This is a genomic window from Ensifer sp. CCNWLY38 (assembly GCF_037120565.1).
GTDB classification, from domain to species: Bacteria; Pseudomonadota; Alphaproteobacteria; order Rhizobiales; family Rhizobiaceae; genus Ensifer; species Ensifer adhaerens_H.
The window spans coordinates 341,445-398,208 of the sequence record NZ_JBBBBO010000005.1; the positions used below are offsets into that span (position 1 = coordinate 341,445).

The 56,764-nt window shown below is 63.0% G+C and carries 51 protein-coding genes (1 of these 51 running past the window's edge); 25 read left to right on the top strand and 26 right to left on the bottom strand.

Annotation, left to right across the window (positions count from 1 at the left end):
- Nucleotides 1-50: 50 nt before the first annotated feature.
- Entirely contained in the window at nt 51-545 is a 495-nt protein-coding gene (locus V7S54_RS13675; RefSeq protein WP_065374182.1) for an acyl-CoA thioesterase, read from the bottom strand.
- 213 nt (nt 546-758) lie between these two features.
- On the opposite strand from V7S54_RS13675, the gene V7S54_RS13680 reads away from it, so the two are divergent.
- Nucleotides 759-1,247, top strand: coding sequence for a DUF2867 domain-containing protein (locus V7S54_RS13680; protein WP_065374183.1), 489 nt, complete (start codon nt 759-761; stop codon nt 1,245-1,247).
- Nucleotides 1,248-1,274: 27 nt separating this feature from the next.
- Here the strand turns inward: V7S54_RS13680 and V7S54_RS13685 are convergent, their stop codons facing one another.
- Nucleotides 1,275-2,363, bottom strand: a complete 1,089-nt coding sequence (locus V7S54_RS13685; RefSeq protein WP_065374184.1) for a TraB/GumN family protein — start codon at nt 2,361-2,363, stop codon at nt 1,275-1,277.
- A 98-nt stretch (nt 2,364-2,461) separates the two neighbouring features.
- The gene (locus tag V7S54_RS13690) at nt 2,462-3,397 is read right to left on the bottom strand and encodes a tyrosine recombinase XerC (protein WP_065374185.1); all 936 of its coding nucleotides are present in this window, start codon (nt 3,395-3,397) and stop codon (nt 2,462-2,464) included.
- A gap of 134 nt (nt 3,398-3,531) precedes the next feature.
- On the opposite strand from V7S54_RS13690, the gene V7S54_RS13695 reads away from it, so the two are divergent.
- Both V7S54_RS13695 and V7S54_RS13700 read left to right on the top strand, forming a co-directional pair.
- A complete protein-coding gene (locus V7S54_RS13695; RefSeq protein WP_065374186.1) occupies nt 3,532-4,455 on the top strand; it encodes a GNAT family N-acetyltransferase in 924 nt (307 codons plus the stop codon).
- A gap of 63 nt (nt 4,456-4,518) precedes the next feature.
- The gene (locus V7S54_RS13700) at nt 4,519-5,652 is read left to right on the top strand and encodes an AAA family ATPase (RefSeq protein WP_065374187.1); all 1,134 of its coding nucleotides are present in this window, start codon (nt 4,519-4,521) and stop codon (nt 5,650-5,652) included.
- A gap of 51 nt (nt 5,653-5,703) precedes the next feature.
- Here the strand turns inward: V7S54_RS13700 and fsa are convergent, their stop codons facing one another.
- The gene (gene fsa, locus V7S54_RS13705; protein WP_057255016.1) at nt 5,704-6,357 is read right to left on the bottom strand and encodes a fructose-6-phosphate aldolase; all 654 of its coding nucleotides are present in this window, start codon (nt 6,355-6,357) and stop codon (nt 5,704-5,706) included.
- A gap of 177 nt (nt 6,358-6,534) precedes the next feature.
- On the opposite strand from fsa, the gene V7S54_RS13710 reads away from it, so the two are divergent.
- The 8 genes from V7S54_RS13710 to V7S54_RS13745 all read left to right on the top strand — a co-directional run bounded on the left by V7S54_RS13710 (nt 6,535) and on the right by V7S54_RS13745 (nt 16,280).
- Entirely contained in the window at nt 6,535-8,751 is a 2,217-nt protein-coding gene (locus tag V7S54_RS13710; RefSeq protein WP_065374188.1) for a primosomal protein N', read from the top strand.
- Between the two features lie 138 nt (nt 8,752-8,889).
- Nucleotides 8,890-9,276 carry an AGROH133_08824 family phage infection protein gene (locus V7S54_RS13715; RefSeq protein ID WP_057255018.1) on the top strand — a complete coding sequence of 129 codons (387 nt, stop codon included), beginning with the start codon at nt 8,890-8,892 and terminating at the stop codon, nt 9,274-9,276.
- 263 nt (nt 9,277-9,539) lie between these two features.
- Nucleotides 9,540-10,100, top strand: coding sequence for a F0F1 ATP synthase subunit delta (locus tag V7S54_RS13720; protein WP_065374189.1), 561 nt, complete (start codon nt 9,540-9,542; stop codon nt 10,098-10,100).
- A complete protein-coding gene (gene atpA / locus V7S54_RS13725) occupies nt 10,100-11,629 on the top strand; it encodes a F0F1 ATP synthase subunit alpha (protein WP_057255020.1) in 1,530 nt (509 codons plus the stop codon). The genes V7S54_RS13720 and atpA overlap by 1 nt, the downstream gene beginning before the upstream one ends.
- A 27-nt stretch (nt 11,630-11,656) precedes the next feature.
- Nucleotides 11,657-12,538, top strand: a complete 882-nt coding sequence (locus V7S54_RS13730) for a F0F1 ATP synthase subunit gamma (protein WP_058321739.1) — start codon at nt 11,657-11,659, stop codon at nt 12,536-12,538.
- Between the two features lie 24 nt (nt 12,539-12,562).
- Nucleotides 12,563-14,080, top strand: coding sequence for a F0F1 ATP synthase subunit beta (gene atpD / locus V7S54_RS13735; RefSeq protein WP_065374190.1), 1,518 nt, complete (start codon nt 12,563-12,565; stop codon nt 14,078-14,080).
- Nucleotides 14,081-14,196: 116 nt separating this feature from the next.
- Nucleotides 14,197-14,598, top strand: coding sequence for a F0F1 ATP synthase subunit epsilon (locus V7S54_RS13740; RefSeq protein WP_058321802.1), 402 nt, complete (start codon nt 14,197-14,199; stop codon nt 14,596-14,598).
- A 254-nt stretch (nt 14,599-14,852) separates the two neighbouring features.
- Entirely contained in the window at nt 14,853-16,280 is a 1,428-nt protein-coding gene (locus tag V7S54_RS13745; RefSeq protein ID WP_065374191.1) for a mannose-1-phosphate guanylyltransferase/mannose-6-phosphate isomerase, read from the top strand.
- 325 nt (nt 16,281-16,605) lie between these two features.
- Here the strand turns inward: V7S54_RS13745 and V7S54_RS13750 are convergent, their stop codons facing one another.
- On the bottom strand, nt 16,606-17,709 hold the full coding sequence (locus tag V7S54_RS13750; protein ID WP_065374192.1) for a saccharopine dehydrogenase family protein: 1,104 nt from the start codon (nt 17,707-17,709) through the stop codon (nt 16,606-16,608).
- A gap of 125 nt (nt 17,710-17,834) precedes the next feature.
- Here V7S54_RS13750 and V7S54_RS13755 point away from each other — a divergent pair, with 125 nt between their 5' ends.
- Nucleotides 17,835-18,266 carry an Lrp/AsnC family transcriptional regulator gene (locus V7S54_RS13755; RefSeq protein ID WP_057255025.1) on the top strand — a complete coding sequence of 144 codons (432 nt, stop codon included), beginning with the start codon at nt 17,835-17,837 and terminating at the stop codon, nt 18,264-18,266.
- Between the two features lie 17 nt (nt 18,267-18,283).
- Here V7S54_RS13755 and V7S54_RS13760 read toward each other — a convergent pair whose 3' ends face one another.
- Nucleotides 18,284-19,228 carry a DUF6030 family protein gene (locus V7S54_RS13760; protein ID WP_065374193.1) on the bottom strand — a complete coding sequence of 315 codons (945 nt, stop codon included), beginning with the start codon at nt 19,226-19,228 and terminating at the stop codon, nt 18,284-18,286.
- Nucleotides 19,229-19,505: 277 nt separating this feature from the next.
- Between V7S54_RS13760 and V7S54_RS13765 the strand changes: the two genes are divergently transcribed.
- Together V7S54_RS13765 and V7S54_RS13770 are read left to right on the top strand one after the other, a co-directional pair.
- Nucleotides 19,506-20,411 carry an aminoglycoside phosphotransferase family protein gene (locus V7S54_RS13765; protein WP_065374241.1) on the top strand — a complete coding sequence of 302 codons (906 nt, stop codon included), beginning with the start codon at nt 19,506-19,508 and terminating at the stop codon, nt 20,409-20,411.
- Between the two features lie 432 nt (nt 20,412-20,843).
- On the top strand, nt 20,844-21,593 hold the full coding sequence (locus tag V7S54_RS13770; RefSeq protein WP_141679376.1) for a F0F1 ATP synthase subunit A: 750 nt from the start codon (nt 20,844-20,846) through the stop codon (nt 21,591-21,593).
- 39 nt (nt 21,594-21,632) lie between these two features.
- Here V7S54_RS13770 and V7S54_RS13775 read toward each other — a convergent pair whose 3' ends face one another.
- The 4 genes from V7S54_RS13775 to V7S54_RS13790 are packed head-to-tail and all read right to left on the bottom strand — an operon-like array spanning nt 21,633 to nt 25,172.
- A complete protein-coding gene (locus V7S54_RS13775) occupies nt 21,633-22,481 on the bottom strand; it encodes a metal ABC transporter permease (RefSeq protein WP_065374195.1) in 849 nt (282 codons plus the stop codon).
- Entirely contained in the window at nt 22,478-23,338 is an 861-nt protein-coding gene (locus tag V7S54_RS13780; RefSeq protein WP_065374196.1) for a metal ABC transporter permease, read from the bottom strand. The genes V7S54_RS13775 and V7S54_RS13780 overlap by 4 nt, the downstream gene beginning before the upstream one ends.
- On the bottom strand, nt 23,335-24,270 hold the full coding sequence (locus V7S54_RS13785; RefSeq protein ID WP_065374197.1) for a manganese/iron ABC transporter ATP-binding protein: 936 nt from the start codon (nt 24,268-24,270) through the stop codon (nt 23,335-23,337). Before V7S54_RS13785 ends, V7S54_RS13780 begins: the two co-directional genes overlap by 4 nt.
- A complete protein-coding gene (locus V7S54_RS13790) occupies nt 24,267-25,172 on the bottom strand; it encodes a metal ABC transporter substrate-binding protein (protein WP_065374198.1) in 906 nt (301 codons plus the stop codon). The genes V7S54_RS13785 and V7S54_RS13790 overlap by 4 nt, the downstream gene beginning before the upstream one ends.
- A gap of 122 nt (nt 25,173-25,294) precedes the next feature.
- Here V7S54_RS13790 and V7S54_RS13795 point away from each other — a divergent pair, with 122 nt between their 5' ends.
- Nucleotides 25,295-25,723, top strand: a complete 429-nt coding sequence (locus tag V7S54_RS13795) for a Fur family transcriptional regulator (protein ID WP_057255032.1) — start codon at nt 25,295-25,297, stop codon at nt 25,721-25,723.
- Nucleotides 25,724-25,794: 71 nt separating this feature from the next.
- Here V7S54_RS13795 and V7S54_RS13800 read toward each other — a convergent pair whose 3' ends face one another.
- Together V7S54_RS13800 and V7S54_RS13805 are read right to left on the bottom strand one after the other, a co-directional pair.
- Complete coding sequence (locus tag V7S54_RS13800; RefSeq protein ID WP_065374199.1) at nt 25,795-26,706, bottom strand: DMT family transporter; 912 nt, start codon at nt 26,704-26,706, stop codon at nt 25,795-25,797.
- A gap of 160 nt (nt 26,707-26,866) precedes the next feature.
- On the bottom strand, nt 26,867-28,351 hold the full coding sequence (locus V7S54_RS13805) for a nucleobase:cation symporter-2 family protein (RefSeq protein ID WP_065374200.1): 1,485 nt from the start codon (nt 28,349-28,351) through the stop codon (nt 26,867-26,869).
- 300 nt (nt 28,352-28,651) lie between these two features.
- On the opposite strand from V7S54_RS13805, the gene V7S54_RS13810 reads away from it, so the two are divergent.
- Nucleotides 28,652-29,107, top strand: coding sequence for a hypothetical protein (locus V7S54_RS13810; protein WP_141679377.1), 456 nt, complete (start codon nt 28,652-28,654; stop codon nt 29,105-29,107).
- A 110-nt stretch (nt 29,108-29,217) separates the two neighbouring features.
- On the opposite strand, the gene V7S54_RS13815 is transcribed toward V7S54_RS13810, so the two are convergent.
- From V7S54_RS13815 to V7S54_RS13850, 8 genes are all read right to left on the bottom strand, one after another.
- The gene (locus V7S54_RS13815) at nt 29,218-30,939 is read right to left on the bottom strand and encodes an ABC transporter substrate-binding protein (protein WP_065374202.1); all 1,722 of its coding nucleotides are present in this window, start codon (nt 30,937-30,939) and stop codon (nt 29,218-29,220) included.
- 79 nt (nt 30,940-31,018) lie between these two features.
- Nucleotides 31,019-31,441 (bottom strand): DUF2160 domain-containing protein, encoded by a 423-nt coding sequence (locus V7S54_RS13820; protein ID WP_336408442.1) that lies wholly within the window; start codon nt 31,439-31,441, stop codon nt 31,019-31,021.
- A complete protein-coding gene (locus V7S54_RS13825) occupies nt 31,441-32,259 on the bottom strand; it encodes a carbohydrate ABC transporter permease (protein ID WP_057255037.1) in 819 nt (272 codons plus the stop codon). The genes V7S54_RS13820 and V7S54_RS13825 overlap by 1 nt, the downstream gene beginning before the upstream one ends.
- A 22-nt stretch (nt 32,260-32,281) precedes the next feature.
- On the bottom strand, nt 32,282-33,148 hold the full coding sequence (locus V7S54_RS13830; protein ID WP_057255038.1) for a carbohydrate ABC transporter permease: 867 nt from the start codon (nt 33,146-33,148) through the stop codon (nt 32,282-32,284).
- A gap of 2 nt (nt 33,149-33,150) precedes the next feature.
- On the bottom strand, nt 33,151-34,221 hold the full coding sequence (locus V7S54_RS13835; RefSeq protein WP_065374203.1) for an ABC transporter ATP-binding protein: 1,071 nt from the start codon (nt 34,219-34,221) through the stop codon (nt 33,151-33,153).
- Between the two features lie 21 nt (nt 34,222-34,242).
- On the bottom strand, nt 34,243-35,313 hold the full coding sequence (locus V7S54_RS13840; protein WP_065374204.1) for an ABC transporter ATP-binding protein: 1,071 nt from the start codon (nt 35,311-35,313) through the stop codon (nt 34,243-34,245).
- A gap of 135 nt (nt 35,314-35,448) precedes the next feature.
- Nucleotides 35,449-36,966, bottom strand: coding sequence for a glycerol-3-phosphate dehydrogenase (gene glpD / locus V7S54_RS13845; protein ID WP_065374205.1), 1,518 nt, complete (start codon nt 36,964-36,966; stop codon nt 35,449-35,451).
- A 131-nt stretch (nt 36,967-37,097) separates the two neighbouring features.
- Nucleotides 37,098-37,862 carry a DeoR/GlpR family DNA-binding transcription regulator gene (locus V7S54_RS13850; protein ID WP_065374242.1) on the bottom strand — a complete coding sequence of 255 codons (765 nt, stop codon included), beginning with the start codon at nt 37,860-37,862 and terminating at the stop codon, nt 37,098-37,100.
- Between the two features lie 171 nt (nt 37,863-38,033).
- Here V7S54_RS13850 and V7S54_RS13855 point away from each other — a divergent pair, with 171 nt between their 5' ends.
- The 7 genes from V7S54_RS13855 (at nt 38,034) to V7S54_RS13885 (ending at nt 46,082) form a co-directional block, all read left to right on the top strand.
- A complete protein-coding gene (locus V7S54_RS13855) occupies nt 38,034-38,801 on the top strand; it encodes an SDR family NAD(P)-dependent oxidoreductase (protein WP_065374206.1) in 768 nt (255 codons plus the stop codon).
- Between the two features lie 197 nt (nt 38,802-38,998).
- Nucleotides 38,999-39,895 (top strand): LysR family transcriptional regulator, encoded by an 897-nt coding sequence (locus V7S54_RS13860; protein ID WP_065374207.1) that lies wholly within the window; start codon nt 38,999-39,001, stop codon nt 39,893-39,895.
- Between the two features lie 179 nt (nt 39,896-40,074).
- Nucleotides 40,075-40,554 (top strand): formate dehydrogenase subunit gamma, encoded by a 480-nt coding sequence (locus tag V7S54_RS13865; RefSeq protein ID WP_057255044.1) that lies wholly within the window; start codon nt 40,075-40,077, stop codon nt 40,552-40,554.
- Nucleotides 40,551-42,107, top strand: a complete 1,557-nt coding sequence (locus V7S54_RS13870) for a formate dehydrogenase beta subunit (protein WP_065374208.1) — start codon at nt 40,551-40,553, stop codon at nt 42,105-42,107. The genes V7S54_RS13865 and V7S54_RS13870 overlap by 4 nt, the downstream gene beginning before the upstream one ends.
- A gap of 11 nt (nt 42,108-42,118) precedes the next feature.
- A complete protein-coding gene (gene fdhF, locus V7S54_RS13875) occupies nt 42,119-44,998 on the top strand; it encodes a formate dehydrogenase subunit alpha (RefSeq protein WP_065374209.1) in 2,880 nt (959 codons plus the stop codon).
- Nucleotides 44,999-45,019: 21 nt separating this feature from the next.
- Nucleotides 45,020-45,859 (top strand): formate dehydrogenase accessory sulfurtransferase FdhD, encoded by an 840-nt coding sequence (gene fdhD / locus V7S54_RS13880; protein WP_065374210.1) that lies wholly within the window; start codon nt 45,020-45,022, stop codon nt 45,857-45,859.
- Nucleotides 45,849-46,082: a formate dehydrogenase subunit delta gene (locus V7S54_RS13885; RefSeq protein WP_065374211.1), complete on the top strand. Its 234-nt coding sequence runs from the start codon at nt 45,849-45,851 to the stop codon at nt 46,080-46,082. The genes fdhD and V7S54_RS13885 overlap by 11 nt, the downstream gene beginning before the upstream one ends.
- 149 nt (nt 46,083-46,231) lie before the next feature.
- On the opposite strand, the gene V7S54_RS13890 is transcribed toward V7S54_RS13885, so the two are convergent.
- The 4 genes from V7S54_RS13890 to rocF form a co-directional block, all read right to left on the bottom strand.
- Nucleotides 46,232-48,016 carry a methyl-accepting chemotaxis protein gene (locus V7S54_RS13890; protein ID WP_065374212.1) on the bottom strand — a complete coding sequence of 595 codons (1,785 nt, stop codon included), beginning with the start codon at nt 48,014-48,016 and terminating at the stop codon, nt 46,232-46,234.
- Between the two features lie 433 nt (nt 48,017-48,449).
- Nucleotides 48,450-48,929: a chemotaxis protein CheW gene (locus V7S54_RS13895; protein WP_057255050.1), complete on the bottom strand. Its 480-nt coding sequence runs from the start codon at nt 48,927-48,929 to the stop codon at nt 48,450-48,452.
- Between the two features lie 305 nt (nt 48,930-49,234).
- Nucleotides 49,235-50,440, bottom strand: a complete 1,206-nt coding sequence (gene rocD, locus V7S54_RS13900) for an ornithine--oxo-acid transaminase (RefSeq protein WP_065374213.1) — start codon at nt 50,438-50,440, stop codon at nt 49,235-49,237.
- 22 nt (nt 50,441-50,462) lie between these two features.
- Nucleotides 50,463-51,386: an arginase gene (gene rocF, locus V7S54_RS13905; protein ID WP_058321760.1), complete on the bottom strand. Its 924-nt coding sequence runs from the start codon at nt 51,384-51,386 to the stop codon at nt 50,463-50,465.
- Nucleotides 51,387-51,541: 155 nt separating this feature from the next.
- Here rocF and V7S54_RS13910 point away from each other — a divergent pair, with 155 nt between their 5' ends.
- Together V7S54_RS13910 and V7S54_RS13915 are read left to right on the top strand one after the other, a co-directional pair.
- Entirely contained in the window at nt 51,542-51,976 is a 435-nt protein-coding gene (locus V7S54_RS13910) for an Lrp/AsnC family transcriptional regulator (protein ID WP_043614769.1), read from the top strand.
- A gap of 110 nt (nt 51,977-52,086) precedes the next feature.
- Nucleotides 52,087-52,569: a VOC family protein gene (locus V7S54_RS13915; protein ID WP_057255053.1), complete on the top strand. Its 483-nt coding sequence runs from the start codon at nt 52,087-52,089 to the stop codon at nt 52,567-52,569.
- Between the two features lie 66 nt (nt 52,570-52,635).
- Here V7S54_RS13915 and V7S54_RS13920 read toward each other — a convergent pair whose 3' ends face one another.
- Entirely contained in the window at nt 52,636-53,427 is a 792-nt protein-coding gene (locus tag V7S54_RS13920; protein ID WP_083203601.1) for an APH(3') family aminoglycoside O-phosphotransferase, read from the bottom strand.
- Between the two features lie 198 nt (nt 53,428-53,625).
- Nucleotides 53,626-56,764: the 3' portion of a translocation/assembly module TamB domain-containing protein gene (locus tag V7S54_RS13925; RefSeq protein ID WP_065374214.1), read on the bottom strand. 1,040 nt of this gene lie beyond the right edge of the window; only the last 3,139 of its 4,179 coding nucleotides appear in the window; its start codon lies beyond the right edge, outside the window; it ends in the stop codon at nt 53,626-53,628.

The following is a 56,764-nucleotide window of genomic DNA, read 5'->3' on the forward strand; positions in this document are numbered from 1 at the left end:
CTCGCTGACCTTATCGCTGCCGATGTTTCACGTCCTATGCAAGCGATCGCTCACTCTTCAGACGCAGATCGGAGCGCGTGGAAGCGCTCCTCGAACTCGCGTCGCAGGCTGCGTCGCGCTTCGGCCGCGCGCTGCCGACGCTTGCGGTCGACGGTGTCGGTGACAAGGGCAGGAACGGGCGTAGGGCTACCGTCTGCATCGACCGCGACCATGGTGAAGTAACAGGAATTGGTGTGGCGCCGCTCGCCACTCCTGATGTTCTCGGCCTCGACGCGGATACCGATTTCCATCGAGGTGCGGCCGGCATTGTTGACGGCGGCGCGGAAGGTGACGAGCTCGCCGACATGGATCGGCTGGCGGAAGGTCACCTGGTCGACAGAGAGCGTCACCGCATATTGCTGCGAATAGCGCGAGGCGCATGAGAACGCCACGCGGTCGAGGAGATTGAGCAGCGCACCGCCGTGGACCTTGCCGCTGAAATTCGCCATGTCCGGCGTCATCAGCACGACCATTTCGAGTTCGCGTGTGTCGTGGCTGGTTTCCATGTCCATCTCCAGAATTTGTAACGTTCAGCTTGAGTTATGCAGCTTGTCGGCGCGAAGGGAAGGGGCCCGCCGCATCGGCGAATGACGGCCCCTGCGGCAGACTGGGTGTGACGATTGGACCGAGGGCTGCGACAAGCGGTCTCCTGTCCAGGCACGACGGAGGGCGCAATCATGTTTCAAAGGACCAGCGACGCCGTGGCGTCAGGAGGAAACATGAAACCGAGAGCCGTGGCCACCTCGTTACCGAACCGGCATCTACCGCACGCCGATTGGGCCGACCGTTTCGAGCTCGCGCTCGACGGCAAGGGCGTGACCGCCGCGGAAGCGGCCGAACGTTCGCTTGGCCGTTCGCCGCGATGGATTCGCGAACTGCTGCGCCTGCGCAACCGCGTGGTCTCGCTCGTTGGCCTGAAATCGGCAGCGCCGAAACCGGGTCGCTTCGGGCTGGTCGGGGCATTTCCGGTGCTTTCGAAAAGCGATGACGAAGTGGTGCTCGGTTTCGACGACAAGCATCTCGATTTTCGCATCGTCGTCGATGTCAGGGCAGGATCCGCGGTCAACCAGATCGTCGGCGTCACCACCCTCGTCCGGCGGCACAATGCGCTCGGGCGAGTTTACCTGGCGGCGGTGACACCGTTTCACAAGGTGATCGTGCCGACGCTTCTGGCCCGGGTGGCGGGTCCGGGCGGTCAGATTGGCTAATCAGTCTCCGGCTTGAACGCCCGCTAGTCAGTTGGCGCGCGTGACCGTGAAGCCCTGGGCACGCAGCAGTTCGACCAGGCCTTCGTTGCCCGGCAGATGCAGCGCACCGACGGCCATGAAAGCGCCGCCGTCCTTCAGGATCGGTTCGGCGCGTGTCGCCATCGTCTTGTTGCGGTCGACGATGATGCGCTGCTCGAAATCGGCATAGCCGAAATCCTCCGCTGTGCCCTTGTCGGAAACGGATCTCATCATCGGCATGATCATGCCGGTGTCGCCGGAAAGGTAGAGATCGGTCATTGTCGCGAAGACGTCCTCGATCGTCTTGCCGAGCGCCAGCGTCTCGATGAGCGCGCGCAGGTGCAGTTCGGTCGGAAGCGAATCCATCGCCGCGAGCTGCTCGATCAGCGTCTCCAGGCCCCTGAGCGTCTTGCCCTGATTGACCGCATCCTCGGCAATTTTCTTGTCGAGGAAGGAGGCGCCGGTCGCCTTGCGGCTGATCTCGCAGGCGGGCAAAGCGACGAAGCTCGCGATCATCCAGGGTTTCATGCGCGCAACGAGCGTCAGCGGAATGCCGCGGGCTTTGAGGCCCGCTTCGAGCTGTTCGCGGTCGCCGGGCTTCAGGAAATCGGCGATCGTCTTGTTGTCCGGGAACATGGTGAGGTCGGGCCGCATCAGGATCGCGGCCGCCGATTTCTTCTCGTCGACGATCTCGTCCGATTCGACGATGACGGTCGAGGCCGCCGCGAAAGCGGCCGGCGCTTCGGCCGGAAGCGCCAGCACGCGCGGATCGGTGACGTGCATGGTGCCGAGCAGCCAGGAGGCTGCGATGCCGTCCTTCTCGATCTTCCAGAAGATGCCCTTGCCGTTCGGCACCGCGGCGGCTTCCGCTTCGAGTGCGGCGAATTTGGTCGGATCCGACTTGGCAAGGGCGGTCAGCACATTCGAACCGCCGCATTCGGCTTCCTGCGCATCGGCTTCCGCGACGAAGAAGAGTGCAACGACGAGGCTGGCGGCAAGAACGACGTGCAAGAGGGCAATCAGCCAAAGTGTACCGTCGGCGACCCGCGCAAGCAGGTCGCGGGGCAGGTTTCGATCAGGTCTCGCAAAGGCGGTCATCATTGTTCCCCGACGGCGGACGGTCGTTGCAGAACCCTAGGGCCGGGCCGGTCACGGCTTCCTTAAAGGGCATGGTTAATCCATCGTTTCGCCGAAAATCAGGCGCGCGGATGGGCGCGATCGTAGATTTCCAGCAGCCGTGCGGAATCGACACCGGTATAGACCTGCGTGGTCGACAGGCTGGCGTGGCCGAGCAGTTCCTGGATGGTTCGCAGATCGCCGCCGCCGGCGAGCAGATGGGTGGCGAAGGAGTGTCGCAGCGCATGCGGTGTTGCCGTGTCCGGCAGGCCGAGGGCGCCGCGCAGCTTCTGCATTTCCCGCTGGATGATTGCCGGCTGCAGCTTGGCGCCACGGGCACCACGAAACAACGGTTCATCGGCAGGCGGCTGATAGGGGCAGAGTTTGATATAGGCGGCGACGGCTTCACGCGCAGCCTGTATCAGAGGCACGAGCCGCGTCTTGCCGCCTTTGCCGATGATGCGCAGCGACGAGGGCGTGCCGGCGAAATCGCCCGATGTCAGCCCGAGCGCTTCGGAAATGCGCAGGCCGCAGCCATAGAGCAGGGTCAGCACCGCGGCATTGCGCGCGGCGATCCAGGGCTCCTCGGCAAGCTGCGCCTCCGAGGTCACGACGTTCAGCGCCTCTCGGTCGGTCAGCGGCTTCGGAAGCGATTTCGGCTGTTTCGGCGAGCGCACTGCTGCCGCGCCTGCTGCGTTCGCAAGGCCATTGCGTTCGAGAAAGCGCAGGAAGGAGCGCAAGCCGGCGAGGCCACGGCCGAGCGTGCGTGCGCCGGCGCCACCCTTGCGGCGCTGGGCGAGGAAGCCGCGCAGATCCGCGGGCCTCAGCGTCCGGATGTCGGAAAGGCGCGGCGGTCCGGCCAGATGGCCGGTCAGGAATGTCAGGAATTGACGGGTGTCGCGCTCATAGGCCTCGACGGTGTTGTCGGAGAGGCGGCGCTCCCGCATGAGCCCATCGAGCCAACGTTGGCGTTCGGCAAGGAGTTCCGGATGGCCGATGACGAGGAGCTCGTTCATTGTCGCTTCCCAAGTTGGTCCATCGGCGACAATGCCCTGACGCATCTTATGTTTTTGCTAATGCGCCCTTGGAATCTGTCATTCTTCGATCATATAGAATTGCGATGGTCAGCCGGAAAGAATCGGATCGGACTATGGTGGGACGGGATTCGGTGAACGGATTCGCGCATTTTGCTGAAGTAATCGCCCTGGTCTCACAGGGAAAACCTGGTCACATCGTCGACACCCTGATTGCCGAGCGCGGGCAGCGCATCGTCAAGAGCCCGATGTGGCCGTTGATGCGACCTTTTCTCTACGCATTGCTGAACTACCGCAAGGCGCACGAGTTCGCCGATGCGGTCGCCAACATGCCCGGCTTCCACGCCTTCGAACATCTGAGTTCGCTTCTCTCGCTGGAGGTGCGGGTCGACCGGGCCGAGCGCATTCCGGCCAGGGGCGGCTTCCTGCTCGTCAGCAACCATCCGACCGGCATTGCCGACGGTATCGCTGTTTTCGACCTGCTCAAGACACGGCGGCCGGACATGATGTTCTTCGCCAACCGCGACGCCATCCGCGTCAACCCGCGCTTTGTCGAGATGGTCATTCCCGTCGAATGGCGCGAGGAGCACAAGAGCAAGTTGAAGGCCCGCGAGACGCTGCAGGTGACCAACCGCGCGATCGGCGAGGGCAAGGCGACGGTGCTGTTCCCATCCGGGCGCATCGCCTACTGGGCGGACGGCTGCCTCAACGAGCGGCCGTGGAAGACGTCTGCGGTGGGTTTTGCGCGCAAATACGGCCTGCCGATCCTGCCGGTGCACATGAGCGCCCGCAATTCCGGCCTGTTCTACTGGTTCGCCAAATGGTCGACGGAATTGCGCGACATGACCGTGTTCCACGAGTTGCTCAACAAGAAGGGCGATCTCTTCGATTTCCGCATCGGCAACCTGATCCCACCGGAAGCCCTTGAGGGCGAGGCGGGCGAGGTGACCAAGGCGCTCGAAAGGCATACGGTGTTCGATCTGGCCATGGACGCGGATGCCGCGTTCCAGCCCCGGTTGCAAGCGGCAGCCGCGCTCTAGCGATCAGCCGCGCCATGCCTGCCGGGCTTCACGCCGGGCGGCGGATCGGCTAGGTCTTCAGCCATGCAGCTTCAATCCATGTTTGCCGAAAACTACCGTTCGTTGAAGTCGATCCGCATGGATCTGACGGGCGTCAACCTGTTCATCGGCGAGAACGGCGTCGGCAAGTCCAATCTCTATCGCGCGCTTCAACTCGTGCAGTCGGCGACGCGCGGCACTCTGGCGCGCGAGATCGCCGAGGAGGGCGGCATGTCGTCGGCGCTCTGGAGCGGCCGCCGCCGCGCCGACAAACCGGCGCGCATCCGGCTCGAAACGGAGCTTTTGGACGAGGAACGGGCGATCACCTTCCGCTACCGCATCGAGGCGGGGCTGCGTCCGCCCAAGGCTGCCGCGGGCTTTGCCTATGAGCCTCAGGTCAAGGAAGAGGAGTTGACGGTCGAAACCGGCCGCCGGCCGGTGACGATGATGAAGCGGTCCGGCCCCGGCATCTTCGTGCGCGGCGAGCGCGGGCGGATGGAGGACTATCCGGAAAAGGCTCTGACCTCGGAAACGGCGATCTCGCTCCTCGGCGATGCCGGTCACTATCCGGAGGTCGGCACCTTTCGCCGCGCGGTCGACCAATGGCGGTTCTTCCATGGCTTCCGCACCGATCGCGATTCGCCCTTGCGGCTGCCATGCCTCGCCGTTACGGCCCCGATGCTCGACGAGACGGGCGTCAACATGGCTGCGGTGTTTGCGACGCTCAGGCACACACGCGAGGACACGGTCGATCTCGACCGCGCGATCGCCGACGCCTTCGGCGGCGCCTATCTCGACGTTCCCGAACCGGGACAGTTCGCCGAATTCTCGTTGGTCTTTCCGGATTTTCCCAACCGGCCGTTCTCGCCGCGCGAGCTTTCCGACGGGCAGATGCGCTTCCTGGCACTGGCCGCGGCGCTGCTTTCCTATCGCCGTCCCCGCTTCATCGCGCTGAACGAGCCGGAGACGAGCCTGCATCCGGACATGCTGCCGGCGCTTGCCGACATGATCGCCAGCGCCTCGCGTGAGAGCCAGATCTGGATCGTCACCCATTCGGAGCGGCTGGCGGAGGAAGTGCGTCAGCGCTGCGGCATCCGTCCGCGCCGGGTGATCCGCAAGGACAGCGCCACCTGGATCGATGGCATGCGGCTGACGGGGCTGATGGACGACGACGAGTAGGCAACAAAAAACCCCGCATCGCTGCGGGGTTTTCATTCATTCCTGAAGCAATCAGGCGATCTTCTGGCCGGTCTTGGCCCAGTCGGCCAGGAACATTTCGAGGCCCTTGTCGGTCAGCGGGTGCTTGACCAGAGCCTTCAGCGTTGCCGGCGGCGCGGTGATGACGTCGGCGCCGATGAGGGCGGCTTCCTTGACGTGGTTTACGGTGCGGATCGAGGCTGCAAGGATCTCGGTCTCATAGCCGTAGTTGTCGAAGATGTGGCGGATCTCGCGGATCAGGTCCATGCCATCGAAGGCGATGTCGTCGAGGCGGCCGACGAAGGGCGAAACGAAGGTCGCGCCGGCCTTGGCGGCGAGCAGGGCCTGGTTGGCCGAGAAGCACAGCGTCACGTTGGTCTGGTGGCCGTCCGAGGTCAGCGCCTTGCAGGCCTTGAGACCGTCGAGCGTCAGCGGCAGCTTGATGCAGATGTTGTCGGCGATCTTCGAAAGAACGGCCGCTTCCTTCATCATCTCGGCGTATTCGGTGGCGGTCACTTCAGCCGAAACCGGGCCTTCGACGATCGAGCAGATTTCCTTGGTGACTTCCGTGATGTCGCGACCCGACTTCAGGATCAGCGACGGGTTGGTGGTGACGCCATCGAGAAGGCCGAGATCGTTCAGCTCGCGGATTTCCTTGACGTCGGCGGTATCAACGAAAAATTTCATGGAGTCACTCCTTGGGCACGATTGCCGCTCGGGCGCATCTCTACCGGGGAGGAATTCCGTTGGCAGAGATCGCGCGCGTTGAAACTCTGGTGGAACCGTGACAAACCCTGCGCCGGCAAGGCTGCGGTTCGCAGCGCAGTTTTCTTTAACCGAAACACGTGGCAAGGTCACGGCAAAATGACTCGCGATTCAACCGATTTATTCGGCGATTTGCTCGGGCCGATTTCTGCCCGTCGCGTCGTGCCGGTCCTGGTGCCCATGCCGGCACCGAAAGCCTATTCCTATGCGGTTCCCGACGGCATGGCGGCCGAGCCGGGCTCGATCGTGCAGGTGCCTCTCGGGCCGCGTCTCGTTGTCGGCGTGGTCTGGGATGGAGACGATGACGGCAATGTCGATCCCAAGAAGCTCAAGCCAATCGAGAAGGTTTTTGACTGCCCGCCGCTGACGAGGGACATGCGAACTTTTCTCGACTGGGTTGCTGCCTACACCGTGACGCCGCCGGGGCTGGTTGCGCGCATGGCGCTCCGGGCGCCCGCCGCCTTCGATCCGGAGCCGATGGTGGAAGCTCTGCGCCTCACGGACATGCGGCCGGAGCGCATGACGGCAGCGCGCGAGCGCGTGATCGCGACCGCCAGCGACGGCCTCTCCTGGACCCGCTCTGGGCTCGCGCATGCGGCCGGAACTTCGTCGAGCGTGATCGAGGGACTGACGCAGCAAGGCGTCTTCGAGGCCGTGTTCATGGCGCCGCCGCCGGTGGTTGCCTTGCCCGATCCCGATTTTGTCGCGCCCCGGCTCGAAGGGGCACAGAAGGATGCGGCAGCCGATCTCCTGGCGGCGGTGGAGGAGGGCGGCTTCTCGGTGTCGCTGATCGACGGCATCACCGGCTCCGGCAAGACCGAGGTCTATTTCGAGGCGATCGCCGCGACGCTTCGGGCCGGCAAGCAGGTGTTGATCCTGTTGCCGGAGATTGCGCTGACGTCGAGCTTCCTCGAACGCTTCCAGGATCGTTTCGGTGCGAAGCCGGCGGAGTGGCACTCGGACCTTGCGCCGCGGACGCGCGAAAAGGTCTGGCGCCAGGTGACGACCGGCACGGTGCGCGTCGTTGCCGGCGCGCGGTCCGCCCTGTTCCTGCCGTTCGAAGAGCTCGGGCTCATCATCGTCGATGAAGAGCACGACCCGGCCTACAAGCAAGAGGACCGCGTCTTCTACAATGCGCGCGACATGGCGGTCGTGCGCGGTCGGATCACCGGCTTTCCCGTCGTGCTCGTCTCGGCGACACCATCGGTCGAAAGCCGGGTCAATGGCGAGGTCGGCCGTTACAAGCCGATCCACCTGCCGACGCGTTTCGGCGATGCCGCGCTGCCGCGGCTCGGCGTGGTTGATATGCGTCAGCATCCCCCGGGGCGCGGCGGGTTCCTTTCGCCCGTTCTCATCAACCAGATCGGCAAGGCCGTCGAGCGCGGCGAGCAGGCGCTGCTTTTCCTCAATCGCCGCGGCTATGCGCCGCTGACGCTCTGCCGCGTCTGCGGCCATCGCTTCCAGTGCCCGGACTGTTCAAGCTGGCTCGTCGAACATCGCTTCCGTGGGCAGATCCAGTGCCACCATTGCGGCTATACGGAGAAGACGCCGGAGGCCTGCCCCGAATGCGGCACGCTCGATCACCTGGTTGCCTGCGGCCCCGGCGTCGAGCGCATTGCCGAGGAGGTGGAGCGGCATTTCCCCGAAGCGCGCACGATCGTGCTCTCCTCCGACCTGATGGGCGTCAAGCGGCTGCGGCTGGAACTCGACGCCATTGCGCGCGGCGAAGCGGACATCGTCATCGGCACGCAGCTCGTCGCCAAGGGACACAACTTTCCGCTGATGACGCTGGTCGGCATCGTCGATGCCGATCTCGGCTTGGCCAATGGCGATCCGCGGGCAGCCGAGCGAACCTTCCAACTGCTCTCGCAGGTGACCGGCCGCGCCGGGAGAACCGGCCTCAAGAGCCTCGGCCTGTTGCAGACCTACCAGCCGCAACATCCGGTGATGCAGGCGATCGTCTCCGGCGATGCGGATGCCTTCTACGACCGCGAGATTGCCGAGCGCGAGAAGGCGCTGCTGCCGCCCTTCGGCCGGCTCGCCTCCCTGATCGTTTCGGCCGATACCCGCCAGGATGCCGAGGGCCATGCGCGGAGCTTGCGAATGGCCGCCCCCCGGACCGACGGCATCACCATTCTCGGCCCGGCGGAGGCGCCGCTGGCGCTGATCCGCGGCCGGCATCGCTTCCGCCTGCTGGTGCATGGCCGGCGCAACAGCGACATGCAGGCTTTCGTCAAGGCGATGATCGCCGCCGGCCCCAAAGAGCGCGGCTCGATCAGCGTCCAGCTCGACATCGATCCCCAAAGCTTCCTGTAATTTCAAGTTTCCTGTGATCGTCGCGTTGAAGAGGCTGCGGGCGATTCACAACCGGGGCGACATGCGCTAGAGGTCGCGGACGCGCCGCTTCGACCGAAGACGAAACGGCATGACAAGGGCTCATCTGCGGGAACGGGCATGGAATTCTACATTCCGACGGAAACCGGCGAATTCCTCGCCTTCTGCGCGGCCGTGGCTGCGGCGCTGATCGGCGTCGTCATGTTGTTTGCGCCGCGGCTTACCTTTCGTGCGGCCGGCATCGGCATTGCCGAGGGGCGGCGCGGCGGTTATGCCGAGGCACGCTCCACCATGGGCGGCATGCATGTGGGGCTCGGTCTTGCCGCGATCCTCCTGGCGCAGCCGATGGTCTACCTTGCCGTCGGAGCGGCGTTCGCGCTTGCCGCTTTCGGCCGAATCCTCTCGATGATGAGCGATAACGGCGGCACGGTCTACAACTGGCTGGCGCTCTTCGTTCAGGCGGCACTCGCCATTCTTCCGCTCGCCTACGTCTTCGGCATGATCTGATCGTGCGCGCGGGCCACTCCGCGATTCACAACGCAGGAAACGAATTTACGGCAAAATTCGGCCAAGGTGGCCGACTTATGCCGCATTCCTGCCGTTCGCGTGTTGCGAGTCCAAACATCCTATGCTAGACGAACCGCGAATTGCGGGGGAAGTGGGTCGCCAGGCCTCGATATCCTGCAAATTATTGCAGCAAATTCAAGAATTTAAGTTGACGGCCCACCGCCAGCTCGGTTCTTGGATGAAAATGAGAGAAGCTTGTGCCCGTGGCAGACACATCCCAGCTTATTTCCGGTGTTGCAGAAAGATACGCGTCCTCGCTTTTTGAACTCGCGCTTGGCGCCGGTTCCGTCGAGGCAGTCGGCGCGGATCTGACCCGCGTCCAGGCCCTGATCGACGGCAGCGATGATCTGAAGCGGCTGATCGTAAGCCCGGTCTTTTCTGCAGACGACCAGTTCAAGGCCATTTCGGCAGTTGCCGAAAAGGCTGGTATCTCCGGGCTCGTCGGCAACTTCCTCAAGGTCGTTGCCCGCAATCGCCGCCTCTTTGCGCTGCCGGGCATGATCAAGGCCTTCCGCCTGATCGCCGCGCGCCATCGTGGCGAAATCTCCGCCGACGTCACGTCGGCCCATGCGCTCTCTGCGGCGCAGGAAAACGAATTGAAGGCGACGCTGAAGAGCGTCACCGGCAAAGACGTGGCGGTCAACGTCACCGTCGACCCGTCTATTCTTGGAGGTCTGATCGTCAAGGTCGGGTCCCGCCAGATTGACACCTCCCTTCGCACCAAACTCTCTACCCTTAAGCTTGCACTGAAAGAGGTCGGCTGATGGATATCCGCGCCGCGGAAATTTCCGCAATTCTCAAAGATCAGATCAAAAATTTCGGCCAGGAAGCAGAAGTCTCCGAAGTCGGTCAGGTGCTTTCCGTCGGTGACGGTATTGCCCGCGTCTACGGCCTCGACAATGTTCAGGCAGGCGAGATGGTCGAATTCCCGGGTGGAATTCGCGGCATGGCGCTGAACCTCGAAGCCGACAACGTCGGTGTCGTTATTTTCGGTTCGGACCGTGACATCAAGGAAGGCGACACCGTCAAGCGGACCGGCGCCATCGTGGACGTTCCGGTTGGTCCGGAACTGCTCGGCCGCGTCGTCGACGCGCTTGGCAACCCGATCGACGGCAAGGGCCCGATCAACGCTAAGCAGCGCTCGCGCGTTGACGTCAAGGCTCCGGGTATCATTCCGCGCAAGTCGGTTCATGAGCCGATGTCGACCGGCCTCAAGGCCATCGACGCTCTGATCCCGGTTGGTCGTGGCCAGCGCGAGCTCGTCATCGGCGACCGCCAGACCGGCAAGACCGCGATCATCCTCGACACGATCCTCAACCAGAAGGCCATTCACGACAATGGTCCGGAAGGTGACAAGCTGTATTGCGTCTACGTCGCAATCGGCCAGAAGCGTTCGACGGTTGCCCAGTTCGTGAAGGTTCTGGAAGAGCGTGGCGCTCTGCAGTACTCGATCATCGTTGCTGCGACCGCATCCGACCCGGCTCCGATGCAGTACCTCGCACCGTTCGCCGGCTGCGCGATGGGCGAATACTTCCGTGACAACGGCAAGCATGCCCTGATCGGCTACGACGACCTGTCGAAGCAGGCCGTTTCCTACCGTCAGATGTCGCTGCTGCTGCGCCGCCCGCCGGGCCGCGAAGCTTACCCGGGCGACGTTTTCTACCTGCACTCCCGCCTGCTCGAGCGCGCTGCAAAGCTCTCGGACGACAACGGCGCCGGTTCGCTGACGGCTCTGCCGGTCATCGAAACGCAGGGCAACGACGTTTCGGCGTTCATTCCGACCAACGTGATCTCGATCACCGACGGCCAGATCTTCCTTGAAACCGACCTGTTCTACCAGGGCATCCGTCCGGCCGTTAACGTCGGTCTGTCGGTTTCGCGCGTCGGCTCGGCCGCGCAGATCAAGGCGATGAAGCAGGTTGCCGGCTCGATCAAGGGCGAACTCGCCCAGTATCGTGAAATGGCCGCCTTCGCGCAGTTCGGCTCGGACCTCGATGCCGCTACGCAGCGCCTGCTCAACCGTGGTGCTCGCCTGACTGAACTCCTGAAGCAGCCGCAGTTCTCGCCGCTGAAGACGGAAGAGCAGGTCGCGGTCATCTTCGCTGGCGTCAACGGTTACCTCGACAAGCTGCCGGTCAACCAGGTTGGCAAGTTCGAGCAGGGCCTGCTTTCGTACATGCGTTCGGAAGGCAAGGACATCCTGGAAACCATCCGCAAGGACAAGGCGATCTCCGACGACGTCAAGGGCAAGCTGAAGGCTGCAATCGACAGCTTCGCCAAGTCTTTCGCCTGAGCGGATTTCATTTAGGACGGATAACGGATGCCTTCACTTAAGGATCTGAAGAACCGGATCGCCTCCGTCAAGGCGACGCAGAAGATCACCAAGGCGATGAAAATGGTCGCCGCGGCGAAGCTTCGGCGTGCGCAGGAGGCGGCCGAGGCCGCCCGGCCTTACTCGCAGCGCATGGCTGCCGTTCTTGCCAACATCGCCCAGGCGGTTGGCGCGGACGACAGCGCGCCTGCTCTGATGACGGGCACCGGCAAGGACGACACGCATCTGCTGGTCGTCTGCACGGCTGAACGCGGCCTTTGCGGCGGCTTCAACTCGCAGATCGCCCGTCATGCCCGCGACCACGTTCGCAAGCTGCTCGCAGCCGGCAAGACGGTGAAGATCATCTGCGTCGGCAAGAAGGGCTTCGATATTCTGCGTCGCGAATACGCGTCGCTGATCATCGATCGTGTCGACCTGCGTGAGGTCAAGAAGATCGGCTTCCAGAATGCCGACGACATTGGCCACAAGGTGATCGCGCTCTTCGAAAAAGGCGAGTTCGACGTCTGCACGTTGTTCTATTCTGAGTTCAAGTCCGTTATCGCCCAGATTCCGACGGCACAGCAACTGATCCCCGCTTCGGCCGGTCCGGTTGCAGCGCAAGCATCCGATGCTTCGGCCGTCTACGAATATGAGCCGGACGCGGGCGCGATCCTGAGCGATCTCATTCCGCGCAACATTTCCGTGCAGATCTTCCGGGCCCTGCTCGAGAACGTTGCCGGCGAAATGGGTGCGAAGATGAGCGCGATGGACAATGCGACGCGCAATGCTGGTGAGATGATCAACAAGTTGACGCTGAGCTACAACCGTCAGCGCCAGGCTCAGATCACCAAGGAACTCATTGAAATCATCTCGGGCGCGGAAGCGCTCTAAGGTTACGGAAAGAGGGTAAGGATTATGGCTAAGGCAGCTACCCCGAAAGAAACCGCAGCGGAGAAGAAGCCCGCTGCACCGAGGAAGGCAGCTTCCGCCAAGACCGCAGCAGTTGCCGCAACAGGCGCTGTCGGTCGCGTAACGCAGGTCATCGGCGCCGTCGTTGACGTCGTGTTCGAAGAAGGCCAGCTTCCGCAGATCCTGAACGCGCTGGAGACCGACAACCACGGTAACCGCCTCGTTCTCGAAGTCGCTCAGCACCTCGGCGAAAACTCCGTCCGCACGATCGCCATGGACTCGACCGAAGGTCTGGTTCGCGGTCAGCTGGTCACCGACACCGGCGCACCGATCACGGTTCCGGTCGGCGACGAAACGCTCGGCCGCATCATGAACGTCATCGGCGAGCCGGTTGACGAAGCAGGTCCGCTGGTCACGTCGGGCAAGCGCGCCATCCACCAGGATGCACCGTCCTACGTCGAGCAGTCGACGGAAGCGCAGATCCTCGTCACCGGCATCAAGGTCGTCGACCTTCTCGCGCCTTACGCAAAGGGCGGCAAGATCGGCCTCTTCGGCGGCGCAGGCGTCGGCAAGACCGTTCTCATCATGGAACTGATCAACAACGTCGCCAAGGCGCACGGTGGTTACTCGGTGTTTGCAGGCGTGGGTGAACGCACCCGCGAAGGCAACGACCTCTACCACGAAATGATCGAGTCCGGCGTTAACAAGCATGGCGGCGGCGCAGGCTCCAAGGCTGCGCTCGTTTACGGCCAGATGAACGAACCGCCGGGCGCCCGCGCTCGCGTCGCTCTGACGGGCCTCACGATCGCTGAAGACTTCCGCGACAAGGGCCAGGACGTTCTGTTCTTCGTCGACAACATCTTCCGCTTCACCCAGGCAGGTTCCGAAGTGTCGGCTCTGCTCGGCCGTATTCCTTCGGCCGTGGGTTACCAGCCGACGCTGGCGACCGACATGGGTCAGATGCAGGAACGCATCACCACGACGACCAAGGGTTCGATCACCTCGGTTCAGGCCATTTACGTTCCGGCCGACGACTTGACCGACCCGGCGCCGGCTACCTCGTTCGCCCACCTGGACGCAACCACGGTTCTGTCGCGCTCGATCGCCGAAAAGGGCATCTACCCGGCCGTTGACCCGCTCGACTCCACGTCGCGCATGCTCGACCCGATGATCGTCGGCGAAGAGCACTACGAAGTGTCGCGTAAGGTGCAGACGACCCTGCAGCGCTACAAGTCGCTCCAGGACATCATCGCCATCCTCGGCATGGACGAACTGTCTGAAGAAGACAAGATCGCCGTTGCCCGCGCTCGTAAGATCGAACGCTTCCTGTCGCAGCCGTTCTTCGTCGCCGAAGTCTTCACGGGTTCGCCGGGCAAGCTCGTCGCTCTCGAAGACACGATCAAGGGCTTCAAGGGCTTGGTCAACGGCGAATACGACCACCTGCCGGAAGCTGCCTTCTACATGGTCGGCTCGATCGAAGAAGCGGTCGAAAAGGCCAAGAAGCTGGCTGCTGAAGCCGCTTGATAGCACTGTTAAGCCTCGGCGCCATGGCGCCGAGGCTTTCATCCTGCCTTTCGATGAGGGCAGGGAAGACATGCACAGCCGCCTTCGGGTGGCGCGCCCACGAAAAGTGAATGGTCATGGCCGATTTCAACTTTGAGCTTGTTTCCCCCGAGCGCCTGCTCCTCTCCGAAAAAGTGACGGAAGTCGTTCTTCCGGCGACTGAGGGCGAGATGACCGTGATGGCCAATCACGCTCCGACGATGACGACGATCAAGCCCGGCGTGGTCACGGTGAAGACGGCCGACGGCAAGACCGAGCGTTTCGCCGTGTTTGGCGGCTTTGCCGACATCCTGCCGACCGGTTGCACGCTTTTGGCCGAGTCTGCCGTTCATGTCGACGAACTCGATCGTACGGTTCTCGAAAACCGCATTGACGCGGTTCGCGCCGAACTGGAAGGTGCCGGCGACGAGAAGAAGACCCGTCTTGAGCAGTTCGTCGCCGAACTGACGAAGCTCGGCGAGATCGTGATCCCGGCCTGAAAGGGACACCCGGAAGGGTAGCTGATTTGAGAAAGCCCCGCCTTCGAGCGGGGTTTTTTATTGGTCGCGAGTTCTTTGCGGTGACGCTTCTCTTAAGTGAAGCGGGATGCGGGCGGATAACCGTATACTCTTCTTCATCAGTATTAGCCTTCGCGTCGGTGAATAGCTTGCCCGGATCGGCGCTTTAGCTATTCTTCATCGGAAGCTCTTTATTGGTCCCCGAACGTTCAGCTCAAAAAGGAAGAGGCGCCGGCATGACGTCAAAGATTGTTCCGGTGATCATGGCGGGCGGACGCGGCACCCGTCTGTGGCCGCTCTCTCGCGCCGCCGCGCCGAAGCAATTCCTGCAGATCCTTTCCGATCGTTCACTGTTCCAGCAGACGCTGGAGCGCGTTCGCGACGCCAGCCAGTTCGAGCCGGCCATCATCGTCACCAACAGCGACTTTCGCTTCATCGTCGCGGAGCAGGCGCGGGCGATCGACGTACATCTGGGCGACATCCTCCTTGAGCCGGTTGCACGCAACACAGCACCGGCGCTGACTGCCGCGGCTTTCCAGGTACTCAGCCGTTACGGCAAGGGCGCGGTCATGCAGGTGCTTGCCTCTGACCATGAGATCGATGCCGGCGATGTCTACAGGGATTGCATACTCAGGGCGCACCAGGCCGCCCGCCACGGAGAACTGGTGACCTTCGGCATCACGCCGACCGAACCGGCGACCGGCTACGGCTACATCGAGCGCGGCGAAGAACTGACGGCGGGCACGAACCGTGTGGCGCGGTTCGTCGAGAAGCCGGACCGCGCCAAAGCCGAGGCAATGCTCGAGACCGGGCGCTACCTCTGGAACTCCGGCATGTTCATGCTGCCGGTAAAGCCCTTTCTTGATGAGATGAAGCGCCACGCGCCCCAGGTCTGGGAAGCGACGAAACTCGCGGTCGACGGAGCCCAGAAGGATCTCGACTTCACCCGACTGCACGCGGCGAGCTTTGCCGCTGCGCCTGATATCTCCGTCGATTATGCGGTCTTTGAAAAGACTGAGCGGGCGGCGGTGGTGCCGTCTTCCTTCCTCTGGTCCGATCTCGGCAGCTGGGACGCCGTCTGGAAGACGGGAGAAAAGGACGGCGACGGCAATGTCGTCACCGACAAGGCCACGGTGTCGAACACGCGCAATTCGCTGGTCCTATCGCGCGACATTCACCTTGCAGTTCAAGGGCTGGACGATGTCGCCGTCATTGCCGGCGAGGATGCCGTCTATGTCGGACGGCTGGCCGATAGCCAGAGCGTCGGTTCTATCGTCAAGACGCTGGCGAAGTCGCCACAGACGACGGCGCTGACCGAGATACACCCGACGTCCTATCGCCCCTGGGGGGCGGTCGCGGCCCTTTCGGACGGAGAACGCTTTGCCGTCAAACGTCTGCGCGTGAACCCCGGCAAGAAGATCTCGTTGCAGAAGCATCATCATCGAGCGGAACATTGGATCGTGGTGCGCGGCACGGCGGAGATCACGATGTCCGGGGAAACGCGAATGCTGCACGAGAACGAGTCGGTCTACATTCCGCCGGGGATCGTGCACCGGCTTCACAACCCGGGCAAAATCCCGCTGGAACTGATCGAGGTGCGCACCGGCTCCTATCTCGGCGAAGACGACATCATCCGCATCGAGGACGAATTCGGCCGAAGCTAGTGCAATTCCAGGAAAAGTGTGAAACGGTTTTCCGTCCGGAATTGCGCAATTTCAAACAGTTGGAGCAATTCGCTGTTTCAATGAAACAGTGAAATGCTCTAGGGGGTAATACCTTACTGCATGTCTCCTTGAATCGACCTGGATTTAAGGGCGAAGACCTGCAGCAAATCAAAGTGCCAGCGACCTTTGCGCGTCTGATAAGACTGCGCCGCAGGCCCGAATGATCGGACGACACGAAAAAAGCCCGGGCCAAGACCCGGGCTTTGCGTAGGTGAGAGCGGGACGTCTGTCCCGTTCCAAATTCGGCACGCTTATAGCTGAAGGATCAGCCGGCGACGCGCTCGGTTTCGCCCTTCTGAGCGTAGTAATGGCCGAAGCGGTTTGCGAGGAAGGTGTCGAGGCTGATGTCTTCCTGGCGAACGAAGCCCTTGGAGGCGATCTTGCCTTCGGCGAGCAGGTCGAGCACGGCGCAGATGCTGCCTGCCGTGGTGATCTGGATACCGCTCTGCATGCGGCCGGCAACGACGCCGCTATAGACCTTGTTGGCGTAGGTTTCCTGGATCAGACGGCCGTTGCGGAAGCCCGAAACCGTAACGAAGATCACGACGACGTCCTGGGTGGTGGTCGGCAGGGCGTTCTCGAAGATGTCCTTGAGGACTTCGCGGCGGTGGCGCAGACCGAGGTCGTTCAGGAGCGCCTTCATGATGGCGGCATGGCCCGGATAGCGGATCGTCTTGTAGTTCAGCGTGCGAACCTTGCCCTTCAGCGTTTCGCAGAGGGTGCCGAGACCGCCCGAGGTGTTGAAGGCTTCATAGGTGACGCCGTCGAGCGAGAATTCTTCGCGCTCTTCCATCGCCGGCACTTCGATGAGGTTGTTTTCGACGATCGCTTCGCAGGGCTCGATATATTCGTTGATAACGCCGTCGGTGCTCCAGGTGAGATTGTAGTTGAGCGCGTTCGACGGGTACTGCGGCAGGGCGCCAACGCGCATGCGCACGCTTTCCAGCGTCTCAAAGTGGCTGGCGAGATCGTTGGCGACGATCGAGATGAAGCCCGGTGCGAGGCCGCACTGCGGGATGAAGGCGGTGTTCGCCTTGGCAGCGATCGCCTTGACTTGGCGGGTGGATTCGACGTCTTCGGTCAGGTCCAGATAGTGGATGCCGGCTTCAGCAGCGGCTTCGGCGATGGCGACCGTCAGGTGGAACGGAGCGGCGCTGAGGACGGCAAACTTGCCCGACAGAAGAGCGACGAGCTGCTTCTTGTCGGCGATATCGACCGTCGCGGTCGTGATGGCAGCGTGCTTTTCCACCTGCTCCAGCTGCTCGGCGCTGCGGTCGGCGACGCAGACGCTGTAGTCGCCGGTATGGGCGAGCATGCGAGCGATGGTGGAGCCGATCTTGCCTGCTCCGATGACGACGATATTCTTCATTCTTTCCCCCAGGGCATGAGAACTGTGTGTGCCCCTATTGTCGTGGGAGGGGTTGTTGATTTGAAGCGCTGAAACGACTAAATCGCCTATAGATATTCGGCAGATTGCCCAACCGGACCGACGAAATGCAAATCACGGATAAGGATCGAGAGCTCCTCGCCGTCCTCAGCGAAAATGCCCGCATGCCGACGGCGACGATCGCGCGGCGGCTCGGCCTGTCGCGCACGACGGTGCAGGCGAGGATCGAGCGGTTGGAGCGCGAGGGAATCATCGCCGGCTATGGCGTGCGCCTGTCGGAGAGCTACGAGAAGGGGCTGGTCAAGGCGCATGTGCTGATCACCATCGCGCCGCGGGCGCTGAGCCGCGTGACCCCTGAGCTCAGTGCCATCCGCGAAATCCAGACGCTGCATTCTGTCAGCGGCAGTTTCGATCTTATCGCCGTGGTGGCGGCGACGTCGATCAGCGAACTCGATCTCCTGATCGATCGCATTGGCGAGATCGACGGCGTCGACCGGACGCTTTCTTCGATTATCCTTTCGACCCGGATCGATCGGTAGGCCGTTGCTTTCCTAAGTCAGCGAGCGACGGGATCGTCATGGCCATGCCCCGCGGAGGGCTTCTCGCCTGATGTGGCGTCCGTCGCTGGCTCCTTTCCATTCGGCACTTTTGCCGGCACGTTCCAGTCTGTCGGGCCCTTGACGAAGCTATGCAGTCCGGCATCGCCATAGGCGAGCCATTTGCTCCGGTCGAAGTAAAGCTCGGCAATGCTCTTCGGCCGCGCGCGCGGCGGCTGGTTGGCAAGGAAGTTAAAGCGCGGCGTCACCTCGTCGGACTCGCGCTTGAACTGGATGCGGCTGCCGAAACGCTTGAGATCGAATTCCTTCAGCGCCTGGATTTGCAGGGTAACGCTTGCGGCATCGGCCCAGCGCACGTGGTCGAGGAACACGGCCGCTGCCCGCGCCGCTGCCGTGGTCACGGCCTGGCGGTCCTCCGGTCGCTCGATGTTGAGCTTGACGCGGAAGGAGGTGATTTCCTCCTCGCCGCTGCCTTTGACGAAGATGAAGATCGATGAAGGCTTGTCCTCGCCCGGACGCGGGAAGGAGACGAGTGACGAACATTCCCATTGGGCACGCTCACCGGCACCGGCTTTCCATTCGAGTTCGCGAAAGCCGGCGTCGCGCAACTCGTCGCAGAGCGCCTTGGGATCGCTGCGGATGACGCGCAGGAACTGCTGCTCCGGCGTCTGCAGATCCTGGAAGGTCCAGGCGGGCAGGGCGATGCGTGGCGGTTCGAGCCTTGCCGGCTTCTCGGCCGTCGGTCCGGAGGGCTTGCTCTTCGCCAGGAAGGTCGTCGGCAGCCCCAATGCCACGAGAACTTTCTTGAGGTTGCGCTGTTCGTTGGCAAGCAGGGCCGTTGCGAGAATGGCGGTGACGATCAGGATGAGGGCGACGAGAAAGAAGCGCAGTCCCGTCCGACCGGCAGGCTTTGGAGCCGGCGTCTTGCCACGGGTCGCGCTCATGCTGCCCCGCCTGCCCGGCGGGGCGCGATGAGGCGCGGCGCCTCCAGCAAAAGGTGATCGGTCGGCCGGGCTTCCATGATCTCAAGCTATCAACGGGTCTAGGCCTTCTTCATCCCCGAAATCCGTCGCGGCGGCAATATGCAACCGCCGATATCGGCAAGCGACTGTCACGTCTCAACACAACGCGCCGCTGAACGAGCGTTACGGTGAACTAGGAAGTTGAAATCCGGGGACGATCACATAGCTTGCTGGACACAAACATCGAATGGAATTCGTCATGACAAACCCGAATTCAGCCGAGCTTGTGATCGATGCGTCGCTGGTACGGCGGCTGATCGCGACACAGTTTCCGCGATGGTCGGATCTTGAGGTGCGCCCGACCGAGCCCGGCGGCTGGGACAACAGGAGCTTCCGGCTCGGCGACCACATGACCGTGCGCCTGCCAAGCGCCGAGCACTATGTGCTGCAAGTGGAAAAGGAGCACCGCTGGCTGCCGCGGCTGGCTCCCCAATTGCCGCTGCCCATTCCCATGCCGCTGGCCAAGGGCACGCCGGGAGAAGGCTTTCCCTGGCCCTGGTCGGTCTACCGCTGGCTTCAGGGGGAAACGTTGGCCGTGGAGCGGGTCGCAGATCTCGGGCAAGTGGCGAAGGATCTCACGCGGTTTCTGCGCGCCTTGCGGCAGGCGGATGCTGCGAGTGGGCCCTTGCCCGGCGACCATAACTTCCACCGCGGCGGTCCGCCTGGCTTCTATGACGAGCAGACACGTCAGGCGCTCCCATTGCTTGAGGGACAGGTCGACACGGCGGCGGCCAGAGAGGTCTGGGAAGCGGCCCTTGCTGCGCCATTCGAGGGGACGCCCGTCTGGTTCCACGGCGATATCGCCTGGGGCAACCTGTTGGTCGAGCAGGGTCGCTTGAGCGCGGTCATCGATTTCGGCACTTCGGGTGTCGGCGACCCCGCCTGTGATCTGGCGATAGCCTGGACGTTCTTCCATGGCGAGAGCCGCGAGGTCTTCCGTGATGGCATGGCACTCGATCGCGGTGGCTGGGCCCGCGGGCGTGGCTGGACCCTGTGGAAGGCGCTGATCGTGCTTGCCGGCATGACCGGCGCGCCTGCAAGCGAGAAGGCAAAGCAGCGCACGGTGATCGAAGACGTGCTTGCGGATCATCGCTGCTTCGGCTAGCGCCCGAGCCACGATCGGGCGTTAGCCAGCTTGACCCCGCTGCAAATTGCCTCTAGGTCAGGCGCACGCGGGACGACCCGCGTCGGTGCTTCGCCTGGGGACGGCCCCAGTATCTCGACCGAGATACATGGAGTCGATCGCATCATGCAGCCCCAAAGCTCGCGGCACGTCCGCACGACCTTTCCCTTTATTGAGCAGCCTAGAGCATCCCGCTCTCAAGTGGAGTCACTGGAGGCGGAAAGATGCTCTAGAATCAAAGTGCTAGAGCGTCCTTTGCGCGTTCAGTTGAACGCGCGGCGCTCTGGTCATTCCATCGGAAGCAATCGCTTCGTGGGACGGCGTCGGCCGCCGATCGCTTATCCAACACATTGACGCGCCGGCGGCCGCCGACGCGCGTCGCCGATGCTTCTCCGCCAACACATGAGGTTGATGATGGCCGGACCCATCGAACAATTTGAGATCAAGTCGCTCCTACCGATCGCAGAGATCGGTGGTCACCAGATCAGCTTTACCAACTCGGCCGCCTTTATGGTGCTGACGGTCGCGATCGCCAGTCTGTTCCTGATCCTGTCAACGAGAAGACGCGGCCTCGTGCCGAACCGGGCGCAGTCGGCGGCCGAGATCCTCTATGAGTTTGCGGCAAAGACGCTGCGCGACAATGCCGGCGAGAAGGGCATGCGTTTCTTCCCGCTGGTCTTCTCGCTGTTCATGTTCATCCTCACCGCCAACCTGATCGGCATGTTCCCCTATGCCTTCACTGTGACGAGCCATATCGCGGTCACCTTCGCGCTGGCCATGCTGGTGTTCCTGACGGTCACGCTCTACGGTCTCTACCGGCACGGCCTCGGCTTCCTCAGGCTGTTCATGCCCGCGGGCGTGCCGTTGATTCTGGCGCCGATCATCATCCCGATCGAGGTGGTCTCCTACCTCTCGCGTCCCGTCAGCCACTCGGTTCGTCTCTTCGCGGTCATGTTGGCCGGCCACATCACGCTCAAGGTTTTCGCCGGCTTCGTCGTGGGCCTCAGCGGCTTCGGGGCGCTCGGGATGCTGGCTGCGGTCATGCCGCTGCTGATGACGGTGGCATTGACCGGGCTGGAACTGCTGATGGCGCTTATCCAGGCCTATATCTTCACGATGCTGACCTGCATGTATCTCAATGACGCGCTCCATCCGAGCCACTGAGAACAGGCGATGAGGCTCCCTGCAACGGGAGCCTCTTTGTCATTCGATCGCCCGCCGCGCTTCGTTCCGGTAGGTCCGCCAGGAGGACCAGGCAAAGGCGATGAGGAACATCACGGTCATCAGGAGCACGATGGTCGGCGCCGGCGCGCTGTCGATGAAGAAGGAGAGGTAGACGCCGCAGAAGGAGGCCGTCATCGCGATCAGCACGGCGACGATGAGCATGGCGCCCATGGTGCGGGTGATCAGGAAGGCGATGGCGCCGGGTGCGATCAGCATGGCGATGGCAAGGATCAAACCGACCGCCTTCAGCGCGCCGACGATCGTCAGCGACAGGATCGCGAGCAGCCCATAGTGCAACCAGTTAACCGGAAGACCGACGGCCTTGGCCTGGGCGGGATCGAAGGCGTGCAGCAGGAAATCGCGCCATTTGACTGCGAGAATACCGGTGGCGACCAAGGCGATCACGCCGGTCTCGGCGATATCGCGCCAGCCGATGCCGAGCATGTCGCCGAAGAGGATGTGGTCGAGGTGCACGTCGCTCTGGATCTTGGTGTAGAGCACCAGACCGAAACCGAACATGCCGGAGAAGACCACGCCCATCACCGTGTCCTGCTTGATGCGGCTGTTCTCCTTGAGATAGCCGGTCAGGAGCGCGCAGGACATGCCGGCGGCAAAGGCACCGACGGCAAGCGGCAGGCCGACGATGTAGGAGATGACGATGCCGGGGAAGACCGCATGCGAGATCGCGTCGCCCATCAGCGACCAGCCCTTCAGCACCAGGAAACAGGAGAGCATGGCGGTCGGGATCGCCACCAGCACCGAGATCAGAAGCGCGTTGCGCATGAACTCGAATTCGAAGACCGCAAGCAGCATGTCGAGCGAGATCATCGGGCAGCGTCCATCGGTTCGGCGCTGCGCCTGCGCGCGGCGAGCAGCCCGTGCTTCGGGGCGAAGACGAAAGCCGTCAGGAAGATGAGTGTCTGCAGCACGATGATGATGCCGCCGGTGGCACCGTCGAGGAAGTAGCTGAAATAGGCGCCGAAGAAGCTCGTCAGCGCACCGATGGCGACGCTGATCAGGATCAGCCGCGGAAAGCGATCCGTGAGCAGGTAAGCGGTCGCGCCAGGCGTCACCACCATGGCGATGACAAGGAAAGCGCCGACGGTCTGCAGTGCTGCGACCGTACAGGCCGAGAGCAGGGTGAAGAACAGCACCTTGAGGAAGGTGGTGGGAATGCCGATCGAGCGGGCGTGGCTCTCATCGAAGAAGGTCACCATCAGGTCCTTCCACTTCGCTGTCAGGATGACCAGCGAGACGATGCCGATGATCGCGAGCTGCAGTGTGTCGGCGGGCGTGATCGCCAGGATGTTGCCGAGCACGATGGTCTGGATGTTCACCGATGTCGGCGACAGCGAGACCATGAAAAGCCCGAGGCCGAAGAAGGAGGTGAAGATCAGGCCGATGATCGTGTCTTCCTTGAGCCTTGTGCGCTGGTTGAGAAACAACATGGCGCCGGCGGCAAGCGAGCCGGAGAAGAAGGCGCCGAGCGAGAAGGGCAGGCCGAGCATATAGGCGCCGGCGACCCCTGGGACGATCGAATGCGAGAGGGCATCACCGATCAGCGACCAGCCCTTGAGCATCAGATAGGAGGAGAGGAAGGCGCAGACGGCGCCGACCAGTGCGCTCACCCACATGGCATTGACCATGTAGCCATAGGTGAAGGGTTCCAGGAGCGTGGCGATCATTTGCCGTTCGGCTCCCCGTTGGTCTCGGGTTTTGCCGGCTGCGCCACCATCCGATCCTTGTCGCCATACATGACGAGCGGGCGCTCGTCGTCGGTGATCACGGCGAGCTGCCGCGGATCGGCATCGTCATGCAGGTTTTCGCCGCCGAGCACGAAGTGCCGGAGAACGCCGCCGAAGGCGAGTTCCAGGTTTTCGCGGGTGAAGGTGGTGTCCGTCGGGCCATAGGCGAGCACGGTGTTCTTCAGGAGCACGGTGCGGTCGCAGAATTCCGGCACACTGCCGAGGTTATGTGTCGAAACCAGCATGACCCGGCCCTCGTCACGCAGGCCGATCAGAAGGCGAATGATCGCGTCCTCGGTCTTGACGTCGACGCCGGTGAACGGTTCGTCGAGCAGGATGACCTTGCCATCCTGGGCGAGCGCGCGCGCCAGGAAGACGCGCTTCTTCTGGCCGCCGGAGAGTTCACCGATCTGGCGCTTGCGATAGTCGCTCATGCCGACGCGGGCGAGGGCTGCCTCGACCGCCTCATGGTCTGCCTTCTTCGGGATGCGCAGCATGTTCATATGGCCGTAGCGGCCCATCATGACCACGTCGTCGACCAGAACCGGGAAGTTCCAGTCGACCTCCTCGGCCTGCGGCACATAGGCGACGAGGTTCTTCTTGAGCGCTTCCGGAACCGAACGGCCAAGGATCGAGATCTCGCCGCGCGACAGGCGGGCAAAGCCCATGATCGCCTTGAAGAGTGTCGACTTGCCGCTGCCGTTGACGCCGACGAGCGCCGTGATCGTGCCCGTCGGGATCTCGAAGGTCGCGTCGCGCAGGGCCCGCAGGCCGTTGCGGTAGGTGACTGTCGCGCCAGAGACGCGGATGCCGCTGCCCTGTTCGCCGGATGCCGGCGCGGGGCCGGAGCGGGGCTTCACCTGAAGGTTCATTGCGAAAGGCCCTTGGCGATGGTTTCCGATGTGACGCGCAGCAGATCGATATAGGTCGGAACCGGACCGTCCGCTTCGCTCAAGGAATCAACGTAGAGCACGCCGCCGTATTTTGCACCGGTTTCGCGCGCCACCTGCTCAGCCGGATCGGGCGAGATCGTGCTTTCAGAGAAGACGACCGGAATGTGGTTGGCCCTGACGGCGTCGATCACCTTGCGGACCTGCTGCGGGGTGCCCTGCTGGTCGGCATTGATCGGCCAGAGGTAGAGTTCCTTCATGCCGAAATCGCGGATCAGGTAGCTGAAGGCGCCTTCGCTCGAAACCAGCCAGCGCTTGTCTTCGGGGATCTTGGCGATCTCGGCGCGGATCGGCGCGATGGTCGCCTCGATCTTCTGCTTATAGGTCTCGGCATTGGCCTTGTAGGTCTCGGCATTGGCGGGGTCGTACTTCACGAAGGCGTCGCGGATGTTGTCGACATAGATGAGCGCTGCCGATGGCGACATCCAGGCATGCGGATTGGGCTTTCCGCTGTAGGGGCCTTCAGCAATCCCCATGGGCTCGACGCCGGTCGAGACGACGGCACCGGGGACGTCATCAAAGTTCTGGAAGAACTTCTCAAACCAGAGCTCCAGGTTCAGACCGTTCCACAGGATCAGCTTGGCGTCGTGCGCCTTCAGGATGTCGCGCGGGGTCGGCTGGTAGTTGTGGATCTCGGCACCCGGTTTGGTGATCGATTCGACGATTGCGGCGTCGCCCGCGACGTTCTTGGCCATGTCGGCAATGACCGTGAAGGTCGTCACTGCCTTGAATTTTTCCTGCGCCCATCCGGCGCTAGGCGAAAGCGCGATGGCTGCCATGGCAGCTGCTGCTGCCAGGATCGCGCGCCTCGTCTGATCGATCATTCGCTACTCCCTGATGTTGTCGCCCACAGGAGTAGGGGAATGATTTGCATAAGTCAATGCAAATGAGAAGCATTCGCAACTAGCTATTTTCAAAACCAATGCCCTTGGCTAGTGTAACGACCATGAAACAGAACAAGAATCGTGTCGAAGAGCTGGAAGGCGTTTTGCGGGATGGCGGCGTGCGCGTTACGCGGCAGCGCTCCGCAATCCTGAAGATTCTCGCCACCGCCGAAGACCATCCGGATGCAAACGAACTGCATCGCCGGGCGAAGGAAATCGACGCCACCGTCTCGCTTTCGACGGTCTACCGGACGCTGTCAGCGCTCGAGCAGCAGGGCGTCGTGCAGCGCCATGCCTTCGAAAGCGCGACGGCGCGTTTCGAGACCGCCGACGCGCCGCATCACGATCATCTGATCGATATCGACACGGGGGCTGTGATCGAGTTCCGTTCCGACAAGATCGAGCAGCTGCAAGCGGAGATTGCCGCCGAGCTCGGCTACGATCTGGTGCGCCACCGGCTCGAGCTCTACTGCCGCAAGCGCAAGGACTGAGCGAAGCTCGCCAGAGTCGTTGCGCTCGTGATGTCGCGCAACGACTCCTTTTGCTTTCAAATGAAAGAGTGTCAGCCGCGACCCGCGACGGCGGAGGTGCGCCGCCGTGCCGGTATGGTCATGGCCGCAACGCCGATGATGACGCAGCCAAGGCCGATCCAGGCGGTGTCCGACAGCCGTTCGCCAAGGAAGATCGCGCCGATGGCGACACCGACCGGCACGCGCAGATAGGCCTGGGCGGTCGCGCCGACCGAACCCAGCGTCTGGATCAGCCGGAAGTAGATGGCGAAGGCAAGTGCTGTCGAAAAGATGGCAAGGCCAAGGAGCGCAAGCAGCGAATCCATGGATGGAGCCAGCGTCCAGGGCCTGTCGACGATGAGGCTGGTGGGGATCAGCAGGACCGCGCCTGATATCAGCGAGCCGGCAGCGGGCATCATCGGGTCGAGCCCTTTGAAGCTGCGTCCGAAGATGGCGGCACCGGCATAACAGACGGTGGCGAGCACCACGGCCAGCTGTGGCAGCAATTGCGCGCCGAGACCGCCGAAGGTCTCCATGCCGATGATCAGGCTGATGCCGGTCATGCCGGCAATCACGCCGACGAGCTTGCGGGCGGTTACCGCCTCGTGGCGGGTAATCAGGGCCGTCATCAGGAAGGCGAAGATCGGTGTCGTCGCGTTGAGGATCGAAGCGATGCCGGCATCGATCGTCTGTTCCGCCCAGGCAATCAGCGTGAAGGGCACGACGCTGTTAAGACAAGCCTGGAACAGGAATCGCCGCCAGGTTGCGACGTCGCGCGGCATCTTCAGGCCACGCCAACGGAGAACCGCGAGAAGCAGGGCGCCGGCGATCAAGGTACGGGCGGCAATCAGCGTGACCGGCGGAATGGTTGCAACGCCGATCTTGATGAAGGTGTAGGAAGCGCCCCAGAGCGTAGCAAGCGCAAGCAACAGGAGGAGTTCAAGGGTGAGATTGGTCTTGGCCATGGCATGGAACCTTCGTGTCGTCGTCGTTGTCCTTCTTCTAGCGCCGTGGAGATGACAGATGCTTCGGTGGCGATCGAAGTATCGAGATCTCTCCGCGGACGTGAAACGACAAAGCCCCGCCCCACCTTTCGGGGGGCGGGGCAGATGCTTTCGTCGATGCTCAGTGGCTGTCTGCGAGCTTGGCCGCGTCGACGGACGCGGATCTTTCGAAGCTCAGACCGTTGAAGAAGGCGTTGAGCACCACGGCCGAGATCGAGGCGAGCACGATGCCGGACTCGATGATCGGATGGATCGCATGCGGCAGCCACACCAAGAAGTTCGGCGCGATCAATGGGATCAGGCCGAAGCCGACCGAGACGGCGACAACGAAGAGGTTGTTGCGCGACGACTTGAAGTCGACGGTCGACAGGATGCGCACGCCGGTGGCCGCCACCATGCCGAACATCACCAGGCCGGCGCCGCCGAGCACGAAGGTCGGCACCGCTTCCACCAGAGCGCCCATCTTCGGGATCAGTCCGAGCGCGATCATGATGACGCCCCCCATCACACAGACATAGCGGCTCTTCACGCCGGTGACGCCGACAAGACCGACATTCTGCGAGAAGCTCGTATAGGGGAAGGTGTTGAACAGGCCGCCGATCATCGTGCCGAGGCCATCGACCCTGAGCCCCGCCGTCAGCTGCTGCTGCGACACCTCGCGGTTGGTCATTTCGCCGAGCGCCAAGAACATGCCCGTCGATTCGATCATGACGACGATCATCACAAGCGACATGGTGGCGATCAGCACCGGATCGAAGATCGGCATGCCGAAGCGCAGCGGCGTGACCACTGCGAACCAGCCGGCGTCGGCCACCCGGTCGAAATGCATCATGCCGAGCGCGGCGGCGACGACGCAGCCGAGGACGACGCCGGTCAGCACCGCGATGTTGCTGATCAATCCGCGGCCGAAGCGCGCGATGACGAGGATGGACACAAGCACGAAGGCGGCAAGCGCGATGTGGCTGGGCTCCGCATAGCGCGGGTTCGGCACCGTGGCGCCGAGCACCAGACCGTCAGGAATAGCAGGTCCGCCGGCGGCGGCCGCGGTCTTTATCGCGGCCAGCCATTCGGTATGGGCTGGGTCGACCAGTTTCGGCGCCGTCGGGCCGAAAGGATTGCCGAAGATCCAGTTGACGCCCACCCGCATCAGCGAAACGCCGATGACGAGAATGATGGTGCCAGTGACGATCGGCGGGAAGAACTTGAGCAATCTGCCCATCAACGGCGCGAGCAGCAGCGCGACGAGGCCGGCGCCGATGATGGCGCCGAAGATCATGCGCGCGCCCTCCTGGCCCGGGGTCATCGCCGCCATCGAAACCATCGGGCCGACAGACGCGAAAGTAACGCCCATCATGACGGGAAGGCGGATGCCGATGCCGCGACCGATGCCGAGCGACTGGATGATGGTGACGATGCCGCAGACGAAGAGATCGGCCGAGATCAGGAAAGCGACATCCTGGGGGCTGAGCTGCAATGCCCGGCCGACGATAAGCGGTACCGCGACGGCGCCACCATACATGACAAGAACGTGCTGGATCCCAAGTGTCGCGAGCCTGCCCACAGGCAGCTTCTCGTCCACCGGGTGTATGCTGGAAACGTCGCTCATGGTTCCTCCTTCCATCACGTCGACCAGTCCGGTTCCCCCGTCCTCCAACAGGGGAGCGCAATTTTTCCGTGCCGAGGCAGAATGTCGCAAGTATCGCGAATGCGAAAACACTTTCCGGAATCCGGGGGTAATCAGTCACGTTGCGCTGGCGACGGGAACGGTTGCCGCAAGGTCGCGAGCCTTGACGAAAGCTGCAGGCGAGCCTGGCGCGGCCGAAGACCATGCAACGTAGCCGCAATGCGAAGCAGCGATGGTCCCTTACGCCGGTGCTCCGGCGCTGTTCGTTTGGGATCATGATCGATGGTATCTTGGAGACTGGCCCTCTGGCGTTTGCCCGCTGTGCTGTTGGCGCTCGCCTTCGCGCTTTCACCGGTTGCCGCGCGCGCCAACGGCGCCACCTTTCCGGGGAAGTGGCAGCAGGTTGCGTCAGGAACGGACGCCTGCGGGACCTGCTGGGTCGAAATCGGGCGGAACGGTCCGGTCCTGAAGGTGACGGGCAAGGACGGATGGTTCGCGGTGGTCCATCTCGGACGCGCTGGAGGCGGCCATAGCGCCGAGGGGATCGGTCGCTGGAGCGAGGACGGTACCAGCCACTATCGCGGTCAGCCATTCGATATCCGGATCGCTATCGTCGACAAGCATCTCTACATGGACATGACGGTGCAGATGGACGACGGCTCGACGCGCGCCGTCCGGGCGATCTTCGACAAGCGCCGGTCCGAGAAGTCCGGACGCCTTCGGCTGGTCCGGATGTAGGCACGGCCATGCCACTCAGGGATTGCCGGCAAAGAAATACCGGGGCCGTTGCCGACCCCGGTGCCGCATCTCCTGAAAGAAAAAGGCCGCCCGGCGGGGCGGCCTTCTAGTTAGTTCTGCCAGCTCTTGACCAGTTCGTCGTAGTTGATGGTCTGCGGCTTATCCTTCTCGTTCTCGACCTTCAGCTGCGGAGCGACGTTGCCAGCCTTGACGGCTTCGGCGTTCCAGTACGCAAGGTCATGCTCTTCGGCGAGCTTCGGACCGATGTCGCCCTGAACGCCCGAGCGTTCGAGACGGGAGAGAACCTTCTCCTGCTCGGCGCACAGCGAGTCCATGGCTTCCTGAGCGGTCTTCGCACCCGAGGATGCATCGCCGATCGCCTGCCACCACAGCTGAGCCAGCTTCGGATAGTCAGGAACGTTCGTGCCGGTCGGCGACCACTGCAGGCGGGCCGGCGAACGGTAGAACTCGATCAGACCGCCGAGCTTCGGAGCGCGGTCCGTGAAGCTCTTGTGGTCAAGCGTCGACTGGCGGATGAAGGTGAGGCCGACATGGCTCTTCTTCACGTCGACGGTCTTCGAGGTCACGAACTGCGCATAGAGCCAGGCGGCCTTGGCGCGGTCGTCAGGGGTGGACTTCAGCAGCGTCCAGGAACCGGCGTCCTGGTAACCGAGCTTCATGCCGTCCTTCCAGTAGACGCCGTGCGGGCTCGGAGCGAAACGCCACTTCGGCGAGCCGTCCTCGTTCACGACCGGCAGGCCCGGCTTAACGAAGTCGGCGGTAAAGGCCGTGTAGGTGAACATCTGCTGGGCGATTTCGCCCTGCGACGGAACCGGACCGGATTCCGAGAAGGTCATGCCCTGGGCAGCAGCCGGTGCATAGGCCTTCATCCAGTCGAGGTACTTCTGGATGGAGTAGACGGCAGCCGGGCCGTTGGTGTCACCGCCGCGGGCGACGCACGAGCCGACCGGACGCGAGTTCTCGTCGACCTTGATGCCCCACTCGTCGACCGGTTTGCCGTTCGGGATGCCCTTGTCGCCGTTGCCGGCCATCGACAGCCAGGCGTCGGTGAAGCGCCAGCCGAGCGACGGGTCCTTCTTGCCGTAGTCCATGTGGCCATAGACCTTCTTACCGTCGACTTCGCGGCCGGTGAAGAACTCGGCGATGTCCTCATAGGCCGACCAGTTGACCGGAACGCCGAGGTCGTAGCCGTACTTCGCCTTGAAGTCCGCCTTGTTCTTCTCGTCGTTGAACCAGTCGTAGCGGAACCAGTAGAGGTTCGCGAACTGCTGGTCGGGCAGCTGGTAGAGCTTGCCATCCGGCGCGGTCGTGAAGGACTTGCCGATGAAGTCGTCGATGTCGAGGTTCGGGTTGGTGACGTCCTTGCCTTCATTGGCCATGAAGTCCGTCAGGCTGCGCGCCTGCTGGTAACGCCAATGGGTGCCGATCAGGTCACTATCGTTGATGTAGGCGTCATAGACGTTTTCGCCCGACTGCATCTGCGTCTGCAGCTTTTCGACGACGTCACCTTCGCCGATCAGGTCGTGGGTGATCTTGATGCCGGTGATGTCGGCGAAGGCCTTGGCCAGCGTCTTCGATTCGTATTCATGGGTGGTGATCGTTTCGGAAACGACCTTGATTTCCATGCCGGCGAAGGGCTTGGCCGCATCGACGAACCACTGCATTTCGGCTTCCTGGGCCGCGCGGTCGAGCGCGGACATGTCGCCGATTTCGGTGTCGAGGAACTTCTTTGCCTCGTCCATGCCGGCAAAAGCGGTGCCGGTGAAAGCCAGCAGCATGGCCGCCGTCGTAGTCAAAAGATGCCGTCGCATAATTCCCTCCCTTAGGTTTGCGAATGCGGTTCTTTAGCTTTTGAGGGGCCGCTCGCGCGGCCCCTCAAATCGGCTCGCCTCAGACATAGCGGAAGACGCCGACGGCATAGACCAGGGAGAGCGCGAGCGCCCACCACAGGTTCTGCCCGCCGACCAAACCGAGCCATGCGAGGTGAATGAAGGCGCTTCCGAGCAGCGACACGAAGAGGCGATCGCCCCGTGTCGTCTCGAAGCGCAGGATGCCGACGCGCGGGTTTCCGCCCGGCGCGGCATATTCCCAGACCGCCATCATCGACAGCAGCGCGAAGATGGTGAGGAAGAACATGGCCGACGGAAACGACCAGGCCATCCAGCCGCCGGCGACCAGCGGCGCGAACCAGTCGCGGGCGCCGTCCTTGATCGGCAGCATGCTCATGAGCAGCCCGGCGACAGCCGCATAGACGACGAGAACGGCGGCGAAGGGCAGTTGCCAACGGGCCTTGCGAACGGGTTGAGCGGTCATCATACCCTCCCCAGGGCAAAGCCCTTGGCGATGTAGTTGCGAACGAAATAGATCACCAGCGCGCCCGGGATGATGGTGAGCACGCCGGCAGCGGCCAGTACGCCCCAGTCGAGGCCGGAGGCGGAGACCGTGCGGGTCATGGTGGCGGCGATCGGCTTGGCGTCCGTGGTCGTCAGCGTGCGGGCTAGCAGCAGTTCGACCCAGGAGAACATGAAGCAGAAGAAGGCGGCGACACCGATGCCCGAGGCGATCAGCGGCATGAAGATCTTCACGAAGAAGCGCGGGAACGAATAGCCGTCGATATAGGCGGTTTCGTCGATTTCCTTCGGCACGCCCGACATGAAGCCTTCGAGGATCCAGACGGCGAGCGGCACGTTGAACAGGCAGTGGGCAAGTGCCACGGCGATGTGCGTGTCGATCAGGCCGAAGGCCGAATAGAGCTGGAAGAAGGGCAGGGCGAAGACCGCCGGCGGCGCCATGCGGTTGGTCAAGAGCCAGAAGAACAGGTGCTTGTCGCCGAGGAAGCGGTAGCGCGAGAAGGCATAGGCCGCCGGCAGCGCTGCCGATACCGAGATCACCGTGTTCATCACGACGTAGATGATCGAGTTGATGTAGCCGTTGTACCAGGACGGATCGGTGAAGATCACCTGATAGTTCCGGAGGGTCGGGTTCACCGGCCAGAGCGAGAAGGTGCTGAGGATCTCGCTCGTCTCCTTGAAGCTCATGTTGACGAGCCAGTAGATCGGCAAGAGCAGGAAGACGATGTAGATCGTCGGCACCAGCCAGGAAAGGCGTTCGGTAAGCGGTTGTGTTTGCATTTTGGTTCTCCTCCCGCCTGTCTCAGCCTTGCGCGTCGCTCGTGGTCATCACGGTGTAGAAGATCCACGAGAGCAGCAGGATGATGAGGAAGTAGATGATCGATAGCGCTGCCGCCGGACCGAGGTCGAACTGGCCAATGGCCGTCTTGACGAGGTCGATCGACAGGAAGGTGGTGGAATTGCCGGGGCCGCCGCCGGTGACGACGAAGGGCTCGGTGTAGATCATGAAGCTATCCATGAAGCGCAGCAGGAAAGCGATCAGGAGCACACGCTTCATCTTCGGCAGCTGGATGTAACGGAACACCGACCAGCGCGAGGCACCGTCGATCTTGGCCGCCTGGTAGTAGGCGTCCGGGATCGACACGAGACCGGCATAGCACAAGAGCACGACGAGGCTCGTCCAGTGCCAGACGTCCATGACGATCAGCGTCACCCAGGCAGCGACCGGGTTCTGCACGTAGTTGTAGTTGATGCCCATGCCTTCGAGCGTGCGGCCGAGCAGGCCGATATCGACGCGGCCGAACACCTGCCAGATGGTGCCGACGACGTTCCACGGGATCAAGAGCGGCAGCGCCATCAGCACGAGGCAGACCGGGACGCCGAGACCCTTCTTCGGCATGTTGAGGGCGATGATGATGCCGAGCGGGATTTCGATGGCAAGGATGATCGCCGAGAAGATCAGGTTGCGGGTGAGCGCGTCCCAGAAACGGTCTGATGTCAGCACCTGCACGTACCAGTCGGTGCCGGCCCAGAAGAACGCGTTGTTGCCGAAGGTGTCCTGGACCGAATAATTGACGACGGTCATCAGCGGGATGACGGCCGAGAAGGCGACCAGCACGAGAACCGGCAGCACCATGAACCAGGCCTTGTTGTTCCAGGTTTTTTCCATGGTCAGGCCTCCTCGCCGACGCGCCAGGAATCGGCGTAGATGTTGATGGCTTTCTGATCGAAGCGGACGCGCGGATCGGCGGGGATCTCGCCATCCTCGTCGACGATGATCGAGATCGGCTGATCGGCGAAGCGGGCGCGCACGATCTTGTGGCGGCCAATGTCCTCGACCTTGGTGATCGCGACCGGCATGCCCTCGCGGCCGAGCGAGACGAATTCCGGGCGGATGCCGAGTTCGGTCTTGGCGCCGGCCTTGACCGTGGGCTGGAAATTGAGCGCCACGTGTTCGCCGCCGACCGTCGCGGTGTTGCCGTCGAGCTTTACGGGAAGCACGTTCATGCCCGGCGAGCCGATGAAATAGCCGACGAAGGTGTGGCGCGGGCGCTCGAAGAGTTCGGCCGGGGTACCGATCTGAACGATCTGGCCGTCATACATGACGACGACCTTGTCGGCGAAGGTGAGCGCCTCGGTCTGGTCGTGGGTGACGTAGACCATGGTGAAGCCGAACTGCTTGTGCAGCCGCTTGATCTGCGAGCGCAGCACCCACTTCATTTCCGGGTCGATGACCGTCAGCGGCTCATCGAAGAGGATGGCGCTGACGTCGTTGCGCACGAGGCCACGGCCGAGCGAGATCTTCTGCTTCTGGTCGGCGGTCAGGCCCCGGGCGGTCTTCTTCGCCCAGCCGCCGAGACCGATCATCTCGATCGTCTCCTTGACGCGGCGATCGACCTCGGCCTCCGGCACATGCCGGTTGCGCAAGGGGAAGGCCAGATTGTCGTAGACCGTCATCGTGTCGTAGATCACCGGGAACTGGAACACCTGGGCGATGTTGCGTTCCTGGGTCGAAAGATGCGTCACGTCCTTGCCGTCGAACAGGATACGCCCTTCCGACGGGTTGATCAGGCCGGAGATGATGTTGAGTAGCGTGGTCTTGCCGCAGCCGGACGGCCCGAGCAGCGCGTAGGCGCCGCCGTCGTTCCATTCGTGATGCACTTCCTTCAGCGCGTAGTCGTTCTCCGACTTCGGTTTGGCGCCGTAGGCGTGGCGGATATGTTCGAGATCGATGCGTGCCATGTTTTCCTCCCAGCGCCCCCTTTAGGCCGCGCCGCCGATGGCGCGTCCATCAGGCCCGAAGGCCATGAGATGACGGGTGTCGACGAAGACCTCGAGGGTCGCGTCCGGTTCGATGTCGTGAATGCCTGGCGCCAGCATGACCCAGCGCGCATTGGCAAATCCGACGTGAATGAAGCTTTCCGAGCCTGCGATCTCGGAGATCGCGGTCTTGACGGTGAGTGCGTCGCCGCTGCCTTGCGGACGGTCGAACGAAATATGGTGCGGCTGGAAGCCGACGGTGCAGGGACCATCGGCAATGCCGGTCAGATGCGAAGGCACCGTCAGCACCGGCTTGCCGTCGAGCGCGAAAGCTGCGCCTGATTTGACGAGTTCGATGCAGTTCAGCGGCGGATCGGCGAAGGTGCGGGCGGTAATGAGATCGACCGGACGACGATAGACGTCGATCGTCTTGCCGAACTGGGTGATACGGCCCTGGCTGAGGGCTGCCGTGTTGCCGCCAAGCAGCAGAGCTTCCGAAGGCTCGGTCGTCGCATAGACGAAGATGGCGCCGGAGGCGGAAAAGATCTTCGGCAGTTCCTCGCGCAGTTCCTCGCGCAGCTTGTAGTCGAGGTTGGCGAGCGGTTCGTCGAGCAGCACGAGATCGGCATTCTTGACGATGGCGCGGGCAAGTGCCGTGCGCTGCTGCTGTCCGCCCGACAGGTTCAACGGCGTGCGGTCGAGATACGGCGTCAGCTTCAGCAGCTCGGCGGCCTTGCGCACTTCGCGGTCGATCGTCGCGGTGTCGGCGCCGCTGATGCGCATCGGCGAGGCGATATTCTCATAGACGGTCATCGCCGGGTAGTTGATGAACTGCTGGTAGACCATGGCGACCGAGCGCTTTTGCACCGGCAGGCCCGTCACATCGATGCCGTCGAAGATCAGCGAACCGGAAGCCGGCTTGTCGAGACCGGCCATCAGCCGCATCAGCGACGTCTTGCCGGACAGGGTCGGGCCGAGCAGTACATTGAGCGACCCCCTCTCCAGCACCAGGTCGGTCGGGTAGATATGCGTCTCCCCGCCCACGACCTTGGATATCTTCTTCATTTCAAGCATTGAATTCTCCACCCAGCCTGTCGGCATTCCCGAGCGTTTCCAAGCCGGCGTGGAAACGCTCCATCTCGTCTTTTTCGCATTTCCGGACGCAGAACCGCTGCGCGTGGCTGGAAATGCTTCAGAATGCGAGGATCCTCACGCGGCTGCGTCGGCCGCGCCCCGCATGTATTCCTCCAGCGCCGCCGCCTCGCCGGGCGTCAGCGTCAATCCCAGTTTCGTGCGGCGCCACAGCACGTCCTCGGCGTGCCGTGCCCATTCCTTGGCGATCAGCCACTTGACTTCCGCCTCGTAGAGATCGGCGCCGAAGCGGCGACCGAGGGCCGCTTCGCTCGTCGCCGAACCCAGGAGGGTGGCTGCATGCGTGCCGTAGAGGCGCACAAGGCGACGGGCATGCTGAGGCGCAAGGAAGGGGTATTGCTTTTGCAGCCTTGCGACCTGGTCGGCATAGCCCTCTGCCGGAAAGTCCCCGCCGGGCAGCTTCGACCCGGCGGTCCATTTCGAGCCCTTGACGCCGATCGCCTCGCCGATCCTTTCGAGCGCGGATTCGCCGAGGCGGCGATAGGTCGTGAGCTTGCCGCCGAAGACGTTGAGCAGCGGTGCCGCACCCTTGTCGCCCTCGACGCGCAGCACGTAGTCGCGGGTTGCTTCCTGCGCCTTGCTGGCGCCGTCGTCATAGAGTGGGCGCACGGCCGAATAAGTCCAGACGATATCGTCCTTCGTCACCGGTTCCAGGAAATATTCGCTCGCCGCGCTGCAGAGATAGTCGACCTCGGCATCGCTGATGTGCACATCCGCCGGGTTGCCGGTGTAGTCGCGATCGGTGGTGCCGATCAGCGTGAAGTCTTCCTCGTAAGGGATGGCGAACATGATGCGGCCATCCGGGTTCTGGAAGAAATAGGCACGTGGATCGTCGAACTTCTTCTTCACGACGATGTGGCTGCCCTGGACGAGGCGGACATTGTGGACGTCGTTCTTGCCGAGCGCGCCTGATAGTACCGCGTCGACCCAGGGGCCGGCCGCATTGATGAGCATGCGCGCCTGCAGGGTCTTGCGTTCGCCGGTTGCCTGATTTTCGGTCTCGACGGTCCAGAGCGCGCCGTTGCGCCGTGCCGAGACGACGCGGGTGCGGGCCATGATCACGGCGCCGCGATCGGCAGCATCGCGGGCGTTGAGCACAACCAGGCGGGCGTCATTGACCCAGCCGTCGGAATATTCGAACGCCTTGTTGAACAGCCGCTTCAGCGGCTTGCCGGCCGGATCGCGGTTCATGTCCAGCGTCGCCGTTGCCGGCAGCAGCTTGCGGCCGCCGATGTGATCGTAAAGGAAGAGGCCGAGCCGGATGAGCCAGGCCGGGCGCAGACCGCCCTTATGATAGGGCAGCACGAAGCGCATCGGCCAGATGACGTGCGGCGCCATTGCCCAGAGCACCTCACGCTCCATCAGCGCTTCGCGCACGAGGCGGAATTCATAATGCTCGAGATAGCGCAGGCCGCCGTGAATGAGCTTGGTGGAACCGGAAGACGTGCCAGAGGCAAAATCGTTCATTTCGGCCAAGGCGACCGAGTATCCGCGGCCGACCGCGTCGCGCGCGATGCCGCATCCGTTGATGCCGCCGCCGATAACGAAGACGTCGTAGATTGCCTGCTCTGACACTGCTGTTTCCCCTCCACTTTTCGCGATGCACAAATTGATGCATCAGCGAAAGCGAAATCAGTTAAAACGAAAACATATCGAATGTCAAACGAATGTGCCCCGAATCTTTAGGGGTACCTACTTTGCTCCCTTCAGGCGTCGGTTTCGATCAGCCGAACGTCCTGTTCGGCACAGATTTTCCTGACATTTTCAAGCGTGCAGCGATCGGTGATGAAGGTCTGGACCTGGGAGATATGGCCGATGCGCACCGGCGCGGTTCTTTCGAACTTCGTCGAGTCGGAAACGAGGATGACATGGCGCGCATTGGCGATGATCGCCTGGGCGACTTTCACTTCTCGGAAATCGAAATCAAGTAGCGCGCCGTCATGGTCGATCGCCGAGGCGCCGATGACCGCGAAGTCGACCTTGAACTGCTTGATGAAGTCGACGGCGGCCTCGCCGACGATGCCGCCATCCGAGCCACGCACGACGCCACCGGTGATCACCACCTCGATCGAGGGGAACACGCGCAAGCGGTTGGCGACGTTGATGTTGTTGGTGATGACCATCAATTCCTTGTGGTCGAGCAGCGCTTCACCCACGGCCTCGGTCGTCGTGCCGATATTGATGAACAGCGAGGCGTTGTCGGGGATGAGTTCGGCGGCCGCCTTGCCGATCGCCTGCTTCTCCGGTGCTGCGATCTGGCGGCGGGCATCGTATTTGACGTTTTCCTTGCCGCTCGGGAAGATCGCGCCGCCATGAATACGGTTCAAAATCTTGGCGTCGCAGAGGTCGTTCAGGTCCTTTCGGATGGTTTGCGGTGTGACGGAAAAGCGCTGCGCCAGTTCCTCCACGAGCACCCGGCCGTCGCTCTTTGCCAGTTCCAGGATCTCCGCCTGCCGACCTGTCAGGTACATTCCGTCCTCCCCATTTTCGTTTTGTTTCATAATATGCAAAAACGAAAGCCATGCAATTTCAGATTCGGCGGTTTCGATGAAATCGCTTTCGCTGCGGGCCAAAGGATCAGCGCGCGTTGCATTCGTTTCGCCGATGGGCGACTCTGTTTGAGGAATGAAGAGGGGAAGGACATGTTTCATCCGGCGTTGTTCAAGGGCATGACCGTTGTGGTCACCGGTGCCGGGCGCGGCATCGGGCTGGAGGTTGCCCGGCAGTTTCTGGATTGCGGCGCGCATGTGCTCGTCCATGCCGGCCGATCGATCGGCGATCTGCCCGATTTTCTCGAATCGGCGGCGACGGAAGGCCGGGCGCATGTCGTCACCGCGGATTTTCTGGCGCCCGGTGGCGTCGAGGGGCTGGCCGAGGTGGTCAGAGGCCAGTTCGATAGCGTCGATATCCTCATCAACAATGCCGGCACCATGGTCGGTCGCTTCCCGGCGGCAGAGCTGACCGACGAGCAGTACCAAACCGTCGTGCAGCTCAACCAGACCGCGGTCGTCGAGATGACGCGGGCGATGCTGCCGCTTCTGCGCAAGGGTACGCATCCGGCGATCGTCAACACCGTATCGATCTCTGCCCTGACTGGGGGCAGTGCCGGTTCTTCGATCTATTCGGCCAGCAAGGCCTTCGTCGCCACCTATTCCAAGGCGCTGGCGCGCGAGCTCGCGCCCGAGGGCATCCGGGTCAACTGCGTTTCGCCGGGCACGATCACCACCGACTTCCACGAGCGCTATTCGTCGCCGGAAAAACTGGAGGCGACCCGCAAGACCATCCCGCTCGGCCGGCTCGGGACGGCGGAAGATTGCGCGCCGGCCTATCTGTTCCTCGCTTCGCATGCGCTGTCGGGCTACATCACCGGCCAGGTGCTGGAGGTCAACGGCGGCCAACTGATCGTTTGAGTGGGAAGCAGCAATATGTGCTTGCTTCAGCGTTCGCCCCAAATTCGCCTGCCGGCACCTTCTCCCCGCAGGCGGGGAGAAGGGATGTTGCGGCGCCGCTGGTGTTTGTCTCGTCGGGATCGGGGCACGTCCCCTCTCCCCGCACGCGGGGAGAGGGCTAGGGTGAGGGGCAAAATCAAGAACTCCAAAGGCCACGTATGATCGACAAGCTGGAAATGTTCCTCGTTCTCGCACGCGAAAGACACTTCGGTCGCGCGGCGGAGGAGTGTGGCGTAGCGCAGCCGACCTTGTCGGCCGCCATCCGCCAGCTCGAGGATCAACTCGGCGTCATGCTCGTCAGCCGCGGGTCGCGCTTCCAGGGACTGACGCCGGAGGGACAGCGTGTGCTCGAATGGGCGCGCCGCATCGTCGGCGATGCCCGTACCATGCGCGAGGAGATGCGGGCGGCGCGCAAGGGTCTTTCCGGCCATATCCGCCTGGCCGCGGTGCCGACGACGCTGGCGATGGTGCCGATGATTACCGCGCCATTTCAGGAGAAACATCCTGATGTCACCTTCTCGGTGCTGTCGACCACGTCGCTGCAGATTCTGGCGCTGCTCGAAAATCTCGAGATCGATGCCGGTCTCACCTATCTGGAAAACGAGCCGCTCGGCCGGGTGACCAGCGTTCCGCTGCAGGTCGAGCGCTATCACCTCGTCACCGCCGCCGGAACGCCGCTTTCGGAGCGGGAAAGCGTGACGTGGAAAGAGGTTAGCGACGTTCGGCTTTGTCTATTGACGGCCGATATGCAGAACCGCCGCATCGTCAACCAGCATTTTGCCGAGGCCGGCGTCGTCGCCAAGCCGACGCTCGAATCGAACTCGATGATCGTGCTTTTTTCGCATGTGCGGACCGGTCGCTGGGCCAGCATCATGCCGTTCAACGTCGCGAAATCATTCGGTTTTCATGAGGATATCCGGATGATCCCGATCGTCGAGCCGGATGCCCGTCACACGGTCGGCCTGGTTGCGACCCATCGTGAGCCGTTTACGCCGCTTGTCTCGGCGCTGTTGCACGAGGCGCGTATCCTGGGTGAGCGAAACCAGGTTCAATAGATTTTTTCTATCGATCGACGGAACAGCCTTATTGACCCATCGGGCCATAAGCGCGAAGCTTTTTTGATCATGGCCGGAGACCGCCGAGGAACGGCCTTCGCCAGGGATTGAAATGTCGGCTGGACCGGTCACCCGTTTGCGGGTGTCGCCGTCCAGCCCATGAGCCGGGAGGGCTCCCGTTGAACATCCATCAGCCGCGTGCCGACATCGCGGAGACCACGCTCGCCATCGTCGAAGAGCTCAAGGGACTTGAAGGGCCGTTGCTGCCGATCCTGCACGAACTTCAGGAAGAGTTCGGCTATGTGCCGCAGGAGTGCCTTCCGGTTATCGCGCGCGAGCTCAACCTGTCGCGCGCCGAAGTCTACGGGGTGATGACGTTTTACCATGATTTCCGCGAGCATCCGGCCGGACGCCATGTGCTGAAGCTCTGTCGCGCCGAGGCCTGTCAGTCGATGGGCGGTGATCAGCTCGCCGAGCGCGCCAAGCGGCTGCTCGGCATCGATTTCCATGAGACGACGCCTGACGGAGCGGTGACGCTGGAGCCGGTCTACTGTCTCGGGCTCTGTTCCTGCGCACCCTCCGCCATGCTTGACGGAGAGGTGCATGCCCGGGTCGATGCCGCTGATCTCGAGGCCCTCGTTCAGGAGGCGCGGCGATGACCACGAAGATCTATATCCCCCGCGACGCGGCGGCGATTGCGCTCGGTGCCGAGAAGGTCGCCAAGGCCATGGCCGAGACGATCGCAGCCCGCGGTCTCGACGCGACAATCATACGCAACGGCTCACGCGGAATGCACTGGCTGGAGCCGCTGGTCGAAGTGGAAACGGCTGGAGGCCGCGTCGCCTACGGTCCGGTCAAGGCACGCGATGTCGGTTCACTGCTTGATGCCGGGCTGCTCGATGGCGGCGACCACGCGCTCTGTGTCGGGAAGACCGAGGAGATCCCCTTCCTCAAGCAGCAGACGCGACTGACCTTCGCGCGCTGCGGCATCATCGATCCCCTGTCGCTCGACGACTACCAAGCCCATGGCGGGCTTGCCGGTCTGCGCAACGCCATTGCCATGGCGCCGGAGGCGATCGTCGCGCAGGTGACCGAGAGCGGCCTTCGCGGCCGCGGCGGCGCCGGTTTCCCGACAGGCATCAAGTGGAAGACGGTTCTCGAGGCGGCGGGCGCGCGCAAATACATTGTCTGCAATGCCGACGAGGGTGACAGCGGCACCTTTGCCGACCGGATGATCATGGAGGGTGATCCCTTCGTGCTGATCGAGGGCATGGCGATTGCAGGCATCGCGACCGGCGCCACCAAGGGCTTCATCTATACCCGCTCCGAATATCCCCATGCGATCGCGGCGATGGCTGAGGCGATCGAGATCGCCCGCAAGGCCGGCGTGCTCGGCGCTTCGGTGCTCGGCTCCGGCAAGGCTTTCGACATGGAGGTGCGCACCGGCGCCGGCGCCTATGTCTGCGGCGAGGAAACGGCGCTGCTCAACAGCCTCGAAGGCAAGCGCGGCATCGTTCGCGCCAAGCCGCCGCTCCCGGCCCACAAGGGCCTGTTCGACTGTCCGACCGTGATCAACAACGTGATCTCGCTCGCCTCGGTGCCCATCATCATGGACAAGGGCGCTTCATTCTACCGCGACTTCGGCATGGGCCGGTCGCGTGGCACGATCCCGATCCAGATCGCCGGCAACGTCAAGCATGCCGGCCTGTTCGAGACCGCCTTCGGCCTCGCACTCGGTGAGATCATCGATCACATCGGCGGCGGCACGGCGAGTGGCCGGCCGGTGAAGGCCGTGCAGGTGGGCGGTCCGCTCGGCGCGTATTTCCCTCGCGCTCTGTTCGACACGCCGTTCGACTATGAGGCCTTTGCCGCGCGTGACGGCCTTATCGGCCATGCCGGCATCGTCGTCTTCGACGATACCGCCGACATGCTGCATCAGGCGCGCTTCGCCATGGAATTCTGCGCCGTCGAAAGCTGCGGCAAGTGCACGCCCTGCCGCATCGGTTCGACGCGCGGCGTCGAGGTGGCCGACAAGATCGCGGCCGGCATCGAGCCGGAGAAAAACCGCGAACTGCTCGCCGATCTCTGCAACACCATGAAGTTCGGTTCGCTCTGCGCGCTCGGCGGTTTCACGCCCTATCCCGTCATGAGCGCCATGACCCATTTCCCGGATGACTTTCAGCCGGCACCGCGCGTTGAAGCGGCGGAGTGAGGAGGAAGACCATGTCTCTCATACATGAAATCGACTACGGCACTCCCGCTTCCAAGTCCGAAAAGCTGGTGACGCTCACGATCGACGGGTGCGAGGTCACGGTGCCCGAGGGAACCTCGATCATGCGTGCGGCGATGGACGCAGGCATCGAGGTGCCCAAGCTCTGCGCCTCCGACATGATGGATGCCTTCGGCTCCTGCCGGCTCTGTCTCGTCGAAATCAAGGGACGCGCCGGCATGCCGGCCTCGTGCACCACGCCGGTGGCGGCGGGCATCGAAGTCTCCACCCAGACGCCGCGGCTGAAGGACGTGCGTCGCGGGGTGATGGAACTCTACATCTCCGACCACCCGCTCGACTGTCTGACCTGTGCGGCCAATGGCGATTGCGAGCTGCAGGACATGGCCGGAGCCGTCGGCCTGCGCGACGTGCGCTACGGCTATGAGGGCGAGAACCACGTCACGGCCCGCAACAATGGCGAGATCAACGCCAAGTGGATGCCGAAGGACGAATCCAATCCGTACTTCACCTATGATCCGGCAAAGTGCATCGTCTGCTCTCGCTGCGTGCGCGCCTGCGAGGAAGTGCAGGGCACCTTCGCGCTGACGATCGGCGGCCGCGGTTTCGACAGCCGCGTTTCGGCCGGCATGGCGGAAGACTTCATGTCGTCGGAATGCGTCTCCTGCGGCGCCTGCGTGCAGGCCTGCCCGACGGCGACGCTTACCGAAAAGTCGGTCATCGAGATCGGCCAGCCGGAACATTCCGTCGTCACGACCTGTGCCTATTGCGGCGTCGGCTGTTCGTTCAAGGCGGAGATGCGCGGCGAGGAGCTGGTGCGCATGGTGCCGTGGAAGGATGGCCAGGCCAACCGCGGCCATTCCTGCGTGAAGGGCCGCTTCGCCTATGGTTATTCCAACCACAAGGACCGCATCCTCAACCCGATGATCCGCGAGAAGATCTCCGATCCCTGGCGCGAGGTCACCTGGGAGGAGGCCTATGCGCATGTGGCCTCCGAGTTCCGGCGGATCCAGTATCAGTACGGCCGCGATTCCGTCGGCGGCATCACCTCGTCGCGCTGCACCAATGAAGAGACCTATCTGGTGCAGAAGCTGGTGCGTGCCGGTTTCGGCAACAACAATGTCGATACCTGCGCCCGCGTCTGCCATTCGCCGACCGGCTATGGCCTCGGCCAGGCCTTCGGCACGTCGGCCGGCACGCAGAATTTCGATTCGGTCGAATTCACCGACGTTGCCGTCATCATCGGCGCCAACCCGACGGACGGCCATCCGGTCTTCGCGTCACGACTGAAGAAGCGGCTGCGCGAGGGCGCCAAGCTGATCGTCATCGATCCCAGGCGCACCGACATCGTGCGCTCGCCGCATATCGAAGCCTCCTATCACCTGCCGCTGCAGCCAGGCACCAATGTCGCGATCCTGACGTCGATGGCGCATGTGATCGTCACCGAAGGCCTCGCCGACGAGAAATTCATCCGCGAGCGCTGCGACTGGTCGGAATACGAGGACTGGGCGGCTTTCGTCGCCGAGCCCTATCACAGCCCGGAAGCGACCGAAGCCTATACCGGCGTGCCGGCCGAACTGGTGCGCGGTGCCGCCCGGCTCTATGCCACCGGCGGCAATGGCGCGATCTATTATGGTCTGGGCGTCACCGAGCACAGCCAGGGTTCGACCACGGTCATGGCGATCGCCAACCTCTCGATGGTCACCGGCAATATCGGCCGGCCAGGCGTCGGCGTGAACCCGCTGCGCGGTCAGAACAACGTACAGGGCTCCTGCGACATGGGCTCGTTCCCGCACGAGTTGCCGGGTTATCGCCACATCTCCGACGATGCGACCCGCGAGACCTTCGAGAAGCTTTGGGGTGTTGAGATCTCCAACGAGCCGGGCCTGCGCATCCCGAACATGCTCGATGCCGCAGTCGACGGCAGCTTCAAGGGCATCTACATCCAGGGGGAAGACATCCTGCAGTCCGACCCGGACACCAAGCACGTGGCCGCCGGGCTTGCCGCGATGGAATGTGTCGTCGTGCACGACCTCTTCCTCAACGAGACGGCGAACTACGCTCACGTCTTCCTGCCGGGCTCGACCTTCCTCGAAAAGGACGGCACCTTCACCAATGCCGAGCGCCGCATCAACCGGGTGCGCAAGGTGATGACGCCGAAGAACGGCTATGCCGATTGGGAAGTGACCCAGAAGCTCGCCCAGGCGATGGGCCTCAACTGGAACTATCGTCATCCGTCCGAGATCATGGACGAAATCGCTGCCACGACGCCGAGCTTCGCGCTGGTCTCCTACGACTATCTCGACAAGTTGGGCTCGGTGCAGTGGCCATGCAACGAGAAGCATCCCGAGGGCTCGCCGATCATGCATGTCGACGGCTTCGTGCGCGGCAAGGGCAAGTTCATCCGCACCGAATATGTGGCGACCGACGAACGCACCGGTCCGCGCTTCCCGCTGTTGCTCACCACCGGCCGTATCCTCAGCCAGTACAATGTCGGCGCCCAGACACGGCGCACCGACAACGTTGTCTGGCATGCGGAGGACGTGCTGGAGATCCATCCGCACGATGCGGAGCAGCGCGGCATCCGCGACGGTGACTGGATACGGCTCGCCAGCCGCTCGGGCGAAACGACCCTGCGTTCGCTGATCACCGATCGTGTGGCGCCCGGCGTCGTCTACACCACTTTCCACCACCCGACGACGCAGGCGAACGTCATCACGACAGACTTCTCCGACTGGGCGACCAATTGCCCGGAATACAAGGTGACGGCGGTGCAGGTGATGCCGTCGAACGGGCCTTCGGACTGGCAGGTGGACTATGACGAGCAGGCCCGCCAGTCGCGCCGGATTTCCGGCAAGCTGGAGGCGGCGGAGTAATGTCTTTCGCCGCGACCGACCATGGCGACGTTTAGGACATCGACAACCGTTCCCGAGGCCGCCCGCCGCAACGGCGCGCTTCGGGACGGTTCGCGCACCGTGCCGGAGGAGACGCCGGTCGCCTTCAGCTATGGCGGCTCGACCCATGCGGTGATGATGGCGACGCCCGGCGACCTTGAAGACTTCGCCGTCGGCTTCAGCCTGACCGAGGGCATCATCACGGATCCCGGCCAGATCGAATCGGTCGAGATCGTCGCCGAGACGGTGGCCGGCAATCTTGGCATCGACCTGCAGATTGTGCTTGAGGACGAAGAGAACGACATGCTCCGCCAGCGTCGCCGGCACATGGCGGGTCCGGTCGGCTGTGGCCTATGCGGCATCGAATCGATCGAGCAGGCGGTGCGGCCGACGCCTGATGTTTCCCGGTCGAAGTTGACGCTGTCGCAGGAGGATGTCGTCTCCGCCGTGGCGCTGCTCAACGGCCAGCAGCCGCTGCATTTCGAGACGCGTGCCGTGCATGGTGCCGCCTTCTATGTGCCTGGACGCGGCCTGATCGCGGTCCGAGAGGATGTCGGCCGGCACAATGCGCTCGACAAGCTGGTGGGTGCGGCCGCGCGCGCCGGTTTTAGGGGAAGCGAAGGCGCCGTCGTCGTCACCAGCCGCGTGTCCGTCGAGATGGTACAGAAGACGGCGGTCGTCGGCAGCCCCGTGATCATCGCCATCTCGGCGCCGACGTCGCTGGCCATCCGTACGGCCGAGGCTGCGGGCATGACGCTGATTGCGCTGGTGCGCGGCGACGAATTCGAGATTTTCACCCATGCCGAACGAATCAAGTCCGGAGCTGTCGCCGATGTCGCATGACAACACCAATGCCAAGCTGATCTACATGGCGAACCAGATCGCCACCTTCTTCAAGAGCCAGCCGCAGAGCGAGGCGGCCCAGGGCGTTGCCACCCATATCAACAAATATTGGGAGCCACGCATGCGGCGGAAATTGTTCGAGCACATCGACAATGGCGGCGAGGGGCTGACGCCGCTGGTGCTGGAAGCGGCGGCAAAGATCAAGCGTCCGGAAGCCGCCTAGCTAGCCTGCGTTCATCATCCCCGCAGGTTCTCCGCTCTCTGCGGACAGGGCGTTTTCCAAGCAATTGCCACGTCTGAAAAGATTTAAGGGAAGGCGGCTACCGGTAGCCGCCTTCCCCATTCCCGAGCGCGGGGTGCAGGGATGTGCGCTCAGAAATTCTGCCAGCCATCCGCGGCCGGTGCCGCAGCAAGGCTTGTTCGTTGGCCGCTGCGCATGGCGCGGGCTGTTGCGTGGAGCCGGGTCGGCTGCGCGCGGTCTTCGAGATGGCGGTTCGCGTCGATGATCTGGGCTTGCTCGCCGTAGCGGAACTGTCGGAGCAGTTCGTGCAGGGCGTCGGCCTCGCGAGCCATGGCGTGGCTTGCGGCCGTGCTTTCCTCGACCATCGCCGCATTTTGTTGCGTTGCCTGGTCCATCGAGTTGACCGCCTGGTTGATCTCCTTGAGGCCGGTCGACTGTTCGCGGGCGGCCTCGACGATGGCCGAGACGTTGGCGTTGATCTCCTGGACCTGGGTGAGGATCTCTTCGAGCGCAGCACCCGTCTGTCCAACCAGTGACACGCCGTTCTTGACGTGTTCGGTGGAGGTGCCGATCAGCGCCTTGATATCCTTGGCCGCACTTGCGGAGCGTTGCGCCAGTTCGCGCACTTCCTGGGCGACGACCGCGAAGCCCTTGCCGGCTTCACCGGCGCGTGCCGCTTCGACGCCGGCGTTGAGCGCCAGGAGGTTCGTCTGGAAGGCGATGTCGTCGATGACGCCGATGATGTTGGAGATTTCGCGGGACGACTGTTCGATCTGGCCCATCGCGCCGATGGCGCTCTTGACCACATTGCCGGAGCGTTCGGCGCCGGCCTTGGTCTTGGCCACCAGGCCGCCCGCCTCTTCGGCCCGGCGGCTGGAGTCGGTAACCGTCGTGGTGATCTCGTCGAGCGCTGCTGCGGTTTCCTCGACGGAGGCCGCCTGCTGTTCCGTGCGCTTCGACAGATCGTCGGCCGCTGAGCGGATTTCGCGAGCGCCGGAAGCAATCGCGCTGGCATTGTCGCCGACGGTGCGCATCGCCTCACGCAGCTTGGCGGTCGCCCCGTTGAAGTCGGTCCGCACCGCTTCCATGCTGGGCACGAAGGGCGTGTCGAGGTTTCTAGTCAGGTCACCTTCTGCGAGCGCCCTCAGGCCGGCCCCGAGGCTATTGATCGCGCTCATGCGCTCGCTGACGTCGGTCGCGAACTTGACGACCTTGTAGACCTTGCCGCTGAAGTCGCGGATCGGGTTGTAGGCCGCCTGGATCCAGATCTCCTTGCCGCCCTTGCCGTAGCGCACGAACTCGTTGGAGAAGAACTCGCCGGCCGCGAGACGTTTCCAGAAGTCGGCATATTCGGCGGTGCGGGCGTAATTCGGTTCGCAGAATATGCTGTGATGCTTGCCCTGGATTTCCGAGAGGCTGTAGCCGAGTGCGGCGCAGAAATTCTCGTTGGCCGTCAGGATTTCGCCTGTCGGTGTGAACTCGATGACCGCCTGCGAGCGGGAGATCGCGTCGAGCTTGCCGGCATCCTCGGTTGCCCGTGCCTTGGCGGCGGTGATGTCGGTTGCGAACTTCACCACCTTGTACGGCTTGCCGCCGCGGAACACAGGATTGTAGGTCGCCTGGATCCAGATTTCGCGGCCGCCCTTGGCGATGCGCTTGTAGGCATTGGCGTCGAACTCGCCGCGCCCGAGGCGGGCCCAGAAGTCGCGGTATTCCTGCGTCTGGGTGTAGTCGGCCGGGCAGAACATGCGATGGTGCTGGCCGACGATTTCCGAAAGGCCGTAGCCGAGCGCCTGGCAGAAGTTCTCATTGGCGGTCAGGATCTTGCCGGTCAGGTCGAACTGAATGATGGCCTGCGACTTCGAAAGCGCGGCGACGATCTGGCGCGCATCTGCAATTTTACCGAGAGCGAACATCGTAACCCTCTGATCTCGTTTGTTGGCTCAAGCCGGGGCCTCGTGCCTTCTTTGACAGGGTTTGCGGGGCCAAAGCGGCGCAATTCCCGGACTAAGACAAATACCGGCCTGCCGAAAAATGTCAGGTCGTCCTACGCCGGCCCACCGGGTCAGCGAATTCGTGCTTCGTGAGGGGAGTTCGAACTACCGGGCTTCATGCCCAAGGCGCCGTGTTTCTACAATCTAGGTTAGTAACAGGACTATTAAGCAGGTGTTAAAATAGCAACTATCAAATTTCAGTTGTAAAAACTCGTATATCCAATTTTAGTTGAATTAGTTGATCCTGCTTTTCTAATCTACTGGCGTGCGATCTGGGTCTGCCGCCAATAAGAAAGGCCGCCCCACGGCACGTAGGGCGGCCCTCATGTCGTTCGTCTGCTACCTCAGGGTTACCTCAGGCGGCCAGTTCTTCGACTTCACGTTCCTTGAACATGCGCGCCAGGTTGAGGAAGCAGATCATGCCGTTCTCGTTGGCGATGATGCCTTCGGCAAAGCTCTTGTCGAAGGACGCTGTCACTTCCGGCACCGGCTGCACCTGGCTGCCCTGAACGGTGAGGATGTCGGAGACGCGATCGACGACGAGGCCGATCACCATGTTGTGCACTTCGGCGACGACGATGGCGCTGCGTTCGTTGGCCGTCGTCGATTTCATGCCGAGCTTGTGGGCAAGATCGATGATCGGGATCACCGTGCCGCGCAGGTTCATGACACCGATCACTTCCGGCGGCGAATGGGGAATGGGGGTGGAGGGCGCCCAGCCGCGGATCTCGCGGATCGTCGTCGTCTTGACGCAGAATTCCTGATCGTGGAGGCGGAACGCAATGATCTCCAGCGTCTCGCCGTCAAACCCGGCCGTCCTGAGTGTGCTTGTCATCGAAGGTCCTTCCAGCTTTCCGGTCGACGCCCATGGGCGCGACACCGCCAAACTCGAGATATCTCCGCAAGGTTGCCGGCGCATGGGAGCGCGGCGATGGTCCGTTGGGGAGAGATCCTTACAGTCCGCCGATCACATCCGGCGGGGCGCAGCTGCATCATGCGCGGAGGAACCGCTTTGCGCTTTGGGAAGAGACTATAGGCCGGGATTCGTTAAGACTTGCTTTTGGACTTGCTTTTGCAAGTGCTTAAGACCTTCGCCCCGGTCGATGCCGGGGCGAAGGAGTACAGATTGGAGCCTTGGGGTCAGGCGGAGGCGAGAACCTTTGCGAACTGTTCCACGGCCCAGTCGACCTGTTCAGCGGTGATCACTAGCGGCGGCGCAATGCGGATCGTGTCGCCATGGGTGTCCTTGGCAAGGATACCCAGCTGCTTCAGCGCTTCGCAATACTTGCGGGCGCCACCGGCTTCCGGCACCAGCTCGACCGCCAGCATCAGGCCGCGACCGCGAACTTCCTTGATGATGTTGGAGCGGATGTCGGTGAGGCCCTTCTGGAAGCGCTCGCCCATGCGGGCTGAGTTCTCGATCATGCCTTCGTCCGTCAGCGCCTTCAGCGCCGCCCGGGCGATGGCACAGGCGAGCGGGTTGCCGCCGAAGGTCGAACCGTGCTGGCCCGGCTTCAGGACGCCCAATACTTCGGAGTTCGAAAGCACGGCCGAAACCGGGTAAAAGCCGCCAGAGAGCGCCTTGCCGATCAGCGTCACGTCGGCCTCGATGGCTTCGTGCTCTTCGGCGAGCAGCTTGCCGGTGCGGCCAAGCCCGGTCTGGATTTCGTCGAGGATCAGCGTGATGCCATGTTTCGTGCAGAGCTCGCGAACGGTCGTGAAGTAGCCGACAGGCGGAACGATAACGCCCGCTTCGCCCTGGATCGGTTCGACGAGGAAGGCAACGGTGTTCTCATTGATCGCAGCGCGGAAAGCCTCGATATCGCCGAAGGGCACGACCTTGAAGCCCGGTGCGAAAGGACCGAAGCCGGTGCGGGCATCCGGGTCGGTGGAGAAGCCGACGATGCCCATGGTGCGGCCATGGAAGTTGTTGGAGCAGACGATGATTTCGGCCTGGTTCTCGGCCACGCCCTTGACCTCGTAGCCCCACTTGCGCACCGCCTTGACGGCGGTTTCGACGGCTTCGGCGCCGGAGTTCATCGGCAGCACCTTGTGCGAGCCGGTGAGGGCTGCGATCTCTTCGTAGAAATGCGCGAGCTGGTCGTTGCGGAAGGCGCGCGAGGTCAGCGTCAGCTTCTGCGCCTGCTCCATCATCGCCTTCAGGATCTTCGGATGGCAGTGGCCCTGGTTGACGGCCGAATAGGCCGAGAGGCAGTCGAGGTAGCGATTGCCCTCCATGTCCCAGACATAGACGCCTTCGCCGCGCGAGAGCACCACGTCGAGCGGTTTGTAATTATGCGCGCCAAGCCGGTATTCGGTTTCGATCAGGGCTGCCGTCGTATTCATACATTGTCCTCCGTTTGTTATCTCAGGCGCTGCGGGTCGGCCGGTCGAGCACGCGGCGGCCGAAGAGGCTCGCCGTCAATTCGACCAGGATACGCGCGCTCTTGCCGCGGTCATCGAGGAAGGGGTTGAGCTCGACGACGTCGAGCGAGGAAACGAGTTCGCTTTCCCAGAGCATTTCCATGATCAGGTGCGCCTCGCGGAAGGTCGCGCCGCCGGGAACGGTGGTGCCGACGCCGGGGGCGAGTTCCGGATCCATGAAATCGACGTCGAGGCTGACATGCAGCAGGCCGTTGGCGGCGCGCACCTCATTGAGGATCTGGCGCATGATGTGGGCCATACCGAGTTCGTCGACGGCGCGCATGTCATAGACGCGTACGCCATGCTCGGTGATCTCTTCGCGCTCGCGATCGTCGACGGAGCGGATGCCGACCTGGAAGACCTTTTTCGGATCGACGAACGGCCGGTCAGCCGGCAGAATCGGGGCGAATTCCGCTTCGCCACAGAAGTACGCGACCGGCATGCCGTGCATGTTGCCGGAGGGCGAGGTCGACGGCGAGTTGAAGTCGGCGTGGGCGTCGAGCCAGAGCACGAAGAGCGGCCGGCCGACTTCGGCGGCGTAACGCGCCATGCCGGAGACGCTGCCCATGGAGAGCGCGTGGTCACCGCCGAGAATGATCGGGAAATGGCCCTTGCGAACCGTGTCGTGCACGGAATCATGCAGTGCGCGGGCAAAGGCGGCGACGATCTGCAGGTTGTTGGCGCCCGGGTGGTTGGCGAGGTCGCGGGCCGGCAGCGGCTTGACGTCGCCTTCGTCGTGAACCGTGTGGCCGAGGTCCCGCAACACCGTGTCGATGCCGGCGATGCGCAGGGCTGTCGGCCCCATGGCCGCGCCGCGCCGTCCAGAACCTTCTTCGATGGGTGCGCCGATCAGCGTGATGGTCGTCATATCCGCCCGATTCCTTCTCAAGATAATTCCGTGTGTACCCGGTTGGGATCGCGCGGATTATGGCCAAAATGCATGTCAGCAAAAAGATGGAAAACTGCCGATTAGTGAGATAAAATCGACAGATTGATAAGCATCATGTTACAAAGTGACAGGCAATGGATGATCTCGATCAGGCACTCATCAGCGCCTTGCGCCAGAATGCGCGCATCCCCGTTTCAACGCTATCGGAAATGACAGGCGTATCGCGCGCAACCGTTGCTGCCCGTATCGACAGGCTCGTCGCCAACGGCACGATCGCCGCCTTTACCATCCGAACGGGCGCGGAAATCCCGGCTTCGGGGGTCCGCGCCGTGGTGATGATCGAGGTGCATGGAAAGATGGCCGACCGCGTTGCCGAGCAATTGCGCGGCCTGCCGCAGGTCCGCGCGCTGCACAGCACCAATGGCCGCTGGGACTTCATCGCCGAGCTGCAGGACCGCGATCTCGTCTCCTTCGACGAGACGCTGCGGCGCATCCGCCTGATCGACGGCATCACCGTTACCGAGACGAATATCCTGTTGAAAACCAGCAAGATGACCGGTGCTTTCTGAGCATTTTTCGCCTCCAAACCGGTGAGGAAATCGCGTCTCGGAGTCGAATTGTTCTTGCTTTGTTCTAAGGTTTCGCTATGATGTGCGCCTCACCCAAGATGGAGGATGTCATGGTTGCCAATGGCGGCAGGCTTGCCGATCGGCAGATCTGTGTGAAGCTGTTTGTCAGGCATGGCGACGAGGATCGCGCCATCGCCTTTTATCGCGAGGCGCTCGGCGCCGAGCTTTTGCAGCGGCATGAATGGCCGAGCGGCATTCTGACGAGTGCGGATCTGAGGATCGGGGAATCGGTCTTCCGGATTGCCGGGGCCAACCCGCGCCGCGATGCGGAGCCCAAGCTTGGGGGACCGCGCTCTCCGCATGCGCTGGGCACGACGGCGGTGATCCTGGAACTGCATGTTCGCGATGTCGACCGTGTCATCGGCCGGGCGATTGGTGCCGGGGCCAGCCTCCGGAACCCGGCCGAGACGCTGTCGACGGGCGACCGTGTCGGCGCCTTCATCGATCCTTTCGGCCATATCTGGGCGCTGTTCAATGCCATTGAGGATGCCGAAATCGTCGATCTGAACATCGAGGCCCGCAACGCCGCCTGAGGCGTTGCGGGCCTCTCGCTGTATGGCCGTGCACTTTGGCGGGATATGTTGCCCGCCGCGTGGCAATCAGAAGAACTCGTCGAGCAGGCAGTAGAAGTCGCGCTTTTCCGGATCGTCCCTGTCGATGCCATAGCGCGCCAGAAACGGCTGCACCCATTCCTCGCCGAGACTGTGGGCGATGCTGTGACAGGCAAGCGCGATGTCCTGATAGAGATCGGCGACGCCCAGCCGGCTGCAGTCGATGAAACCGGAGAATCGGCCATTCCTCTCGATTATGTTCGGCAGGCAGGCGTCACCGTGGGTAACGACGAGCTTGCCGGTCGAAGGTACGCGGGCTTGCAACTCCGCAAAGAGATCTGCCGCCGTGCGGCCGAGTCGCGCTTCGTCGAAATCGTCCTCATCGATAAGGCCGGCTTCGGTGCGCGCTCTCGCGATGGCGATGCGCTTTTCGATCCGGTGATCGAAAGGACAGTCGGCGACGTCCAGCCCATGCAAGCATTTCAGGGCGTCCGCCAAGATGACGATCCGGTCCTTGGGCGACAGGTTCGTGGAGGCGAGGTCCGTGCCCTCGACAGCCTGCAGCAGCAGCCAGTTCGTTTCCGCGCCGAAGGCGCGGGCGATCATTCGCGGGCAGGGCATGCCCTGAGACGCCAGCCAATCAAGTCGCTCCCCCTCGTCGACGAATTCGCTGAAGGGGCCGGCAGCCTCGACTTTCAGCACCAGCATCGGGCGATCCGGCGCCTTCAATAGAAAGATGCTCGAGTCCGACTGTCCGAGCAGGTCCCGGTTCCATTGATAGCCGGCGACGAGGGAAAGGAATTCGTGGGGTAATTCCGGATTAGGAAAATGAGACGACAAGATAACCACCTGAAAAAACGACTGAAACAAATAGGGCCGCGATCACGGCCAGATGCCGATGTAGGTTTGGGAAAGTGGCAATTCCACGGACCGGCAGATAAGTTTACGCTGAAGAAATCAGGCCTGCGGATCGCGATCGATCCGCGGGCTTTTTCAATCCGTCAGCCGGGCAGGGCGTGCTTTTGCGCCGGCTGCCGCTCAATATTCCTTTTCGAAGAAGATACCGCCCGCTGCCGAGCCGTCGCCCGCTGCCGACCCCTTGAGCTTCACGCCCTTGCCGACATCGAGGTTGATAACCGCCTTGCTAGAGGCGGAATCGGAGCCCTGCTGCAGCTCGATATAGGTCCGGTCGTTGAGATACTTGCCGGCGCGCACGGAGGCGCCGCCGTTCTCGTCGGTGGTGACGTCGAGGTCGTCGACGCCGAGCTTGTTGCGCAGGCCGTCGAGCAGCGATGTCGAACCGCCGCCGGCCAGCTGGCTGACGGCGGAGGCGAGCTGGGCGATCTGGAAGGCCGAGAGGTTCGACAGCGACCGGTTGAAGATGAGCTGCGCCAGGATCTCGTCCTGTGGCAGCGCCGGCGACGAGGAGAAGGCGATCTGCGGATTGTTGGCGAGGCCCGCGACCGAGACGGTGATGGTCGTCGAGCCGACGCTGGAGGTCGCCTTGAGGTCGAGCGTCGGGATGAGATCGCCGCCGAAGCCGATATTGCCATCGGTGAAGGTCAGGCGCTTGCCGAGGATTTCGAGGCGCCCGCGGCGCATTTCGAAGCCGCCGGAAACGATCGGCTGCACGGCCGTGCCGCGGATCGTCAGGTTGCCGCCGAGTTCGGCGTCGATCCCGCGGCCGCGCACGAAGACCTGGTTGGCGGTAACTGCCAGATCGAAGGCGATGCCGCCACTGGCATTGGCGCCGGCGGCAGGCGCCACGTCCTTGCGCAGGTCCTTGACCATCTTCTGCACCTTGGGCGGAGCATTCTTGTGCTTGATGTCGATCGCCGAAAGCGACGTCGGCAGCTTCTCGGGAATGGTGATCGACGCCTTGCGGATCGTCACCTTGCCGCCGAGCGTCGGGGTCGCGACCAGCGGGCCGGTCAGCGTCATTTCGCCATTGAGATTGGCGTTGAACAGCGTGCCATCGACATAGGTGGCATTGTTCAGGCGGATCGTCAGGTTGGCCGGGAAGCCGGAACCGGGGACCGTGCCGACGGTGCCGGTCGCCTCGATCGAGCCGCCTGTCGCGAGATTGGCCGAGAGCCTGGAGATCGTCGCCTGCTTGCCGTCCAGCGCGACATTGGCGGTCAGATCGTTCAGTGCCAGGTTGCGGCGCACGTCGACGAGCCGCCCGCCGGATGTCGTAACGGTACCCGCGATCTGCGGCGCCTTGGCGGAGCCGGAAATCGCGAGGTCGATGCCCGCCTGGCCCGTCAGCGTGAAGCCTTTTTCCGCCATCAGGTTGGCAATGAGGGCAAAGGGCAGGTTGCCGTTGAATTTCATCGCGATCGGCATGTTGCCGCCGATGTCGACATTGCCGCCGCCCTTGAAGGAAAGGCCGCCGGCGCCCGAAAGCGTCGTGTCGAGCGTTACCTTGTTGTTGGCGAACTTGCCGTTGGCGGCGATGTCGAAGGCGGCGACCCCGGCCGTGCGTGCTGCGGCGAGCGAGGCGCCAGACCATTTGAGGTTGTACGCGACGACAGGTGCGGACGCTGCGCCAGCGACGTCGACGGTGCCGGCAATCGTGCCCTCGGCGCCGAGGTCCGGGGCGAAGGCGTTGACCAGCGCCGCGGGCAGAGCGTTGAGCTTGGCGGTGATGCCGAGTTTTTCGCCGGCCGTTCCGTTGACTGCGATGGTGCCCTTCGATGCCTGGATCGTCAGCGCGTTGAGGCGGACGGTGCCGTTTTCGATGGCGATCACGGTCGGCTGCGCGAGCTTCAGCGGGATGCCCTTTGGCGTCGCGCCGAACGAGGCGAGGCGAATTTCCGTGCGTCCCTTCGCACTCGTGAGATCGCCCTTGGCCGTGAGCGGGCCACCATCATATTTGCCGCCGATCGAAAAGCCGGTGCGTCCTGCCTGCTGCTGGAAATCGACGGCGAGACCGGCAACGCGGTTGGCGCCTTGAGCGATGGTCTCGGCCCGCACGCTGCCCTTGATGGCGAGGGCCGCGACATCGGAGATCGTGATATCGGCGGTCGGTTTGGCAATCGTCAGGGCATCACGCTTGATGCCGCTGCCGCCGGCCTTGACGACGACGGAGGTGATGCCGTTTGTGGTCTTGATCGCGGCCGATCCGTTGAGATCGCCCGAGGCTTTCTGCCCGGCCATGGCGGCAAGCAGGCCGAGATCGGGCAGGTTGAAATCGATCTTGCCGTCCGGCTTGAAGTCCGGGGTGAAACTGATCGCACCGGTCAGCTTGTTTTCGCCGATCCTGGCTTCAAGCACGGGGATTGCGGTGCGTCCGTCCTTGGAGACGACGTCGGCCTTGACGTCGATCGCCTGGCCGTCAAGCGCACCGGTCGCAGTCAGGCTCGCCTGCGGGCTCGAGGGGTTTGCCTTCGCGTCGGCCTTGACCGTGAGGTCACTGAGGGTGCGTCCGGCGAGCGTGGCGCCGCTCGAGGTCAGTTCGGCCTTGATGCCGAGTTCGGCAAGCGGGCCGGTCACGGCTGCGGTGAATTCAGCCTCGCCCTTGGCGTCAGCCAGAAGCTTGCCGAGATTGGGCAGCTTTCCCTTGAGATCGGTCGTTAGCTGTCCCTGAGCCAAGGCGACAGTGCCGGCAGCCTCGATCGTGCTCGATTTGAGCTCGAGGCCCTCGACGGTCACGCTGCCGTCGGTCGCCGTCTTAATTTCGCCAGCAAGCGCGATGGTGCCGTCGAACTTCGCCGCGGCGGCCGGCGGCAGCGCGCCCGGAACGGCAAACAGCTTGAATGCGACGGCGAGCGTGTTCTCGTCACGATAGAAGGCGCCGGTGACCGACCCGCCGACCCCGGGGCTTTCGATCGTCACCGGATTAAAGGCGATGTTTTCCTTTGTCACCGAGAGGGTAGCGTCCACCTTCATCGGCGCCTGCACCAGCCGGGCGAGATTGGCGTCGTTGAAGCCGGCTTCGCCCACTTCGAGCACCGTCTTCACCGGACCGGACTGGGCCTGGAGATTGAACCCGTCACTGCGCGCCGAAAGCTTGACGGAACCGAGCGCAACATCCGGCAGCGTGACCGAGGCGACGTCCGCGGCGAGATCGAGGATTGCGGCTTGCGCATCGCCGATCAGCGACAGGTTGACGGCGTTAATCCTTGCCTGGGCCTCGCCCTTCTGCAGCGGCCAGCGGAAGTCGATCGCGCCGTTG

Bases quoted from the DNA above. Each gene is read 5' to 3' on its own strand.
- V7S54_RS13675 (WP_065374182.1), bottom strand. From the start codon at position 545: ATGGAAACCAGCCACGACACACGCGAACTCGAAATGGTCGTGCTGATG.
- V7S54_RS13680 (WP_065374183.1), top strand. From the start codon at position 759: ATGAAACCGAGAGCCGTGGCCACCTCGTTACCGAACCGGCATCTACCG.
- V7S54_RS13685 (WP_065374184.1), bottom strand. From the start codon at position 2,363: ATGACCGCCTTTGCGAGACCTGATCGAAACCTGCCCCGCGACCTGCTT.
- V7S54_RS13690 (WP_065374185.1), bottom strand. From the start codon at position 3,397: ATGAACGAGCTCCTCGTCATCGGCCATCCGGAACTCCTTGCCGAACGC.
- V7S54_RS13695 (WP_065374186.1), top strand. From the start codon at position 3,532: ATGGTGGGACGGGATTCGGTGAACGGATTCGCGCATTTTGCTGAAGTA.
- V7S54_RS13700 (WP_065374187.1), top strand. From the start codon at position 4,519: ATGCAGCTTCAATCCATGTTTGCCGAAAACTACCGTTCGTTGAAGTCG.
- fsa (WP_057255016.1), bottom strand. From the start codon at position 6,357: ATGAAATTTTTCGTTGATACCGCCGACGTCAAGGAAATCCGCGAGCTG.
- V7S54_RS13710 (WP_065374188.1), top strand. From the start codon at position 6,535: ATGACTCGCGATTCAACCGATTTATTCGGCGATTTGCTCGGGCCGATT.
- V7S54_RS13715 (WP_057255018.1), top strand. From the start codon at position 8,890: ATGGAATTCTACATTCCGACGGAAACCGGCGAATTCCTCGCCTTCTGC.
- atpA (WP_057255020.1), top strand. From the start codon at position 10,100: ATGGATATCCGCGCCGCGGAAATTTCCGCAATTCTCAAAGATCAGATC.
- V7S54_RS13730 (WP_058321739.1), top strand. From the start codon at position 11,657: ATGCCTTCACTTAAGGATCTGAAGAACCGGATCGCCTCCGTCAAGGCG.
- atpD (WP_065374190.1), top strand. From the start codon at position 12,563: ATGGCTAAGGCAGCTACCCCGAAAGAAACCGCAGCGGAGAAGAAGCCC.
- V7S54_RS13740 (WP_058321802.1), top strand. From the start codon at position 14,197: ATGGCCGATTTCAACTTTGAGCTTGTTTCCCCCGAGCGCCTGCTCCTC.
- V7S54_RS13745 (WP_065374191.1), top strand. From the start codon at position 14,853: ATGACGTCAAAGATTGTTCCGGTGATCATGGCGGGCGGACGCGGCACC.
- V7S54_RS13750 (WP_065374192.1), bottom strand. From the start codon at position 17,709: ATGAAGAATATCGTCGTCATCGGAGCAGGCAAGATCGGCTCCACCATC.
- V7S54_RS13755 (WP_057255025.1), top strand. From the start codon at position 17,835: ATGCAAATCACGGATAAGGATCGAGAGCTCCTCGCCGTCCTCAGCGAA.
- V7S54_RS13760 (WP_065374193.1), bottom strand. From the start codon at position 19,228: ATGAGCGCGACCCGTGGCAAGACGCCGGCTCCAAAGCCTGCCGGTCGG.
- V7S54_RS13765 (WP_065374241.1), top strand. From the start codon at position 19,506: ATGACAAACCCGAATTCAGCCGAGCTTGTGATCGATGCGTCGCTGGTA.
- V7S54_RS13770 (WP_141679376.1), top strand. From the start codon at position 20,844: ATGGCCGGACCCATCGAACAATTTGAGATCAAGTCGCTCCTACCGATC.
- V7S54_RS13775 (WP_065374195.1), bottom strand. From the start codon at position 22,481: ATGATCTCGCTCGACATGCTGCTTGCGGTCTTCGAATTCGAGTTCATG.
- V7S54_RS13780 (WP_065374196.1), bottom strand. From the start codon at position 23,338: ATGATCGCCACGCTCCTGGAACCCTTCACCTATGGCTACATGGTCAAT.
- V7S54_RS13785 (WP_065374197.1), bottom strand. From the start codon at position 24,270: ATGAACCTTCAGGTGAAGCCCCGCTCCGGCCCCGCGCCGGCATCCGGC.
- V7S54_RS13790 (WP_065374198.1), bottom strand. From the start codon at position 25,172: ATGATCGATCAGACGAGGCGCGCGATCCTGGCAGCAGCAGCTGCCATG.
- V7S54_RS13795 (WP_057255032.1), top strand. From the start codon at position 25,295: ATGAAACAGAACAAGAATCGTGTCGAAGAGCTGGAAGGCGTTTTGCGG.
- V7S54_RS13800 (WP_065374199.1), bottom strand. From the start codon at position 26,706: ATGGCCAAGACCAATCTCACCCTTGAACTCCTCCTGTTGCTTGCGCTT.
- V7S54_RS13805 (WP_065374200.1), bottom strand. From the start codon at position 28,351: ATGAGCGACGTTTCCAGCATACACCCGGTGGACGAGAAGCTGCCTGTG.
- V7S54_RS13810 (WP_141679377.1), top strand. From the start codon at position 28,652: ATGGTATCTTGGAGACTGGCCCTCTGGCGTTTGCCCGCTGTGCTGTTG.
- V7S54_RS13815 (WP_065374202.1), bottom strand. From the start codon at position 30,939: ATGCGACGGCATCTTTTGACTACGACGGCGGCCATGCTGCTGGCTTTC.
- V7S54_RS13820 (WP_336408442.1), bottom strand. From the start codon at position 31,441: ATGACCGCTCAACCCGTTCGCAAGGCCCGTTGGCAACTGCCCTTCGCC.
- V7S54_RS13825 (WP_057255037.1), bottom strand. From the start codon at position 32,259: ATGCAAACACAACCGCTTACCGAACGCCTTTCCTGGCTGGTGCCGACG.
- V7S54_RS13830 (WP_057255038.1), bottom strand. From the start codon at position 33,148: ATGGAAAAAACCTGGAACAACAAGGCCTGGTTCATGGTGCTGCCGGTT.
- V7S54_RS13835 (WP_065374203.1), bottom strand. From the start codon at position 34,221: ATGGCACGCATCGATCTCGAACATATCCGCCACGCCTACGGCGCCAAA.
- V7S54_RS13840 (WP_065374204.1), bottom strand. From the start codon at position 35,313: ATGCTTGAAATGAAGAAGATATCCAAGGTCGTGGGCGGGGAGACGCAT.
- V7S54_RS13850 (WP_065374242.1), bottom strand. From the start codon at position 37,862: ATGTACCTGACAGGTCGGCAGGCGGAGATCCTGGAACTGGCAAAGAGC.
- V7S54_RS13855 (WP_065374206.1), top strand. From the start codon at position 38,034: ATGTTTCATCCGGCGTTGTTCAAGGGCATGACCGTTGTGGTCACCGGT.
- V7S54_RS13860 (WP_065374207.1), top strand. From the start codon at position 38,999: ATGATCGACAAGCTGGAAATGTTCCTCGTTCTCGCACGCGAAAGACAC.
- V7S54_RS13870 (WP_065374208.1), top strand. From the start codon at position 40,551: ATGACCACGAAGATCTATATCCCCCGCGACGCGGCGGCGATTGCGCTC.
- fdhF (WP_065374209.1), top strand. From the start codon at position 42,119: ATGTCTCTCATACATGAAATCGACTACGGCACTCCCGCTTCCAAGTCC.
- fdhD (WP_065374210.1), top strand. From the start codon at position 45,020: ATGGCGACGTTTAGGACATCGACAACCGTTCCCGAGGCCGCCCGCCGC.
- V7S54_RS13885 (WP_065374211.1), top strand. From the start codon at position 45,849: ATGTCGCATGACAACACCAATGCCAAGCTGATCTACATGGCGAACCAG.
- V7S54_RS13890 (WP_065374212.1), bottom strand. From the start codon at position 48,016: ATGTTCGCTCTCGGTAAAATTGCAGATGCGCGCCAGATCGTCGCCGCG.
- V7S54_RS13895 (WP_057255050.1), bottom strand. From the start codon at position 48,929: ATGACAAGCACACTCAGGACGGCCGGGTTTGACGGCGAGACGCTGGAG.
- rocD (WP_065374213.1), bottom strand. From the start codon at position 50,440: ATGAATACGACGGCAGCCCTGATCGAAACCGAATACCGGCTTGGCGCG.
- rocF (WP_058321760.1), bottom strand. From the start codon at position 51,386: ATGACGACCATCACGCTGATCGGCGCACCCATCGAAGAAGGTTCTGGA.
- V7S54_RS13910 (WP_043614769.1), top strand. From the start codon at position 51,542: ATGGATGATCTCGATCAGGCACTCATCAGCGCCTTGCGCCAGAATGCG.
- V7S54_RS13915 (WP_057255053.1), top strand. From the start codon at position 52,087: ATGGTTGCCAATGGCGGCAGGCTTGCCGATCGGCAGATCTGTGTGAAG.